This window comes from Streptomyces sp. NPDC001709 (assembly GCF_053596375.1).
The window spans coordinates 1-57671 of record NZ_JBSFGB010000027.1 but is presented as its reverse complement, the minus strand read 5'-3'; the positions used below and the strand labels follow the sequence as shown (position 1 = coordinate 57671).

The following is a 57671-nucleotide window of genomic DNA, read 5'->3' as shown; positions in this document are numbered from 1 at the left end:
GCTCGAAAAGGCGTGGAAGAGCTACCAGACCCAGTTCGGGCGCTATCAGTCGCACCGGAAGCCCAAGGACACCAAGTCCGGCCGGTTCACCGTGGTCAGCGTGCCCCTGCGCATGCAGCACGGGCCCGGCGAGTTCCGCCTGAGCTTCGACAAGACCGGGGCCGTCAGCGGCCTGTTCTTCCTCAAGCCGGGCGTACCGATCCCGAAGTCACCGTAGGCGGGAACGGGCCCGGCGCCGAGCGGCACCGGGCCCGTGCACCGACCTGGACTTACAGGTTGCTGAAGTCCGGCCCCTTGGTGCGGGTGCGCTTGATCTCGTAGAAGCCCGGCACCGAGGCGACCGCCACCGCGCCGTCCCACAGACGGGCCGCCTCCTCGCCCTTCGGGGCGGGGGTGACGACCGGGCCGAAGAAGGCGATCTGCTCGCCGTCGGGGCCGGGCAGGGCGATGACCGGGGTGCCGACGTCCTGGCCGACCTTCTCGATGCCCTCCTTGTGGGAGGCGCGCAGCTCGGCGTCGAACTCGAAGTCCTGCTGGTCGGCGTAGTCGATGAGGTCGGCGGGCAGGCCGACGTCCGCGAGGGCGCCCGCGATGGCCTCCACGGTGGGGCCCTCGCCGTTGTTGTGGATGCGGGTGCCGAGCGCGGTGTAGAGCGGGCCGAGGATGTCGTCGCCGTGCTTCTGCCAGGCGGCGGTGACCACGCGCACCGGCTGCCAGGCCTTGGTCGCGAGCATCTCCCGGTACTCCTCGGGCAGCTCGTCCAGCTTGTTCTCGTTGAGTACGGCCAGGCTCATGATGTGCCACCGGATCTCGATGTCACGGACCTTCTCGACCTCCAGCACCCAGCGGGAGGTCATCCAGGCCCAGGGGCACAGCGGGTCGAACCAGAAGTCGACGGGGGTCTTGCCGGACTCGGACATGGCTCTCCTCAGCGAAAGACTCTTTTCAACCCTCAACGACGTCCTCCCGACCCGCATTCCCTGCTGCCCGCCGTCAGGGGCGCATGGCAGGATCGGTCCTGTTCAGCCCTCATCCACGCGATCACAAGGGAGTGCCGTCCGTGCCCGGTGAGAATCTGTCCCGCGACGAGGCCCGGGAGCGGGCCGCCCTGCTGTCCGTCGACGGGTACGACGTGTCCCTGGACCTCAGGTCCGCCGTCGGCGGCGGGGAGGGCGAGCCGCGCACCTTCCGCTCGGTGACCACGATCCGCTTCCGCTGCAACGAGCCGGGCGCGTCGACCTTCGCCGATCTGATCGCGCCGCGGGTGACCGCCGTCTCGCTGAACGGCCGGGACCTGGACCCGGGCGAGGTCTTCGACGGCGCACGGATCGCGCTGGAGGACCTGGCCGCGGAGAACGAGCTGGTGGTGGACGCCCAGTGCGCCTACTCCCGCACCGGCGAGGGCCTGCACCGCTTCGTCGACCCCGAGGACGGCGAGGTCTACCTCTACACCCAGTACGAGCCGGCCGACTCCCGCCGCGTCTTCGCGAACTTCGAGCAGCCGGACCTCAAGGCGCCGTACCGCTTCGAGGTGCGGGCGCCGGAGGGCTGGACGGTGTGGAGCAACGGCGCGGGCGAACTGGCCGACGGCGTCTGGCAGTTCGCCGAGACCAAGCCGATCTCGACGTACATCACCTGTGTGGTGGCGGGGCCGTACCACTGCGTCACGGACTCCTACACCCGCACCTTCGAGGACGGCACCAAGCTGGAGATCCCGCTCGGCGCGATGTGCCGCAAGGGTCTCGCCCCGCACTTCGACGCCGACGACGTCTTCCTGGTCACCAAGCAGGGCCTGGACTTCTTCCACGACCACTTCGACTACCCGTACCCGTTCGGGAAGTACGACCAGGCGTTCGTGCCGGAGTACAACCTGGGCGCGATGGAGAACCCGGGTCTGGTGACCTTCCGCGAGGAGTTCATCTTCCGCGGCAAGGTGACGCAGGCGTCGTACGAGGGCCGGGCCAACGTCATCCTGCACGAGATGGCGCACATGTGGTTCGGCGACCTGGTCACCATGGAGTGGTGGGACGACCTGTGGCTGAAGGAGTCCTTCGCGGACTTCATGGGCACTTTCGCCAACGTCGGCGCGACCCGCTTCAAGGACGCCTGGATCACGTTCGCCAACCGCCGCAAGGCGTGGGCGTACCGGGCGGACCAGCTGCCGTCCACGCATCCGATCACGGCGGACATCCGTGACCTGGAGGACGCCAAGCTGAACTTCGACGGCATCACGTACGCCAAGGGCGCCTCGGTGCTCAAGCAGCTGGTGGCGTACGTCGGCCAGGACGCGTTCCTGGAGGGCGCCCGCCGCTACTTCAAGCGCCACGCGTACGGCAACACCCGCCTCGGCGACCTGCTGTCGGTGCTGGGCGAGACCAGTGGCCGGGACATGTCGGCGTGGGCGCGTTCGTGGCTGCAGACGGCCGGGGTGAACTCGCTGACGCCGCAGGTGCTGCTGGACGCCGAGGGCCGGGTGGCCGAACTGGCGGTGGTGCAGGAGGCACCGGAGTCGCACCCCGAGGAGCGCCCGCACCGGATCGCGGTGGGCCTGTACCGGCGCACGCCCGAGGGCGCGCTGGAGCGGTACGCGCGCGTGGAGACGGACGTGCACGAGCCGCGTACGGTCGTCGCGGAGCTGGCGGGCGCCGAGGCGCCGGAGCTGGTCCTGGTCAACGACGACGATCTGACGTACTGCAAGATCCGCTTCGACGAGACCTCGCTGGACACGCTCCGGGCGCACCTGGGCCTGCTGACCGACCCGCTGGCCCGTGCCCTGTGCTGGTCGGCGCTGTGGAACATGACGCGGGACGCGCTGCTGCCGGCGCGGGACTTCGTCGATCTGGTGCTGCGGTTCGCGGGCCGCGAGTCCGACATCGGTGTGCTGCAGATGCTGCACGCGTGGGCGGACTCGGCGCTGGTGCACTACGCGGCGCCGGAGTGGCGCGCAAGTGGCGGCGGGCTGCTGGCCGAGGGTGCGCTGCGGGAGCTGCGGGCGGCCGAGCCGGGCAGCGAGCACCAGCTGGCCTGGGCGCGGTTCTTCGCGACCGTGGCCAGTGCCGAGCCGGACCTGAGGCTGCTGCAGGACCTGCTGGACGGCACGACCTCGATCGACGGTCTGGAGGTGGACCAAGAGCTGCGCTGGGCGTTCCTGGAGCCGCTGGCCGCGCACGGGGCGGCGGACGAGTCGGCGCTCGCGGCCGAACTGGCCCGCGACGACACGGCGTCGGGCAAGCGCCACCAGGTGCGGTGCCTCGCGGCGCGCCCGTCGGCGGCGGTCAAGGCACAGGCGTGGGCGCAGGTCGTGGAGTCCGATGCGCTGTCGAACGCGCTGGTGGAGGCGACGATCGCGGGCTTCGGCCGGCCTTCGCAGCGGGAGCTGACCGCGCCGTACGCGCAGAAGTACTTCGCGGCGATCGAGCGGGTGTGGCGGGAGCGGTCGATCCAGATCGGCATGGATGTCGTGCGGGGCCTGTTCCCGGCGCTCCAGGACCGTCCGGAGACCCTGGAGGCGACGGACGCGTGGCTGGCGGCGCACCAGGACGCGGCGCCCGCGCTGCGCCGGCTGGTGCTGGAGGCGCGGGACGACCTGGCGCGGGCGCTGCGCGCACAGGAGTGCGACGCGACGGCGACCGCCGGCTGACAGTGGCCGGCACCGGCTGACATCCGGCCGACCTTTGGCCTGAGCTTGGGCCGCCGGTGACCGTTACGGAATTCGGTCAATCGGAACCGTAACCCCTGGTCCGCACCCGATCGGACCAGGGGTTTCCCGTCCCTACTCGGCATCCGAACACCTGACCTTTAGTCCCCTCTTGTCCGCATTTTTCGACGGGCGTGTAACAGCGGTTAAGGGTGGGACCTGGTGTGGGAATCCCGTCGCCATGACCCACAACACCCCGCTCTCCCCCCGCCCCCTCCGCCACCTCTCCGAGGTCCACCGCCGGGTCCTGACGGCGGCTCAGCTCCGCTCGCACGGTGTGACGACGGCCGAGCTGACCGAGCAGTGCCGCCCCGGCGGCCCCTGGCAGCTGCTGCTGCCGAACGTGGTGCTGCTGCACCCCGGTCCGCCGACGAGCGAGGAGCGCCTGCACGGGGCCCTGCTGTACGCGGCCCGCGAGTCCGCGCCGGGCGTCCCGGCCCAGCCGACGGCGGAGGACCCGCACCGCCCGGTCTACGCGGAGGCGATGATCACGGGCCTCGCCGCCCTCACCCTCTACGGCTTCTCCGCCACCCCGCCGCTGGTCTCCCTGGACCGCGTCGACGTCCTGGTCCCGCGGCTGCGCCGGCTGCGCACCTCGGGCTATGTCCGCGTGCTGCGCACACCCGCCCTGCCCACGCCGAACGCGGTGTCGGGCCTGCCGCTGGCGCCGGTGCCGCGGGCGCTGGCGGACGCGGTGGCGGAGCTGGAGGACGCGGCGACGGTACGGCGGCTGCTGACCGAGGCGGTGCGCGGCGGCCACTGCGAACCGGCCTCGATCGTCCGGGAGTTGACCCACGCCAAGCTGCTGAACCGCCCGCACGTGGTGGACGCGGTGGACGCACTCGTGGCGGAGGGCCGCTCGATCGCCGAGGACCGCCTGTACCGGATGGTCAGCGAGTACGGGCTGCCCGACCCGGTCTGGAACGTCGACCTGCGCCTGCCCGGCGGCCCGCACCTGGGCGGCCTGGACGCGTACTGGCCCGACCAGGCGGTGGCGGTGGAGCTGGACACCAGGGCCCCGCGCCAGGACGAGGACGCGCTGTGGTCGGAGTACGCCCGCAAGCGCGAGCACCTGGAACGCCTCGGGATCACGGTCGTGTACATCACCCCGAAGAAGCTCCGGGTCGGCATGGAACAGCAGGCGGCGGTGGTGCGTACGGCCCTGATGGCGTCCGCCGACCGCGACCCGGCCGCGTACGTCGTGGTGCTTCCCCGGTAGTGACGGACCGGGAGGCATCAGGAGGGCCGCACCGAGCCCTCAGGAGGGGAGAGGAGGGGCCACCGGGGCCGATCCCGGTGGCCCCTCCTCGTGTGCCGGGCCGTTCACCCGAACGGACGAGTCTCGCGGGCGGTGCCGTCCGGGCCGCGAAAGATGAGAGGTATGCGACATACCCGGACAGCCGCGCGTTCGGCGGCCCTCGTGGCCACGGCCTGCCTCGTCGCCGCCCCCGGCACGGCACAGGCGGCGCCCCGGACGGCACCCGTGGGCTATGTGGCCCTCGGTGACTCCTACTCCGCCGGGCTCGGTGCCGGCGACTACCTCCCCACGGGCACGAACTGCAAGCGCAGCGGCCGGGCGTACCCGATCCTGTGGGCCTCGGCGCACAAGGTGGCGGCCTTCGCCTTCGCCGCGTGCAACCACGCCCGGACGAGCGACGTCCTGTCCGGCCAGCTCGGTGCGCTCGGCGCGGGCACCAGGCTGGTCACCCTCACCGTCGGCGGCGGCGACGCGGGCTTCGTCGGCGTCATGACGACCTGCGCGCTGGGCGGCACCAGCCGCTGCCTGTCAGCCGTCGCCGCCGCCCGCGCCACGGTGGACAGGTCCCTCGGGGACAGCCTCGACCGGCTCTACTCGGCCATCAGGGACCGGGCACCCGCCGCCCGTGTCGTGGTGCTCGGCTATCCGCACCTGTACCACCTCAAGGGCACCTGCGAGGTCGGCCTCCAGGACCGGGCACGCGCCGCCATCAACGACGGCGTGGACCACCTCGACACGGTGATCGCCCGGCGCGCCGCCGCCCACGGCTTCGTCTTCGCCGATGTCAGGGCCGCCTTCGCCGGCCACGAGATCTGCTCCCGGGCCCCCTGGATGCGCGGCGTCGACGTGCCGGCCCCCACCGAGTCGTACCACCCGACGGCGCCGGGACAGTCGCTCGGCTACCTTCCGGCCCTGGACCGGGCCACCTGAGCGGGGCCGGCCCGGCTACCGCGGCTCGGGCAGCGTCGGCAGGCGCGAGGCCTCCAGGTGGACGCCGTCCAGCAGCGCGGCGTACGCCGCGATCATGCGTGTACGGCTGAAGCGTTCACGGCTGGCCGCCAGTGCCGGGGCGATGTCGGCGCGGGCGGCGACCGCCGCTGTCCAGGCCAGGGCGATGGTCTCCGGGTCCTGCGGGGTCACGAAACCGTGGCCCCGTACGATCTCCGCGCTGTCGCCCACGTCCGTCGTCACGGGGACGGCGCCGCACATCATGCCCTCGATCAGGCACAGCGGCGCCGCCTCGCCCGAGGCGGAGGTCAGGGCGACGACGTCGGCGCCGGCGTAGACGCTCTCCATGTCGCGGCGCACCCCGAGGAGGTGAATCCTTTCCGCGAGGTGCCGGTCCGCGCCGAACGCGATCTCGGTGTCGGCCCACAGGGCCGGGTTGGCGTCGTTCATGCCCGCGCCGCACATCAGGACGTGCCCCTCGGGCTCGCGGGCGAGCCAGGCTCGGGCCGCGCGGAGCAGTAGGGGGACGTTCTTCATCGCGGCGTACCGGGCCGCGAAGACGACCACGGGCGCACGGTCGGGGATGCCGAGCGAGGCGCGGAAGGCGAGCCGCGCGGCCGCGTCCGGGCGGAAGCGGAGCAGGTCGACACCGTTGGGGATGACGTGCAGCAGCCGGGACGGGATGCCGGCGGCCTCGTAGGCGGCCCGGGTGGACTCGGCGCAGCACACGCACGCGGCCACCGTGCCGTCGGCGATGGCGGCCTTCAGCTCCTCCAGCGCGGGGCCCTGGTTCTCCGGGTCGGAGCGGTGCAGGCCGACCACGACCGGGCGGCGGGGCAGGCCGGCCTGGTTCAGCAGGGCCAGCGGCTGCTCCTTCAGGGAGAGGATCACATCCGCCCCGGCCATCGCCCTGGCGGTTTCGGCCAGCTCGGGCCCGCTGAAAACGTTCGCCGCGAGCGACCCGTCCACCAGGCCCGCGCTGCGGCCGAGCGAGGTGACGCCGACGCCGCCGGCGGTCAGCGACCGGTAGCAGTGGTCGTCCTCCATGCGCTGCCGGGTGGCCTCGCGATGGACCTCGCCATGGATGCTGAGTACCTGGTGGGACTGGCCGCCCTCGGCCAGTCCCAGTACGACGTCGCTGTGCACGATCCGGGCCCCTCCGGAGAAGAAGCCCTCGTAGACCGACAGCACACGCAGTCCGTGCATCGCGCGCACACGACCACCCGCCTTGCATAAATGATCGAGAAGATCGAGCCATCCCCGTCCAGAGCGGGTTAGCCGATATGAGGCGGTACGGACATTGCGTACGGGTTAACACGGAACGACGCGAATGAAACGGTGTCTAACAGAATTCCCCTTCTACGATCTTGCGTCCGCCGTCGACCCAGTCCCCGTTCGAATTGAAGGCCAGGGAGTGCCGCCCGTCCTCCGTCGTCACCGCCGTCGACACGGAACCGTGGATGCCGCCGTCATGGCCCCACACTCGAACACCGCAGCTCAGCGAGGTCTCCATGAGGCCGAGGCCGTAGCCGCCCGGGGAGGGGGAGTCCTTGACCTCGACCGTGGTCTTCATCTCCTTCAGCTGCCGCGGCGGAAGGAGCCGGCCGCCGAGCAGAGCGCCGTAGAAGCGGTCCAGGTCGGCGGAGTCCGAGATCATCTCGCCCGCGGAGGAGGCGATGGAGGGGTTGAGGGTCGTGACGTCGTAGGTGGGGCCTTTCGGGTCGGTGAATTTCGAGTAGGCCCTGCTGCTCGGGTGCGGGACGGTGATCGTCGTACCGGGCAGGGACGTGGCCCTCAAATGCAGGGGGGCGATGACGCGCCGGGTGATCTCGCCGGCGTACGGGTGTCCCGTCACCTTCTCGATCACCATGCCGGCGACCACGAAGTTGGTGTTGGAGTAGCGCCAGGACGTGCCCGGCGCGAAGTCCGGCGCGTGCTTCATGGCGATCGCCACCAGCTCGCGCGGCGTGAGCGTGTCGTAGCGGTGCCGGTAGAAGCCGTCCGCGGTGAAGTAGGCGCGGCCGAAGTCCTCGTCATCGGTGTAGTTGTAGATGCCGCTGGTGTGGTTCAGCAGCTGGCGGACGGTGATGTGCCGGCCGTCGTGGCCATGACCCTGAACGACACCGGGCAGCCACTTGTCCACGGTGTCGTCCAGGGACAGCCGGCCCTCCGCCTCCAGCTGGAGCAGGACGGTGGCGACGAAGGTCTTGGTGATGCTGCCGACGCGGTAACGGTCGGCGGTGGAGCGCGGCTCACGCGTGCGGATGTCACCCACGCCGGCGGTCATGGACCAGGTGCCGTGGGCGTCCTTGACGGTGGCGGTCACTCCGGGCGCACCGGCCGCGACCACCGCCTCGACGGCCTTGCGGGTGGCGGCGTGCCCCTCGTGCCCGGAGGCGGCCACGGCCGGGGCCGCCAGGGTGCCCGCGAGGAGCAGGGCCGCGGTGCCCACCAGAGTCGTGCGTACGCGCATGTCTTCCCCCAACCTGTGTGTTCGGTGCGGTCGGGAGAAGAAACCTGTGCCGGATGCGCGAAGGTTGCCTCACCATAGGCCAGTTGGGTGAATATCAGCCCTTTTTCAGTACGAGCTCGGTGTTCCGGTCGGCCGCGCCGCCCGCGAGGGCCTTGGAGGCGCCGGGGGCGTTGTAGGCCAGCTCGCGGTAGAGGGCGGCGAGGCCGGTCTGGGAGAGGTCGGCGAAGTCGGTGCGGTGCGGGGCGGCGGACTCGATCAGCGTGGTGAACAGGGAGATCGTGCCGTCCTTGTTGTCCACCAGCTCGATGATGCGGGCCAGGTGGGGGAAGTCGATGTGCGAGGCGGTGGAGATCTCCCAGAAGGAACGGCCGCCGGAGGCCTTGTGCGGGGTGATGACGTTCTTGTGGACGTGGCCGTTCACCCAGGCCAGCACATTGGCGTGCGCGCCCAGCACGGAGAGCACCTCGGCACCGCCGTGCCGCTTCTCGCCCGGGCGGGCCGGGTCGGGGCGGGTGTTGTCCATGCTCTGGCTGGTGTGGTGACTGAAGACGACGGCGTAGGAGTCCCTGTTGTCCTTCAGCGTCCTGTCCAGCCAGTTCAGCTGGGCGGTGCCGATGGAGCCCTCGTAGTGCCCGCCGGCGTCGGTGGTGTCGAGGCTGATGCCGATGACGTCGCCGGAGATGCGGAAGGCGTAGTACTGGGTGCCCGCGTCGAGGTTCGCCGAGGAGTAGCCGTGGCCGGCCGGGCCGCGGCCCTGGTAGGCCGGGTCGAGGTGGGCCTTGAGGTAGTCGGCCGGGGTGTAGGGGGCGCGCCTCTCGTCCGGTGTGACCGAACGCATCGAGCGGGCGTGGGCCTTGAGGAAGTCCCGGTAGCCGGCGCCCTTGGGGTCGGTGCCGTTGTTGATGGAGGTCAGGAGTTTCCTCGCGTCGGCGGCCGGGACCTGCATCAGCTTCTTGCCGCCGATGGCCGCCTCGGCGAGATAGGGGTCGCCGTGGGAGCCGTAGGCGCCAAGCGCAAGGGCGTCGTGGTTGCCGACCGTGGAGTACCAGGGCAGGTTGAGGCCGGGGCTGCGCACCTCGCGGATCGCGGCGGCCAGGAAGCCCTTCAGCTGCGGGAAGCCGAGCGCCTTGTCGTTGTCGCGGAGGCTGGCGTCGGGCTGCCAGAACAGCTTCAGACCGCTGTTCTGCACACCCTCGTAGTGCCCCGGGTCACCGGAGTTGGGGCTGATCCGGCCGCCGCTCATCACCTTCATGAACCACTCCAGCTCGGAGTGGGCGTTGTTGTCGGTGTTGTCGCCGGTGGTCATGACGAAGTGCAGCGGGGCTCCGGTGACGGGGGCACCCTTGAGGGCGTTGACCCGCTCGACGAGCGCGATCGCACCGGGCACGGTGAGCGCCTCCTGCGGCCGCCAGGTGTGCGGGTCGGCCGCGCGCAGGAACTCCCAGCGCAGCGGGTGCTGGACGTCCATCAGGTGCAGGTCGGTGAACTGCACGAACGCGGCGAGGGCTCGACGGCGGCTCGCGCGGCCGGACTTGGGCGTGGCCAGCTCGCCGCGCACCACGCGCGACCAGCCGGGCCCGTCGCCGAGCCGGCGGTAGCCGGAGCTGGTCCGGGGTGCGGCGACGGAGGCGAGCGTGGTGCCCTTGGTGTAGGGGGCGAGCGGGGTCGCCGCGGCGGCCTGCCCGGAGTGGGCGACCGGCGCCGCGCCCGTGGTGGTCGCGGCCTCGCTGTCGGTGGGGCGCAGGGCATAGCCGACGCCCGCGGAGAGCGAGACCGCTCCGGCGGCGGCGAGGACGGTACGGCGGTGGACCCCCAGAGCGGAGGTGGCGACAGAGCGTGTGCGCGACATGGCGCGATCTCCCCGAGTGCGAACGCGTCGGCAGTGGTCGCGGGTCGTCGCTCGCGCGAACGCCCCGCTCGCTCTGGATGGTTGGCACCGGGGATGACCTGCGCGTGAACACGGCGGCAACGCGCAGCGCCGATCACCGTACGTGGATCACGGGGTAGGGGACGCGGTCATGGAGTGGTTCTCGGGCGGCCGAGGGGTGGTTACTCCTCGTTCATCTCCCGGGGTAGGGGAGGGGCCTCGGCGGTGAGACGGCCGTTCGCGGGGCGTTCCCGCCAAAGGCGCAGCGCGATGTCGACCAGGGGTATCCGGTTCAGGTCCGGTACGGCCGAAAGCTGCTGCCATGCGGCGAAATCGGTGGAGCCGCCGACCTCGTAGCGGAGTTCTCCGTCGACGACCTCGCCTTCGTAGACGATCCGCAGGGCGTGGTGGTCGGTACGGCGGTGACGGCCCAGCCGAAACCGGCGCGAGTCCACGCCGAGGAGACCGGTCACCGCGATGCGGTAGCCGGTCTCCTCGGCGACCTCGCGGCGGACGGTGTCGTACGGGTCCTCGCCGTGCTCCATGCCGCCGCCCGGCAGCACCCATTCGGGAGTTCCGCCGGGGCCGGGTGAACGAGCGAGCAGGATCCGTCCGTCGCGGACGCACACGGCGTAGGCCGCCACCCTCAAGTTCCGTCGCATCCCCGGACGTTAGCCCGGCACGTCCGGGTTGGCCGGTGAATATTCGGGGGCGGACCAGCGCAGCGGCAGGGCGGCCGGGGTCCACCGGGCCTCGGCGAGGGTGAAGCGGACGCTGCGTGTGCCCGCGGCGGTGAACGCGGTGTGCGCCTCGCCGGTGAGCTGCAGGGTGGTGCCGGTGGTCCAGTCGAGGAACAGCACTCCCGCGCGGGGGTCGGTACGGAGATTGCCGAGGGTGAGGAACATGGCGTTGCCGGGGTAGTCCGGCCAGGTCAGTTCGTGTGGCGCCGTGACCTGGACGAAGCCGGGGTTGCCGCCGCGGTGGCTGACGTCGGTTCCACTGGGGTGGACCGTGGCCACGAAGAAGGTGTCGGCCGCCCGGATGAACTCCGTTGTCTGAGCGTCGAGTTCGGTCAGCGTACGGGGGTTGCCCGGGGTGCGGTTGCCGAGTGTCTCGTACGACTCCCTGCGCTGGATGTATTTGGGGCAGTTGGAGAAGACCTGGTCCGCTTCCACGGCGAAGCCCCTTGGTGTCGGCCGCAGCCGGCCGTTGAGGCGCATGCGGCGCCGGGTGCGGGGGTCCAGGGCGATGGTGCCTATGCGGGTGCCGGGGGTTTCGAGGGCCGTGGTGAGCGGGTCGGTCGGGTCGTCGTTCGGGTGCGGGTTGTCCGTGGTTGCTCGCGCGGTTCCCCGCGCCCCTTCAGGTCGGCCGCTCAGCCGCCCGCCAGACCCATGCCCGGCACCCGTGACGACCGACATCTGCCTCGGCCCCGTGGCCCGGACGAAGCCCGGTGTGCCCGTGAGCGCCGAGGCCCACACCCTCCCCGTCCCCGGGTCCGCCGCGCCCACCACCAGCTGCGGCTGGAGTTCCAGGAAGGCCGCCGCGATCGGCTTGATGTCCTGGCCCAGGGAGCGGCCCACGTGGGCGGCGCGATCGCGGACGCCCATGAGCTCCTGTACGGCCAGGGAGCCCTCGTGATAGGTGGCCATGATTAGAAGAAGCCGCAGGTCGGGGCGCCCGTGTGGGGGGCCGGGGCGCCGTCGGGGCCGAGGGGGGCGGCGATCTCCAGGCGGATGCCGTCGGGGTCGTGGAAGAAGATCCCGCCCGAGGTCCCGCCCTCGCGGTGGGCGACCACGCCGTCGTAGGCGAACTCCACTCCGGCGGCCCGCAGCGCGGTCTCGTAGTCGCGGACGCGGTCGATCGAGTCGACCGTGAAGGCGAGGTGGTGCAGTCCGGGCCGGGTGCTGTCGTACGCCCCCTGCGCCTGCTGCCAGAGGGTGACGAGCGGGGCGCCGCCGGTCTCCCCCAGCATCGCCCAGCGCTGGTCGTCCTCCTTGCCCTCGGCGAGCACGGCGAAGCCGAGGAGGTCGCGGTAGAGGACGAGGGAGCGGTCGAGGTCGGTGACGTTCAGGCCTGCGTGCGCGATGCGCGGAGCCATGGGGTTCCCCTTCGAACTGTCTGAGCTGTCTAACCTTCATCATGAGATTAAGAGGTTAGGGGGGAGTCGGTCAACCGGTTACATACAATTGAGCGGTTAGAAGAAGAGGAGTGCCCGATGTCCACCGCCCGCGATCCCCGCCCGCTCACCGGCGAGCCCCTCGCGCTCGACCTGCTCAACACCCGGTGGAACCGGGAAGGCGTCACCCAGGACCTGCTCCGGGACACCGAAGGACTGGCGGTGTGGCTCGCGAGCAACGGGCTGGCCGGCGCCCATCCGGCCGACGCGGCGGTGCTGCGCCATGTGCGCGAGGCCCGCGAGGCGATCGCGGCCGCGGTGCACGGGGCGCCGCGGGAGGCGGCACCGCTCGTGGACGCCGTCCTGGCGCACGGCCGGATCCGGGCCCGGCTGACCGCGGACGGCCCCGCCGAGGAGCCGGAGTTCGCCGATCCGTCCTGGGGGCCGGCCTGGCTCGCCGCCCGCGACTACCTGGACCTGCTCGCCCGGGGCCCGGAGCGGATCCGCACCTGCGCCGGCGGCAGCTGCATCCTGCACTTCTTCGACACGTCCCGGAACGGCACCCGCCGCTGGTGCTCGATGGCCGCCTGCGGCAACCGCGCGAAGGCGTCCCGGCATTACGCGCGCTCGAAGGAGAGCTAACCCCATAGCGGGTTTTCCCCATACCTCCATATCGATTCGGTCAACGGTCCCAAAAATCCGACCCCTTGGGTAAAGCTGAGCGCTCTCGCTCGCTCCTTTACCTGAGGGATGCCGATGACCCATATATCCGAGCGCACTCCCCTGCCCGGTCCAAGACGCCTGGCCCGCATAGCCGTGGCCGTGGGCGTGGTGGCCGCGCTCTCCGCGGCCGGGCCGATACCCCTGGCCCTCGCCGCGGACACCCCGCCGACCGGCACCGGCGTCAAGTCCGCCCACGACAAGCTCGGTTCGGACGACGCCGACCTGCTCGCCGAGGCCCAGGCCGACGGCGACAAGAACGTCACCATGATGATCGCGACGGCCCCGGGACAGACCGAGCAGGTCGCCGAGGAACTGGACGCGGTCAAGGGCGGCTCGGTGGGCCGTACCTACGACAAGCTCGGCTATGTCCGCGCCACCGTGCCGACGGCCAGGGCCGACGCCGCCATCAAGGCCGCGGCCGAGCTCCCCTCGGTGCACGCGATCGACCTCAAGCAGGAGATCCCGCTCGACGACCCGGCTCCGGGCGGCGGCGCCACGTCCGCCGGCAATTCCGCGGCGGGCACGGCCGCTTACTCCGGGCCGGGCAGGAACACCTCGGCGGAAAACCCGTACAACCCGTCCTTCGAGACCGGCGCGGTCGATTTCGTCAAGGACCACCCGAAGTGGGACGGGCGCGGCATCACCATCGGCATCCTCGACTCCGGCGTCGACCTCGGCCACCCGGCGCTGCAGAAGACCACCACCGGCGAGCGGAAGATCGTCGACTGGGTGACCTCGACCGACCCGATCGTGGACGGCGACGCGACCTGGCGCCCGATGGTCACCGCGGTCTCGGGGCCCAGCTTCTCCTACGGCGGCGCGACCTGGACGGCACCTTCCGGCTCGTTCGAGATCAGCACCTTCAAGGAGTCCGCCACCACGGGCGGCGACGAGAAGGGCGACCTCGACCGCGACGGCGACACCACCGACAGCTGGGGCGTGCTCTACGACCCGGCGGCCGGGACGGTCACGCTCGACCTGAACAACGACCACGACTTCACCGACGACACCCCGATGAAGCCGTACAAGGACGGCTACCAGGTCGGCTACTTCGGCACCGACGACCCGAAGACCGACGTCGTCGAGCGGGTGCCGTTCGTCGTGCAGATCCGCAAGGACGTGCCGATGGACCCCTACGGCGGGACCTGGGTCGGCAAGAAGGCGGACTTCGTCAACATCGGTGTCATCGAGTCCGAGCACGGGACGCATGTCGCGGGCATCACGGCCGCGAACGGCCTGTTCGGCGGGAAGATGAGCGGCGCGGCCCCGGGCGCGAAGATCGTGTCGTCCCGCGCCTGCACCTGGAGCGGCGGCTGCACCAATGTCGCCCTCACCGAGGGCATGATCGACCTGGTCACCAACCGGGGCGTCGACATCGTCAACATGTCGATCGGCGGCCTGCCCGCGCTGAACGACGGCAACAACGCGCGCGCCGAGCTGTACACCCGGCTCATCGACACCTACGGCGTCCAGCTGGTGATCTCCGCGGGCAACTCCGGCCCCGGCGCCAACACCATCGGCGACCCCGGTCTCGCGGACAAGGTGATCTCGGTCGGCGCGGCCATCTCCAAGGAGACCTGGGCCTCGAACTACGGCTCGGCCGTGGAGAAGCCGTACGCGATGATGCCGTTCTCCTCGCGCGGCCCGCGTGAGGACGGCGGCTTCACACCGACCCTGGTGGCGCCCGGCGCCGCGATCAACACCACCCAGACCTGGCTGCCCGGCTCCCCGGTCCCCGAGGCGGGCTACTCGCTGCCGGCCGGCTACTCCATGCTCCAGGGCACCTCGATGGCCTCCCCGCAGGCGGCGGGAGCGTCGGCGCTGCTGCTGAGCGCCGCCCGGCAGAAGGGCATCGAGCTGACGCCCGCGAAGCTGCGCACCGCGCTCACGTCGACGGCCGACCACATCAAGGGGGTTCAGGCGTACGAGGAGGGCGCGGGCCTGATCGACATCGTGGACGCGTGGGACGCGATCCGCGACGACGCCGACGCCCACGACTACACCGTCAAGGCCCCGGTCGACACCGCGCTCGACCAGTCCCTGAAGACCCCCGGCTTCGGGACCGGCCTGTACGACCGCGAGGGCGGCCTGAAGGCGGGCGAGAAGAAGACGTACGACATCACCGTCACCCGCACCTCCGGCCCGGACAGGGCGGTGTGGCACGAGCTGCACTTCGAGAACAACGCCGGGCGCACCTTCCGGATCGTCGGCGAAGACGTGGTGAGGCTGCCGCTGAACCAGCCGGTGACGGTGAAGGTCCAGGCGGCCCCGGCCTCGGCGGGCGTCAAGAGCGCGATCCTGGAGGTCGACGACCCGAGGACGGAGGGGATCGACAAGCAGATCCTGACCACGGTCGTGGTCTCGGCCCCCGTGCACCACACCTTCTCGGCGACGGGTTCGGTGCAGCGCAACAGCACGCGGTCGTACTTCCTGACCGTGCCCGAGGGCGCGAAGTCGCTCGAGGTCGCGATGAGCGGGCTCGCGGACAAGAGCCAGACCCGGTTCATCGCGATCCACCCGTACGGCACTCCGGTCGACAACACCGGCACCCCGTACTGCTACCCCAACTACCTCGACGGCAACGGCTGCAAGCCCGACGTGCGCTCCTACGCCGACCCGCAGCCCGGTGTCTGGGAGGTGGAGGTCGAGTCCCGGCGTACCTCCCCGCTGCTGGACAACCCGTACACGCTGGACGTCTCCGTCCTCGGCGCGGCCTTCGACCCGGAGACCGTGACCGTGCCCGAGGCCAAGGCCGGCACCCCGGCCGGCGTCTCCTGGAAGGTGACCAACACGTACGCGGCCCTGGACGGCAAGCTGGTCGGCGGCCCGCTCGGCTCGGCGAAGACCGCCCGCCCGTCCATCAAGGAGGGCGAGACGCAGACCACCACGGTGGACGTCCCGGCCGGCGCCAAGTCGCTGGACGTCGCCATCGGGGGCGTCTCGGACACGGCGGCCGACCTCGACCTGACCGTGTACGACGCGAGCGGCAAGCAGGTCGCGCAGTCCGCGGACGGCGACTCGGAGGAGGCCGTCTCCATCCCGTCCCCGGCCGCCGGGACGTACACCATCAAGGTCGTGGGGTACTCGGTCCCGTCCGGCTCGACCGACTACGACTACCGGGACGTGTTCTTCTCCCCCACGCTCGGCACCGTCACGGTCGACGACCAGGCGCCGGTCGCGCTCGGCACGGGCGACTCGGCCACCGTCACCGGGCAGGTCACGGCCGCGGCGGTGGCTCCGGCGGGCCGTGAGTTCTTCGGGCAGGTCCAGTTGGTGAACGCGCACGGTACGGTCGCGGGCATCGGCAGCGTGAAGATCGAGAAGGTCACGCCGTAACGGGGTGACGCCTCGGGAGGGGCGGGTGTCCGTACCGGGCGCCCGCCCCTTGGCGCTTCCGCTCTCAGGGCGCGTCGGCGGAAGGGCACGTGATGTGCCGGGACTTGGGCAGCGCCTCGGTGATCCAGGCCCGGTTGACGGCCACGCGGGTGTCGCCGACGGCCCACAGGCTCGCGTTCCGCTGCCCCACGCCGACCTGCACGAGCACATGCTGTCCCGTGCGCGGGGCCGGCTTCGCGCCGCCGTCGAGGAGGAAGCTGACCTGGGCCGGTCCGTGCGCGGGCTTGTAGGAGCGGATCACGGTCAGCGTGACCCGGGTCCAGGGGGTCGGCTTCCCCCGCTCCACCGTGGCCACGGTGCCCTCCACGACCGTCCTGGAGCAGGCCAGGTCGAGTTCCGGGTCGGCCGGTGGCCCGCCGTCGCCGGAGACCTTGGCCGGAGCCTGGCCCACGCTCTTGTCCGCGGCGCTGCCGGCGGCGTCCTCCTGGCCACCGGAGTGCACGACCAGCCAGCCGAACCCGACGACCAGCGCGCAGGCGGCGGCCCCGGCGAGCGCCCCGAACGCGACCCGCGACACCCGCCGCGGCCCCGAGGGCCGACCGGGCCGCAGGGGCCGCGGGGGCTGCAGGGGCCTCGGGGGCCGCTGGGGTCGCGAGTCCTCCTCTGTGGACGCCGCCTTCTCGCCCCGTCTCCCCGGAGCCGCCTCCTCCCCCGTCAGCGCCTCCGCGAGCCAGGTCAGCTGCTCCTTCAGCACCGCCACATCGGCCTCGGCCGCCCGGTGCTCGGCGAGGAAGGCCGCATCCCGCCGGGCCTCGTCCGGCAGCGGTTCCCCGGTGATGGCGGCCATCAGCGCATCCATACCGCCGCTCTCCCCGGCGTCCCCCGTACCGTCCGCCCCCCGCGCACCCCCGATTCCGGCGGTCACGTCACACCACCTCGTCCTCGTGCAGGCGGTCGCGCAGGGCGCGGACCGCCGTGTGCAGCCTGCTCTTGACCGTGCCCTCGGGAATGCCCAGCTCCTCGGCGATGGCCCGCACGGGCAGGTCGGCGAAGAAGCGCAGGACGAGTACCTGCCGCTGGGCGGCGGGCAGTTCGTCCAGGCCCTGGGCGACGGCGAGGGAGAGCAGGCTGGTCTCCTCCCCGGAAGGGTGCGCGGGCTCGCGCAGCGCGGCCAGCCGCTCCCCCAGCCTCTCCTGGCGCCGCTTGGCCCGGTGCCAGTCCATGGCGAGGTTGGAGGCGACCACCGCCGCCCACGCCGAGACGTCCCGCGGCGCCTCCCGCCCGCTCGCGGTCCGCTCCAGCAGCCGCAGCCGTACCTGCTGCACCCCGTCCGGCAGGTCCGACTGCGGCACCCCGCCGAGCGCGAGCACCGCCCGCACCCGGCGTTCCTGGGCCGCGTCCAGCGGGTCGTCGCCGGTACGGTCCCCGCGGTCCGTACCGGCGGCGTACGCCCCCTGGTCGCGGCGCGCCCCTCCGCGCAGCACGAGCCACCCCCTCACGCGTTTGCCTCTACGACGCGGCAGCGGGCCGGAACGTTCGGACCGGTTTCCGGCGGTCCGCAGAGGCGTACGTCACACCGCCGTGTGGCCGGGAACCGGCACGGGCAGGCACGGGACAGCACAGCTTGCGGCACGGGCGCCCGGCGGAGGGAATTTCTCCAGCTCACAGCGGTGTCCGGCGGACGTACGGAACCGTCCGCAGGGTGATCGTGTCCCACTCCTCGGGCACGCCCCGCAAAGAATTGGACAGGTGGACCGGGGTCGGCCGCATGATGGAAAAGCCCCGGTCATGGACGAGACACATAGAGGGAGTCGCTGTGAGGGTCGGAATCGTCGGAGCCACCGGTCAGGTCGGCACGGTCATGCGCAGGATCCTCACGGAGCGGAACTTCCCGGTGACCCAGCTGCGGCTGTTCGCCTCGGCGCGCTCGGCCGGCACCGTGCTGGACGGGGTGACGGTGGAGGACGCGGCGACCGCCGACTACACCGGCATGGACATCGTGATCTTCTCCGCGGGCGGCGCGACCTCCAAGGCGCTGGCGCCGAAGGTCGCCGCCCAGGGCGCCGTAGTGATCGACAACTCCTCCGCCTGGCGCAGGGACCCGGACGTACCCCTGGTGGTCTCCGAGGTGAACCCGCACGCGGTCGCCGACCGCCCCAAGGGCATCATCGCCAACCCGAACTGCACCACGATGGCCGCGATGCCGGTCCTGAAGCCGCTGCACGAGGAGGCGGGCCTCGAGGCGCTGGTCGTCGCCACCTACCAGGCGGTGTCCGGCTCGGGCCTCGCGGGCGTGGCCGAGCTGCACGGCCAGGCGCAGAAGGTGGTCACGGACGCCGACAAGCTGACCCACGACGGCGCGGCGGTCGACTTCCCCGAGCCGCAGGTCTACAAGCGGCCGATCGCCTTCAACGTGCTCCCGCTGGCCGGCTCGATCGTCGACGACGGTCTGAACGAGACCGACGAGGAGCAGAAGCTGCGCAACGAGTCCCGCAAGATCCTGGAGATCCCGGGCCTGAAGGTCTCCGGCACCTGTGTGCGCGTCCCGGTCTTCTCCGGCCACTCCCTCCAGGTCAACGCCCGCTTCGCCCGCCCGATCTCCCCGGAGCGCGCGACCGAGCTGCTCGCCAAGGCCCCGGGTGTGGCCCTCTCCGACATCCCGACCCCGCTGCAGGCGGCCGGCCAGGACCCGTCGTACGTCGGCCGCATCCGCCGCGACGAGACGGCCGACCACGGCCTCGCCCTGTTCATCTCCAACGACAACCTCCGCAAGGGCGCCGCGCTGAACGCGGTCCAGATCGCGGAGCTGGTGGCGGCGGAGCTGTCCGCGAAGTAACCCCACCCGCACGGCACAGGGGCGGTCACGATCACGTGACCGCCCCTGTCGTGTCGTACCAGCCGGGCGGATGTCCGAGGGGGAGGTTCCCGGCTAGTCCCGCCGTACCTCGTACAGGAAGCAGCCGTACTCCACCGCCCGCACGTGCACCAGCGCCACCTCCGGGTCGGCGAAGGCCCCGGCGAGGGCGGACGGGAAGTCGTCGTCCGTCAGGTGGCCGCCCAGGATCCGGCCGTCGGCGGAGTAGCGGCGCAGTACGCGGTGGGCGTCCGTGAAGGGCAGGGCGGGGTCGGGCGACGGGCCCGGGCAGTCCCCGGCGTGGATGAAGACCGGGCCCTGCTCGTCGTAGGCCCCAGGTGCGGCGCCCGTCTCGGCCGCCCAGCGGCGCAGGGGCGCGTACGACACCAGGGCGATCCGCTCGCCCGGCTCGCTGCGGCGCAGGCAGCAGCGCAGCGGGGCGCCGCCCTCCGCGTCGGTGAAGGGGGCCGCCGGGGGGCGGCCCGCGTCGTCGGCGGTGCGCAGTTCCTCGAGAACCTCGGGCGGGATGGGGCGGGCGGTGTACGTCGTCGTGCGGGGTGTCGTCGTCATGGGTCCAGCGTGCTGCCGCGGCGCCCCGCTCACCGGCGGGAACCGGACATCGCGTTCCCCCTGGCTCCCATGGAAGGATGGCGCAACCCACACATAACGAGGAGATGACCGCGTGCCTGGCACAAACCTGACTCGCGAAGAGGCACAGCAGCGGGCCGAGCTGCTCACCGTTGACTCGTACGAGATCGATCTCGACCTCTCCGGCGCGCAGGAGGGCGGTACCTACCGGTCCGTGACCACGGTGCGCTTCGACGTCGCCCGTAGCGGGGCGGAGTCGTTCATCGACCTGGTGGCGCCGACCGTCCACGAGGTGGTCCTCAACGGCGACCAGCTGGACCCCGCCGAGGTCTTCACGGACTCGCGGATCGCCCTGCCGGGGCTGCTGGAGGGGCGCAACGTCCTCCGTGTCGTCGCGGACTGCGCCTACACCAACACCGGCGAGGGACTGCATCGCTTCGTCGACCCGGTCGACGAGCAGGCCTACCTCTACACCCAGTTCGAGGTCCCGGACGCCCGGCGGGTGTTCGCCTCCTTCGAGCAGCCGGACCTGAAGGCCACCTTCCAGTTCACCGTGCGCGCTCCCGAGGGCTGGACGGTGGTCTCGAACTCGCCGTCCCCGGAGCCGCTGGACAACGTCTGGTCCTTCGAGCCGACCCCGCGCATCTCGTCGTACATCACCGCGCTGATCGTCGGCCCGTACCACTCCGTGCACAGCGTGTACGAGAAGGACGGGCAGAGTGTGCCGCTGGGCATCTACTGCCGTCCGTCGCTCGCCGAGTTCCTGGACTCGGACGCGATCTTCGAGGTGACCCGGCAGGGCTTCGACTGGTTCCAGGAGAAGTTCGACTACGCCTACCCCTTCGCGAAGTACGACCAGCTGTTCGTGCCCGAGTTCAACGCGGGCGCGATGGAGAACGCGGGTGCCGTCACCATCCGCGACCAGTACGTCTTCCGGTCCAAGGTGACCGATGCGGCGTACGAGGTGCGGGCCGAGACGATCCTGCACGAGCTGGCCCACATGTGGTTCGGCGACCTGGTCACCATGGAGTGGTGGAACGACCTGTGGCTGAACGAGTCGTTCGCCACGTACACCTCCATCGCCTGCCAGGCCGCGGCCCCCGGCTCGCGCTGGCCGCACTCGTGGACCACGTTCGCCAACTCGATGAAGACCTGGGCGTACCGGCAGGACCAGCTGCCGTCCACCCACCCGATCATGGCGGACATCCGTGACCTGGACGACGTGCTCGTCAACTTCGACGGCATCACGTACGCCAAGGGTGCCTCCGTCCTGAAGCAGCTGGTCGCGTACGTCGGCCAGGACGAGTTCTTCAAGGGCGTGCAGGCCTACTTCAAGCGGCACGCGTTCGGCAACACCCGCCTGTCCGACCTGCTGGGCGCGCTGGAGGAGACCTCCGGCCGCGACCTGAAGACCTGGTCGCGGAAATGGCTGGAGACGGCGGGCATCAACATCCTGCGGCCCGAGGTGGCCACGGACGCCTCCGGCGTCATCACCTCCTTCGCCGTCCGCCAGGAGGCCCCGGCGCTGCCCGCCGGCGCCAAGGGCGAGCCGGTGCTGCGCCCGCACCGCATCGCGATCGGCCTGTACGACCTCGACGACGCGACCGGCAAGCTGGTCCGCGCCGACCGGATCGAGCTGGACGTCGACGGCGAGCTGACGGCCGTACCGCAGTTGACGGGCGAGCGCCGCCCGGCGGTGATCCTGCTGAACGACGACGACCTGTCGTACGCCAAGGTCCGCCTGGACGAGCAGTCGCTCGCGGTGGTCACCGAGCACCTCGGCGACTTCACCGCGTCCCTTCCCCGGGCCCTGTGCTGGGCGTCGGCCTGGGACATGACGCGGGACGCCGAACTGCCCACCCGGGACTACCTCTCGCTGGTCCTGTCGGGCATCGGCAAGGAGTCGGACATCGGCGTCGTGCAGTCGCTGCACCGCCAGGTCAAGCTGGCGATCGACCTGTACGCCGACCCGGCCGCCCGCGAGTCCCTGCTGGCCCGCTGGACCGACGCCACGCTGGCCCACCTGCGCGCGGCCGAGCCGGCGAGCGACCACCAGCTGGCCTGGGCCCGCGCCTTCGCGGCGACGGCCCGCACCCCGGAGCAGCTGGACCTGCTGGAGGCGCTGCTGGAGGGCACCCAGACCGTCGAGGGTCTGGCCGTGGACACCGAGCTGCGCTGGGCGTTCGTGGAGCGTCTCGCGGCGGTGGGCCGCTTCGACGAGGCGGAGATCGCGGCCGAGTACGAGCGGGACAAGACCGCGGCCGGTGAGCGCCATGCGGCCACCGCCCGCGCGGCCCGCCCGACGCCGGAGGCCAAGGCGGAGGCCTGGGCCTCGGTGGTCGAGTCCGACAAGCTGCCGAACGCCGTGCAGGAGGCCGTGATCGGCGGCTTCGTCCAGACCGACCAGCGCGAGCTGATCGCGCCGTACGCGGACAAGTACTTCGAGGTCCTCAAGGACATCTGGGACTCCCGCTCGTACGAGATCGCCCAGCAGATCGCCACCGGCCTGTACCCCGCGGTCCAGATCTCCGAGGAGACCCTGACCAAGACGGACACCTGGCTGACCTCCTCCGACCCGAACGCGGCCCTGCGCCGCCTCGTCTCGGAGTCCCGCTCGGGCATCGAGCGGGCGCTGAGGGCTCAGGCGGCGGACGCGACGGCCGGTCAGTAGTACGGCGGTGAGGGGCGCCCGATACGACATCGGGCGCCCCTCACTTGTGCGCGGTCGTGCCGGCCGCCGCGTTCCCACCCGAGTGGCCGCGGGCAGCCGCCTCCCGCAGTGCCCCCAGCACATGTGTCACCGCCCGGCCCGTCTCCCCGCCCCGGCGTACCGCCGCCGTCACGTGCCGGACCGGCCCGTCCGCTCCGAGGTCGCGCATCACCACCCCGTCGCGGCGGCCCGCGGCCATGCGTGGGACCAGGGCCACGCCCATGCCCGCCTCCACCATGGCGAGGATCGCGGTCCAGCCGGAGGCCGAGTGGCCCTGGTGGGGGCTGAAGCCGGCTGCCTCGCAGGCGCGGCGGGTGATGTCGGACCAGGGGCCGCTGCCGCCGAAGATCCAGGGTTCGGCGGCCAGGTCGGTGAGGGTCAGGGCAGGGGCCGTGGCCAGGGGGTGGCCGGGGGGCAGGGCCACGTCCAACGGGTCGGCCAGCAGGGGGACTTGGGTGTAGCGGGGGTCGGCCGCGCTGGGGGCGGACGCCGCGAGGGACAGGGCGACGTCGACCTCGCCGGCGGTCAGGAGGTCGTAGGCCTCGGCGGCCTCGGCCTCCCGGATCCGGACCGTCACTCGGGGGTGCGTGTCCCGCAGGGCCCGTACGGCCGGTACGACCAGGGCGGGTACGGACGTCGAGAAGGCACCGACCCGGACCTCCCCCGCCTCCCCCTGGGTGTAGGCCGCCAACGCGGCCTCCGTGCGCTCCAGTTGCTCGAAGACCGGCTCGGTGTGGGTCAGCACCAGGCGGGCCGCGTCGGTGAGGCGGACCCGGCGGCCCCGCGCCTCCAGCAGGGGTACGCCGAGTTGCCGGGAGAGGTTGGTGAGCTGCTGGGAGACCGCGGACGGGGTCAGGTGCAGGGCCTCGGCCGTCGCGGTCACGGTCCCCCGCTCGCGCAGGGTGCGCAGGATCTGCAGCTTCCGGATGTCCCACTCGGCCATGCCGGAAAGCTACACGTCAACGGCGTGGACCCGCGCCCAGCACCACCCCGCCCAGGATCAGCGCCATCGACAGCAGTTGCGGCAGGCCCGTCGTCTCGCCGAGTACGGCCCAGGACAGCAGGGACACGCAGACCGGCTGGAGGTAGTAGACGATGCCCGCGCGGGTCGCGCCGATCAGGGTGATGGCCTTGTTCCAGGCGAAGAAGGCCACCGCAGAGGAGGCCACGCCGACGTAGAGGAGGGGCAGGACCGTGCCGGGGGTGGGGTGGAAGGAGCCCTGCACGGTCACGCTCACCGCCTGCACGGGCAGCAGCAGGACCGTGCCGGTCAGGAACGTGGTGAACAGGAAGCCGGTGCCGTGGAGTTCGGCCGGCCTGCGGCGCAGCAGCGCGCTGTAGCCGGCGAAGCAGCAGGCGGCCGCGATCATCCACAGGTCGCCGGGCGAGAAGTCGGCGCCGCCGCCGACCAGCAGTGCCACGCCCGCGCAGGCGATGAGCAGCCCGGTGGTGCGCCGCGCGCCGAGCCGTACGCCGCCGAGCCGTTCGAACACCGCCATGAGCACCGGTGAGGCCGCCATGATCATGCCCATGGTGGCGGCCGGGGTGGTCAGTCCGGCCTGGTTGACGAGGGTGTTGTAGACGGCCACGCCGAGGAGGGACGCGAGGAGGACGTAGCGCGCGTGGTGGCGGATCAGCGCCCGCTGCCGCCAGGCCTGGCGGGCGCCGAACGGGGCCACGGCGACGAGGGCCACGACCCAGCGCCAGAAGGCGTGCTGGACGGGCGGGACGCTGTCGTGCAGGCCGCGGGAGGCGACGAAGCTGCCGGACCAGATGAGGGTGGCGAGGGCGGCGAGGGCGAGGCCGGCCGCGGGGGCGGCTTTGCGGGCGGGTGGGGCGGAGGTGGTGGTCCTGGGCAGGACGGCGGCCACGGGGCTCCTTTCGGTGGTGGTGTGTCCCTACCGTCGCAGCACCGGATCCATCAGGTCCATCGAATCTTTTCGAGCATTCTTTTCAGCTGACCTGAAAGGTTGGCGGTTGCCGCTGCCGAGCTGACCCGCCAGCGTCGCGCCGAACGCCAGCACCATGCCCGCCACCTGCACCGGCGTGAGCGCCTGACCGAGGGCCGCCCAGCCGACGACGGCCGCGGTCAGCGGGGAGAGCGGGCCGAGGAAGGCGACCTGGCCGGCGGTGAGCCGGCCGATACCGCGGAACCAGAGCCAGTACGCCACCGCCGTGTTGGCCAGGGCGAGATAGAGGTAGCCGCCTACGGCACCGGCGTCCAGGGCGGGCGGGGCGCCCTCGGCCAGGACGGCGACCGGCGCGATGAGCAGGCCGCCCGCGGTGAGCTGCCAGCCGGTGAGCGTGAGCGGGCCGACGCCGTCCGGGCGGCCCCACCGCTTGGTCAGCACCGTACCGGCGGCCATCGAGGCGGTGGAGGCGACGGCCGCGAGCGCGCCGACGGCGTCGAGCGTTCCGGTCCCCTGGAGGACGACGAGGCTGACGCCGAGCGCGGCGGCGACACCGGTGACGAGCGTGCGCGGGGCGGGGCGCTGCCCGAGCAGCAGCGCCGAGAGGCCCACGACGAACAGCGGCTGGACCGAGCCGACGACGGCCGCCATTCCGCCGGGCAGCCGGTACGCCGCCACGAACAGCAGCGGGAAGAAGGCGCCGATGTTCAGCGCGCCGAGCACCGCCGACCGCCACCACCAGCTTCCGCGCGGCAGCACCCGGGTCAGCGCCAGCAGGACGAGTCCGGCGGGCAGGGCTCGCACGAGCGCCGTGAACAGGGGGCGCTCCGGCGGCAGGAACTCGGTGGTGACCGCGTAGGTGGTGCCCCAGGAGACGGGCGCGAGCGCGGTGAGGGGGATGGCCAGGGATCGCTTCACGACCAGGTCCCTTCGGAGTCGGCGAGGCGTCGGGTCCGCCCGGAGTCGGGGAGGGACGGGATCCGGGTCCCTCCGGGAACGGCGAGGGACCGGGGCCATCTGGAGTCGGCGAGGGGCACGATCCGGGGCCCTCCGGGAACGGCGAGCGGTCGGGGCCCTCCGGGATCCGCGAGGGATCGGGGCCGTCCGGAGTCGGCGAGGGGCTGGGTCCGGGGCCCTCCGGGAACGGCCAGGGACCGGGGCCCTCCGGAGTCGGCGAGGGGCTGGATCCGGGTCCCTCCGGGAACGGCGAGCGGTCGGGGTCCTCTGGAGTCGGGGAGGACGGGGGACGGCTGGGCGGGGGCGGGGGCCGGTGGGATGGGGCTCGGGGTGGGGGCGCCGCCGCGGGTCACCGTTGCCGGGAGTGGTCGTACCGCCTCCTCCGGGAGCCGGCGTTCCGCCCGGATCAGGAGGGCGGCGGCCGCCGCCGAGGTCACGATGAGGGCGGCCCACGGTGCACGGCCGTCCAGGGCGAGCAGGGCGGTGAACAGGGAGGGCGCCACGGCCTTCGCCAGCGACCAGGACATCTGGTAGGCCGCCAGGTACCGGCCGCGCACCGCTTCCGGCGCCGCCGCCACCGCGAGCACCTGGGCGGCGGGGCTGTGGATCAGCTCGCCGACGGTGTAGACGACGACCACGGCGATCAGGGCCACGCCCAGGACGGTGGTCGAGCCCGGCCGTACGGTGCCGAGCACGATCTGCGCGGCGAAGGCGGTCGCGAACAGGCCGCCGCCCAGCGCCGCCGCCCTGGTGCGCCGGGCCCCGGCCCTGCGGACCCGGGCGCCGACGCCGACCCCCGCGACCGCGCACATCACGGTGTTGAGGGTGAAGGCGGCGCCGGTGAGCACCGAGGGCCCGTGCAGCCACTCCACCATGAACAGCGGGAAGAGCACCGACAGGGCCGAATAGCTCAGCGCGTTCAGGAAGTTGGCGCCGGTGACGACCAGGAAGGGCCCGTCGGCGAGGACGAGCCGGTAGCCGGCGCCGGTCCGGCGGGCGACCGGGGCCCTGTCGGCCCCGTCGGCCGCGGGCACCGGCCGCACCGGCCGCACCGGCCTCAGTGGCCGCAGCAACAGCGCCGCGACCGCGAAGGAGAGGGCGTTGCCCCAGGCCGCGTAGGTGTAACCGGCGCTGCCCGCCAGGGAGATGACCAGCGTGGCCAGCAGCGCGCCCGCGCCGTTGCCGGCGTTCTGCAGCGCGCGCGTCGACGCCTGCAGCCGGTCCAGTCCCGCCCCGCTCGCCACCTCCCCGATGAGGGACTGCTGGGCGGCGGGGAAGGCCCGGTCGGCGGCGGCCGTGACCAAGGCGACGGCCGCGAAGGCGGCGAGGGAGTGGGCGAAGGGGTAGAGAGCGAAGCCGGCGACCCGGACGCCGTAGAGCACGTACTGGATGCGCTTCGCGCCGTAGCGGTCCACCGCCGCGCCGGCGAGCGGGAGTGCGGCGATGCCCACGAGGCCGGTGGCGGTGAGCACGGCACCCACGACCGTGAAGGACAGCCCGGTGACGGCGTGGAAGAAGACCAGCGTGAACGGGACGTACATGCCGGTGCCGATGCCGTTGACGGCGGCGGTGACCGGCAGGGTCCATTCGCCCGGGATGCGTTCGCTCTTACTTTTCACCGTGTCCCCCGAACTTTTCACTGCGTCCCCCGAAGTAGCTTGATGGAAAGTAGCTTAGCAGCAAGCTACTTTCCATCAAGCTACTTTCTTGCTGGCGACCTCCCGGGAAGGCGATACTCGGCACATGAGCGCAGGCAAGGATCCCGTCGACGCGATCATCGAGCAGTGGGCGGCCGTGCGGCCCGACCTCGACTCCCGGGCGATGGAGGTCTTCGGGCGGATCTACCGCCTCTCCCGCACCATGGGCGACCGCATGGAGAAGGCGTACCAGCCCTACGGCATCTCACGCGGCGAGTTCGACGTGCTCGCGACCCTGCGCCGCTCCGGCGAGCCGTACACCCTCTCGCCGCGCCAGCTGTCGGCCACCCTCATGCTCACCACCGGCGGGATGACCGGCCGCCTCGACAAGCTGGAGAAGGCCGGCCTGCTGCGCCGCTCCCCCGACCCGCACGACCGCCGGGGCCTGAAGGTCACCCTGACCGGGAAGGGGCTGGAGATCATCGACGCGGCGGTCGGCGCGGGCCTCGCGGTCCAGACGGCGGCCCTGTCCCTCCTGGACGACGAACAGGTCGGCCAACTGACCGACCTGCTGAGGGAGTTGCTCGCCGGAACCCTGGAGGCGGAGCACTAGCCGCCGACGTGCGCGGCGATCGCCGCCTCGATGTCCGCCGCGGTCGCCGTGTCGGCGGCCCAGGCCGCGTATCCGTCGGGGCGGACCAACACGGTCGTACGGCGGTCACTCGCCCAGCGCGCCACGGCCAGCCGGTCCGCGCGGCCCGCTCCCGGCTCGTACGGCTCCGGGGTGATCAGTACGAAGCCGCCGCCGCGCAGCGCCTCGTACAGCCGGCCGCCGCCGGCCAGGGCGACGTCAGGGACGCGGGCGCCGGTGAGGCGGTGGGCGCCGCGGGGTGCGGGGTAGCGGTAGCCGATGCCGGTGACCTGGGCGGCGACCTTGCGCCGGGCGGGGCCGACGGTATTCAGGAACGTGGTGAGCGCGGCGCGGGCCGCGAGGGTCCAGGGGCGCTTGGCCATGGCGAGGCGGACGATCCCGCCGCTGCTGCGCAGCACCGCCCTGCCCACGGGGTGCCGCTCGGCCTGGTAGGTGTCGAGCAGCGCGGGGTCCGCGTGCCCGTTGACGACCGCGGCCAGCTTCCAGCTCAGATTGGCCGCGTCCTGGAGCCCGGTGTTCATGCCCTGGCCGCCGGCCGGGGTGTGCACATGCGCGGCGTCGCCGGCCAGGAAGACCCGCCCGACCCGGTAGGCCGGCGCCTGCCGTTCGTCGCTGTGGAAGCGGGACATCCAGCGGGCATCGCGCATCCCGAAGTCGCGGCCGAGGGCGAGGCGGGTGATCTCCTTGACTTCGGCCAGGTCCAGCGGCGTGTGGTCGGGGACGTCGCGGCCGCGGTACCAGCCGATCACCCGGTAGTACCCGTCGCCGAACGGTGCGAGGAAGGCGAAGGCGTCGCCGACGGCGTTGACGGTGAGCAGGGTCGGCGGCTGCTCGGCGAGCCGGACGTCGGCGAGGACCACGGAGCGGATCACCGATTTACCCGGGAAGGGCAGCCCGATCGCGTCCCGTACGGCACTGCGCATGCCGTCGGCGCCCACGACGTACGCCGCCCGGAGGGTCTCCGTACGCCCCTCGGGCCCGCGCGCCGCTGCGGTCACCCCGTCCGCGTCCTGGGTGAGCCCGGTCAGCTCGGTCTCGTACCGGAAGTCGACGCCCGCCTCGACCGCGCGCCGCTCCAGGACCTTCTCGACCTCGTACTGCGGGAGGACGAGGAGGTGGTCGAAGCGGGAGGGGAGAGCGGCGAGGTCGACGGAGAGGCGGCCGAAGAGGCGGAGGCGGTCGAGGGGCTGGCCGGCCTTTTCGAGGTCGTCGGCGAGAGCGCGGGCGTCGAGCTGTTCGAGGGTGCGGGCGTGCAGGACGAAGGCGCGGGAGAGGTTGCTGATCCTGTGGGGCCGCTTTTCGAGGACGGTGACCGGGACACCGGCGGCGGCGAGGTCACCGGCGAGGAGGAGGCCGGTGGGTCCGGAGCCTACGACGATGACGTTTCCCTTGGTGCCGTTCATGGGAGCCTCCTGGGTGCCAACACTTGTTGGTCAACGCTTGTTGGCAACGGTAGGACTGGACGCGGAGGTTAGTCAACACCTGTTGGCACATAAGTGTTGGCACACGGCTGTTGGCCCACACTGGTTGGCCCACGCATGTCGGCCTACGCTCGCTGGCATGACCGGCAGCACAAAGACGAGCCAGACACGCCGCTCCGACGCCACCCGCGCCGCCATCCTCGACGCCGCCCGCGAGCGTTTCGCCGCCGACGGCTACGAGCGGGCCACGATTCGGGCGATCGCCAAGGACGCGAGGATCGACCCGTCGATGGTGATGCGCTACTACGGCAGCAAGGAGGGCCTGTTCGCGGCGGCCGTCGCGCTGGATCTGCGGATGCCGGAGCTGACGGCGGTACCGCGGGACGAGGTCGGGCGGACGCTGGTCGGCCACTTCCTCGGCTTGTGGGAGGAGAACGAGGAGCTGACGGCCGTCCTCCGGGTCGGCGTCACCAACCAGGCCGGGGCCGAGCGGATGCAGGGCATCTTCCGGGACCAGCTGCTGCCGGTGGCTCGGCAGGTGTGCCCCGACCCCGAACAGGTCCCGGCACGGGCCGCGCTGTGCGCCTCACAGCTGCTCGGGCTGGCCCTGACCCGCTATGTACTGCGCATCCCGCCGGCGCGGGAACTGACCCGCGAGGAACTGCTGGCATGGCTCGCCCCGACCGTGCAGCGCTACCTGACCGCACCGAGCCCCTGAGCCGCACCGCTCGCGCGTGAGCGGGCCGTCCGCGAGGCCGGGGAGGTCGTGCGCGCGGACAAAACGCCGAGGGCGCCGGCCTCGCCCCGGTGCGGCGGTGTGCGCGTACCGGCGGGAGGGGGGCGCCCTCGGCGGAAGAAAACCGGAGTCCGGTCAGGCCTTGGCGCCCGCCCCGGCCTTCGCGTCGGCCTTGGCCGAGGCGGCGGTGCCCGGCTTGGTGACCTTGATCTTGGACTTGTCCAGCGCCATCACCAGACCGGCGATGACCACGAACAGGGCGATCGGGAGCAGCACGTAGAGGCCCAGCGTCTGGATGACGCTCAGGCCGGGGCCGGGGTCGTCGCCGTCATCGCGGGTCAGCGCGAGCGCGGGGGACGACATGAGCAGCATCATCAGCGTCGTACCGGCGGCCAGGGCACCGGCGCGCAGGGCGTTCTTCTTGTCCACGACCTCAAGTTAGCGAACCACCCGGAAGGACGCGCGCCCGGGGTCCCGTAGCGGACCTTCACACGTCTGTGACCTGCTTGAACACATCGAGTAGTGCCCGCATTCGGGGGGATGCGGTGAGTTCCTCCAGCGGCACCGGCCGGCCCTCCCGGTCGGCGATCGGCAGCCGCCAGTTCGGGTACTGGTCCCAGGTCCCGGGCAGGTTCTGCGGGCGGCGGTCGCCGATGCCGTCCGGGAGCCAGACGCCGATCAGGCGGGCCGGGGTGCGCAGCAGGAAGCGGTGGACGGCGCGGATCTCCTCCTCCTCGTCGGTGCCGGGCGGTCCGGCGGCCGTCAGGTCCAGCAGGCCGAGGCTGCCCAGCAGGGCGAGCCACTCGGCGGTGTCGGCGGTGGCCTCGGCGCGTTCCTCGGTCGCCGGGCGGGTGAGCAGGCCCAGGCGGTCGCGCAGGTCGACGTGGTCGCCGGTGAGCCGGGCGGCGGTGGGGGGCAGATCGTGGGTGGTGGCGGTGGCCAGGCAGGCCGCGCGCCAGCGGTCGGGCGGCAGCGGGCGCCCGTCGCCCTCCCAGTCGCGTTCGAACCACAGCACCGAGGTGCCGAGCACCCCGCGCCGCCGCAGCGTCTCGCGCACCCCGGGCTCGACGGTGCCCAGGTCCTCGCCGATGACGACCGCACCGGCGCGGGTGGCCTCCAGGGCGAGGATCGCGAGCATGGCGTCGGCGTCGTAACGGACGTACGTGCCCTCCGTGGGGGCGCTGCCCTGCGGGACCCACCACAGCCGGAACAGGCCCATGACGTGGTCGATGCGCAGCGCACCGGCGTAGCGGAAGAGGGCGCGCAGGAGATCGCGGTAGGGGGCGTACCCGGTGGCGGCGAGCCGGTCGGGGCGCCAGGGCGGCAGGCCCCAGTCCTGGCCGCGGGCGTTGAAGGCGTCGGGCGGGGCGCCGATGGAGGTGCCGGCGGCGAACACGTCCTGCTGGGCCCAGGCGTCGGCGCCGACGGGGTGCACGCCCACGGCGAGGTCGTGCACGATCCCGACGGGCATGCCGGCCTCGCGCGCGGCGCGCTGGGCGGCGCGGAGCTGGTCGTCGGTGAGCCAGGCGAGGCGGGCGTGGAACTCGACCCGGTCGGCGAGGGCGGCACGGGCGCGGGCGGTCTCGGCCGAACGGGGGTCCCGCAAGGCCGATGGCCACTGCTGCCAGTCGGAGCCGTGGGTCTCGGCGAGGGCGTACCAGGTGGCGTGGTCGTCCAGGGCCTGGCCGTGGGCGGCGCGGAAGTCGTCGTAAGCGGCCCGGCGGCCCGGGCCGAGGGGGACGGCCAGGACCAGTTCCAGTGCCTCTCGCTTGATCTCCCAGACCACGTCCCGGTCGATGAGGGCGCCCTTGTCGAGGACGGCGGCGCGCAGTCGTTCGGCCCGGTCCAGCAGGGCGCTCAGCCGTTCGCGATCCTGGACGTACGCGAACTCGGGGATCGCCTCGATCCGCAGGTGCACGGGGTCGGGGAAGCGGCGCGAGGACGGGCGGTACGGGGAGGGGTCGGTGGGCGCGCCGGGTACGGCCGCGTGCAGCGGGTTGACCTGGACGAATCCGGCGCCGGCGGTGCGTCCGGCCCAGCCGGCCAGCTCGGCGAGATCGCCGAGGTCGCCCATGCCCCAGGAGCGGCGGGAGAGCAGCGAGTACAGCTGGACGAGCAGGCCGTGGGAGCGGCCGGGCGGGGCGGGCAGCCGGTCGGGGGCGACGACGAGGTGGGCGTGGCCGGTGCGCCCGTCGGGTGCGAGGGCGGTGACCCGGTGCACGCCGAGCGGCAGGTCCTCGGCCGCCTCCCGCTCCTCGCCCGCCTCGGTCTCGATGCGCAGGCGGGTGCCGGGCGGCAGCGCGGCGAGGGCGGCGGGGCCCTGCGGGTCGCCGGCCCAGTGCACGAGGGTCGGCGGCAGCAGGCGCTCGCGCAGCTCGCGTTCCCGTGCGGCGAGCGCGGTGCGTACGGCGTCGGGGCCGGTCGCGTCGACGCCGAGGGCGGCCAGGGCGGCGATCACGGCGGAGGCGGGGACGGTGACCGTACGGTCCGGGGCGGGGCTGTAGGAGGTGGCGACCCCGTGCAGCTCGGCGAGCCGGGACAGGTCCGGGTCCTCGCGCGCCGCGGTCATCTACAACCCCGTACCGAGGGTGCCGGTTTCGTACGACCCCGTGCCGAAGGCGTCGGTCTCGCTGGTCAGCGGGGTGGTGTCGGTGAGCGGCGGCTCGCTGGTCAGGGGCTCGAGGTCGGGCAGTGGCGGTTCGCTGGTCAGCGGGGCCTGGGCGCAGGCGCCCTCCGCGCTGAAGACGCTCAGCGGTGCCTTGTCGGTCGCGGCGGACGGATCCGCCTCGGGTTTCCACTGGGCCGGGATCGAGAGTCGAGCCGGTGCGGGCACGCGGGCCTCCTTCAGTCGGCCGAACGAGTCGGTCGGACATCGAGTCGGTCGGATGGTGCGGCTTTGAACGGGTTACGGCAGACCTACCCAGACACAGCGTCCGCACTCGCTCCCATTCCCGGAGCACCTGAAAGGGGTGGCCGTGATCCGGTGCCGGACCGGTGATCGATAGAGGGGGTGTGAGACTGTTCCGCCCCATGGGGGGCCAGCCGGAGAACGACGGGGGAGCCGGTGCGGGTGCCGGGGACGCGGCGCTGTTGCGGGCCGTCGCCACGGGGGACGCGGCCGCGATGGCCGCGCTGTACGACCGGCACGCGGGCTGGCTGCACGCCCGGCTGACACGCCGGTGCGCCGACCCCGAGGTGGTGCGCGAGGTGCTGCAGGACACGTTCGACGATCACGACGCCCGGGGCACCGCGGCCCAGAAGGCGCAGCTGAGGGAGCGCCGGGCGGCCCGGGCCCGGCTGACGGGCATGGGGGGACGCGGAACGCCGGGCCTGGCTGTCGGCGTTCTTCGCGGCGCGGGGCGACTGTGCCGGAAAGGGGCTGCCGTCCCTATGACCGGCCTTCTCCTCTACGCCCGCTCCCGTGCCCTCCCGCTCGCCCTCGCCGCGCTCGCCGCTACGGCCGCGTTCGCGGTGTGGGCCGCCGGCCGCCTGGACGCCTACCTGGACCCCGAGCGGCGCGTCCCGGTCGTCGCCCTGGCCCCGCTGCTGGCGAGCGCGGTGATCGGCACGAGCCTCCACACGCCCTCGGACGAACTGGACCGTACGGCCGTACGCCCCTGGTGGCCACGCCGTCTGGCGCACCTCGTGGCCCTGACCGGCCTGGCCGCGGCGCTGCTGCCACCGGCGGTCCTCGGGCACGCACCGGCCTTCGGCTCACCGGCCATGATCCGCAACACCCTGGGCTGCACGGGCCTCGCCGCGGCCTCCGCCGCCCTCCTGGGCGCCCGCCTGAGCTGGCTACCGGCCTTCGCCTACGTCTCCGCCGTCTGCCTGGGCTCCAACGGCGTACGCGGCCGTGCGGCAACGGTGTGGGCGTGGCCGATGCAGCCGGGGGCGGAGGGGGGCGCGTGGGCGGCGGCGCTGATCGCGTTCACGCTGGGCGCCGCCCTCTACGCAGCACGGGGTGCGCGTCCTGCCTAGAGGGGCGCGGGGCTGTGCCACCACGCCCCCTCAGGCGTAAAACAACACAAGCCCGGATCTAGGCAGAAATGCCGTCGATCCGGGCCAAGGCATCATCCGCGCCGTATGGCTGCAAGTAAGGCAACCACTGCGGATCCCGGTGCCCGGTTCCGATGATGCGCCAGGCCAGGCCGGATGGCGGAGCCGGTTTGTGCCGCAGTCGCCACCCCAGCTCGACGAGGTGGCGGTCGGCCTTCACGTGGTTGCAGCGGCGGCAGGAGGCCACCACGTTGTCCCAGACGTGCTTGCCCCCGCGACTGCGCGGGATGACGTGGTCGACGCTGGTTGCGACGCCACCGCAGTACATGCACCGGCCCCCGTCGCGCGCGAAGAGTGCGCGTCGGGTGAGAGGAACGGGCCCCCGATAGGGAACCCGGACGAATCGCTTGAGCCGGACCACGCTGGGTGCGGGGACTGTGACGGTTGCGCTGTGCATATAGGCGCCCGATTCCTCCAAGGCGACTGCCTTGTTCTCCAGGACGAGGACGAGCGCGCGGCGGAGCGGTACGACGCCGAGCGGCTCGTACGACGCGTTGAGGACCAGGACATGCGGCACGGGTGCCTCCTTGGGCGTCGGCGGCGCGTGGCTCGCGCCGGGACGATCTGCAGTCAGTCTCCCCTCATGCCTGGTGGAAGCGCCACCATGTCCCGGTAACGGGCTGGGAGTGTTTTCGACCACACCCGATACATCCCCCGGATCATGGCCTGTTCAAGCCAGGGTGAGCCCTGTCTCTCCCGCGCCCCTCCTTGGCGGATCCGCGCGGGACACACACAATGCCCCGTTAGTGTGGTGGTCCTGTCCGTCCGGTGACCTTTTCGTGACCTTGACCGCCCCGCCGGCCGGACCGCGCAGCACCTTGGAGGTACCTGTCGTGTCGTCCTTGCCCGCCGCCCTCCTGGCCGCCGGTGCGTCGCCGACCCCCTCTCCCTCGGGCTCTCCCTCGGGATCGACACAGCCGGCCGTCCCATCGCTCCAGGACGCCCAGCAGAGCGCGACGAACGCGGCGAGCTGGGTCGAGCAGAACTGGTCGACGTGGCTCGCCATGGGTCTGCAGATCCTGCTGATCCTGGTGATCGCGGTGGCCCTGCGCGCGATGGTGCGCCGGGCGATAACCAAGCTGATAGACCGGATGTCCCGCACCGCGCAGGCCGTGGACGGCACGGCGCTGGGCGGGCTGCTGGTCAACGCCGAACGGCGGCGGCAGCGGTCGCAGGCAATCGGCTCGGTGCTGCGCTCGGTGGCGAGCTTCCTGATCCTCGGTACGGCCGCGCTGATGATCCTGTCGACCTTCAAGATCAACCTGGCGCCGCTGCTGGCCTCCGCCGGTGTGGCGGGTGTGGCGATCGGTTTCGGCGCCCGGAACCTGGTCACGGACTTCCTGTCCGGTGTGTTCATGATCCTGGAGGACCAGTACGGCGTCGGCGACGTGATCGACGCGGGGGTGGCCACCGGCGAGGTGATCGAGGTCGGTCTGCGCGTGACCAAGCTGCGCGGCGCCGACGGCGAGATCTGGTACGTCCGCAACGGCGAGGTCAAGCGGATCGGCAACCTCTCGCAGGGCTGGGCGACGGCCGGGGTCGACGTGACGGTGAAGTCGAGCGAGGACCTGGACCGCGTGAAGTCCACGCTGGACCACGTGGCCGAGCACATGAGCAAGGAAGAGCCCTGGAACGAGCTGCTGTGGGGCCCGATCGAGGTCCTCGGCCTGGACTCGGTGCTGATCGACTCCATGGTGGTCCGCGTCTCCGCCAAGACCATGCCGGGCAAGTCCCTGACGGTCGAACGCGAACTCCGCTGGCGCATCAAGCGGGCGTTCGACGCGGCGCACATCCGCATCGTGGGCGGTGCGACGGCGACGGAGGACGCGGCGGACACCCCCGATCCGACGGCAGCGGTGGCGTCCCCGTCGACGTACTCCAACCCGGACTCCCCGCAGGCGAAGGCGACGGCACCGATCGCTCCGGAGTCGCCCACGCCTCCGGGCAAGTAGCGAGCGGAACGGTTCAGCACACTCGTTCGAGTGAACAGGTGGGGCATTCCGGCGTGCGGTGCGCATGGGGTGCCCCATCGTTCTGCCGGGGCACCCAGCGCGGGCTTAGCCTGGCATCAGTGCGACGAGGAGAAGCGATGAGCGCCGAACCGATCATGGAGCCGATCGTGGAGCCGAAGCAGGACCCCATCGATTTGTTGATCGCGATCGAGGAAGCGTCGCTGGCGCCGACTCGACCCGAGTACGTCGAGGGGATGGCCATCGTGCCGCCGCAGCCGAACGACAACCATAACGATGGAGCCGGCGAGCTGTACTTCCAGTTCCGAGCCGCCGGGATCCGCCTCGCTGGTTTCAACAACGGTTACCGTGCCGCGAACAAGGACGGGGGCACTATGGCACTGGTGGTCCCCGACTTCTATGTCCGCCGCCGCAGGCCGTCCGAGCTGGACGAGGCGTACTGCAAGGCCCATAAAGGCTGGTACCCCATCGACATGCTCGCCCTCGTCGGTGAGGTCACCTCCACCAACCACGAGACCGACACCGGCCCCAAACTCCGTACCTACGCCGCCGCTGGCATTCCGGTCTACGTCCTCATCGACCGCCACTCCAAAACGGCCCACTGCTACACCGACCCCGTCCTCCCCGGCGACGACCCCACCGAGGCCTACTACGACACCGACACCAAGGTGAGCCTCGGCGAACCGCTCCCCCTCCCGGCGCCGTATCCCACCCTCGACACCGCCCCCTTCATCACCGGCTGACCAGCCCGGCGCCCCCGAGATAACGACTCCGTCTCCTCGGCGGCGCTGTCTATTGACGCCCCCTTCGTCCTGGGCTTACGTTCCTCCCACCCCAATAGGAAAGTTTCCTAACAGTGATCTACGGCGACCCGGTGATCAAGACTGGACGTCCGCCCAGGTCACTGAGAAGCTGGGCGGCTGGAAAGGCAGGTGTCGACCCATGGCAGGAACCGCCGGTACGCCGGGCACCCCGCGTGTGCTGCGCGCCATGAACGACCGCGCCGCCCTGGACCTCCTGCTGGAGCACGGGCCCCTGTCGCGCACCCGGATCGGGAAGCTCACCGGCCTGTCCAAGCCCACCGCCTCCCAGCTGCTGGCCCGCCTGGAGGCGGCCGGCCTGGTCCGGGTGACCGGCACCAGCGAGGGCCGGCCGGGCCCCAACGCCCAGCTGTACGCCGTCAACCCCACGGCCGCACACGCCGCCGGCCTCGATGTCACCCCGGAACGCATCCGCGCCGCCGTCGCCGACATCACCGGCCGGACGGTGGGCGAGTACGAGCTGCCGACCCCGGGGCGGCGGCCCGCCCAGCCCGTCGTACAGCAGGTGACCGACGCGCTCGACGGTGCCGTGAAGGCCGCCGGGCTCGCGGGGGCCGATGTGCACCGGCTGGTCATCGGCACCCCCGGCGCCTTCGACCCCAACACCGGGCGGCTGCGCTACGCCTCCCATCTGCCCGGCTGGCACTCCCCCACCCTGCTCGACGAACTCGCCGCCGCCCTGCCGATGCCGGTGGAGTACGAGAACGACGTCAACCTCGTCGCCCTCGCCGAACAGCGGCTCGGCGCCGCCCGGGGCCACGGCGACTTCGTGCTCCTGTGGAACGAGGAGGGCCTCGGCGCCGCCCTGGTCCTCGGCGGCCGGCTGCACCGCGGCTGGACCGGCGGCGCCGGCGAGGTCGGCTTCCTGCCGGTGCCGGGCACACCCCTGGTGCGCCAGGTGACCAAGGCCAACAGCGGTGGCTACCAGGAGCTGGCCGGCTCCCAGGCCGTACCGAAGCTGGCCCGGGAACTCGGTATCCAGGATGTGCCGTCGGGGCCGTACACCGAGGTCGCCGCCGAGCTCGTGGCCCGGGGCGCCGATCACACCAGCGGCCCCTACCGCGAGCTGCTCCAGACCTACGCGACCCGGCTCGCCACCGGTCTCGCCTCGCTCGTCTCCGTCCTCGACCCCGAACTCGTCGTCCTCAGCGGCTCCGCGCTGACGGCCGGTGGCGAGGTGCTGCGCGCCCTCGTCCAGGCCGAGCTGGAGGAGCTGGCCGCGGCCCGGCCCCGGCTCCTCGTCGGCGACGTCCACGAACACCCCGTGCTGCGCGGCGCGTTGGAGTCCGCGCTGGTCACCACCCGCGACGAGGTCTTCGACACCTCGCGCTGAAGCGCCCCCTCTCTCACCCACCCCATCCCCCTGGGAGACCTCGCCATGCCCGAAGTCATACCCTCAGCTGCCCGAAAAGTGGCGTTTGCCGTGACCGCTTCGCTGGCCCTCCTCACCACCGCCTGCACCGGCCAGTCCGACTCCGGCGCCACGGACGACGCCTCCAAGGACACCACGATCAACTTCTGGCACGCCTGGAGCGCGCAGAACGAGGTGAAGGCCGTCAAGTCGCTGGTCGCCGGCTTTGAGAAGGCGCACCCCAACATCCACGTGAACATCGTCGGCGACATGACCGACGACAAGATCAACCAGGCGCTGCGGTCCGGTGGCGACAAGGCGCCGGATGTGATCTCCTCCTTCACCACCAACAACGTGGGAAAGTTCTGTTCCTCCGGCGCGCTGGTCGACCTCAACCCCTTCTTCAAGAAGTCGGGCATCGATCCGGAGAAGACCTTCCCGAAACCGATGAACGAGTACACCCGGTTCGACGGAAACCGCTGCACGGCGCCGCTGCTCGGTGACGCGTACGGGCTCTACTACAACAAGACGGCCTTCAAGCAGGCCGGTATCGCCGGCCCGCCGAAAACCTGGTCCGAGTTCGAGGCCGACGCCAAGAAGCTGACCATCACCGACGGGGACTCCTACAAGCAGCTCGGATTCATGCCGGACTACCACGGCTGGGAGTCCACCACCGAGCACTACTTCGCCCAGTTCTCGCCGACGTACTTCGGCAAGGACGGCAAGTCGAACCTCGCCGAGGACCCGGCGTTCCAGAAGGGTTTCGAACTCCAGAAGCGGCTCGTGGACGAACTCGGCGGATTCCAGAAGCTGGAGAAGTTCCGCGCCACCCTCGGTGACGAGTGGGGTCCCAAGCACCCCTTCCACACCGGCCAGGTCGCCATGCAGCTCGACGGCGAGTGGCGGCTCGGGATGGCCGAGCAGGCCAAGCCGAAGTTCGATATCGGCGTCGCCCCGCTGCCCGTACCCGACGACCAGGTCGCGCAGTACGGAAAGGGCTACATCACCGGCACCATCGCGGGCATCGCCGCCACCAGCCACAAGCAGAACGCCGCCTGGGAATTCGTCAAGTACATCACCACGGACACCGACGCCCTGGTCGGCTTCGCCAACGACATCCACAACGTGCCGTCCACCCTGGCCGCGCTGAAGTCCCCGAAGCTGACGTACGACCCGCGTTTCAAGACGTTCCTGGACATCGCCACCAACCCGAACTCCACCACCACTCCCGCCTCGATCAACGGCGGTGTGTACCTGGTGACGATCCAGCAGTTCGGCTACGACTACGAAGGCGGCAAGGTCACCGATCTGAAGGCCGGTCTGCGAAAGACTGCCGCGCAGATCGACACGGACATCGCACAGGCGAAGTAGCCGATGAGTACCGTCACTCTGGCGTCCAAGCGCCGCCGGTCGGCGCTCAGGACCCTCGCCTTCATGTCGCCCTGGCTGATCGGTTTCGCGGTCTTCTTCGCGTACCCGCTGATCTCCACGGTCTATTTCTCCTTCATGCACTACGACGGCTTCAAGCCGCCGACGTGGAGCGGGGGCAAGAACTGGGCCTACGTCTTCCAGCACTACCCGCTCTTCTGGCCGGCCCTGCGCAACACGCTCTGGCTCGTCGTGGTGATGGTCTCGCTCCGGGTCGTCTTCGGGCTCGGCATCGGGCTGCTGATCACCAAGATCAAGACCGGCACCGGGGTCTTCCGTACCCTCTTCTACCTGCCGTACCTCGCCCCGCCGGTCGCCGCGACCATGGCCTTCGCCTTCCTGCTCAACCCCGGCACGGGCCCGGTCGACTCGATACTCGAAAAGGCCGGCATCCCGGCGCCGGGCTGGTTCAACGACCCCACCTGGTCCAAGCCCGCCCTGACCCTGCTGGCGCTGTGGGGCATCGGCGACCTGATGGTCATCTTCATGGCCGCACTGCTGGACGTGCCGGCCGAGCAGTACGAGGCGGCCGAACTGGACGGGGCCTCGGCCTGGCAGCGCTTCCGGTACGTCACCCTGCCGAACATCTCCCCGATCGTGATGTTCGCGGTCGTCACCGGCGTGATCCAGACCATGCAGTACTACACCCAGCCGCTGATCGCCGGGAAGGTCGCCTCCGGGGTGATCCAGGGCGCGGGCACCCAGTTCGAGCCCGGCTACCCGGACAAGTCCACGCTCACCCTCCCCCAGCTCGTCTACAACCTCGGCTTCCAGCGCTTCGACTACGGCTCCGCGTGTGTCGTCGCCCTCGTCCTCTTCGCCCTGTCGATGGTGTTCACCGGGTTCCTGATGCGGCGCCGGGGCGGTCTCATCCAGGCAGGTGACTGACCATGACCCAAGTACTGGACAAACCCGTGGAGTTGAGGACACCCGCCACGGCCGCCGAGCGCACCGCCCGCCGCAGGGCGCTGCTGGAGTGGGTCGCGGTGCACTCCCTCGGCGTCGCCGCCGCGCTCTTCTTCACCCTCCCGTTCGTGTTCGTGTTCCTGACCTCGCTGATGAGCGACAGCCAGGCGCTCAGCCGGGATCTGATCCCGCACACCTGGGAGTGGGGCAACTACCGCAAGGTCTTCGCCACGCCCGGCTTCCTGACCTGGTGGAAGAACACGCTGATCTACGCCGGCCTCGGCACCGTGCTCACCGTCGTCTCGTCGATCCCGGTGGCGTACGCGCTCGCCAAGTTCCGCTTCCGGGGCCGCAACCTGTCGCTGATGCTGGTGATCTCGATGATGATGCTGCCGCCGCAGGTGGTCATCATCCCGATGTACCTGTTCTGGGCGAAGCAGCTGGACCTGTCCGGCACGCTGTGGCCGCTGATCATCCCCATGGCGTTCGGCGACGCGTTCTCCATCTTCCTGCTGCGCCAGTTCCTGATGACGATCCCGAACGAGTACCTGGACGCGGCGAGGGTCGACGGCTGCGGGGACCTCAGGACCCTCCTGAGGGTGGTCCTGCCGATGGCCAGGCCCGGGATCGCCGCCGTGGCCCTCTTCCAGTTCTTCTACGCCTGGAACGACTACTTCGGCCCGCAGATCTACGCGTCCGAGAACCCGGGCGCCTGGACCCTGTCCTACGGCCTGGAGTCCTTCAAGGGCGCCCACCACACGGACTGGAACCTCACCATGGCCGCGACCGTGCTGGTCATGGCCCCCGTGATCCTCGTGTTCTTCTTCGCCCAGAAGGCGTTCGTCGAAGGCGTCACCCTCACCGGAGTAAAGGGTTGATCCGCATATGAAACTCACCGTGGTCGGCGGAGGCTCGACCTACACCCCCGAACTCATCGACGGCTTCGCACGCCTCAGGGACACCCTGCCCATCGAGGAACTCGTCCTCGTGGACCCGGCCACGGACCGCCTCGAGCTGGTGGGCGGCCTGGCCCGCCGGATCTTCGCCCGGCAGGGTCACCCCGGCCGGATCGTCACCACCGCCGACCTGGACGCGGGAGTCGACGGCGCCGACGCCGTCCTGCTCCAGCTGCGCGTCGGCGGCCAGGCGGCCCGCGAGCAGGACGAGACCTGGCCGCTGGAGTGCGGTTGCGTCGGCCAGGAGACCACCGGCGCGGGCGGTCTGGCCAAGGCGCTGCGCACGGTCCCGGTCGTCCTCGACATCGCCGAACGGGTCCGCCGTACCAACCCGCGCGCCTGGATCATCGACTTCACCAACCCGGTCGGCATCGTCACCCGCGCCCTGCTCCAGGCCGGGCACCGCGCGGTCGGGCTGTGCAACGTGGCGATCGGCTTCCAGCGGAAGTTCGCGGACATGCTCGGCGTGGCCCCGGCGGACGTCCACCTCGCGCACGTCGGCCTCAACCACCTCACCTGGGAGACCGGGGTGCGCCTCGGCGGACCGGAGGGCGAGAACGTCCTGCCCAAGCTGCTCGCCGAGCACGGCGACGCGATCGCCGACGACCTCCACCTCCCGCGCCCCCTGCTGGACCGCCTGGGCGTGGTCCCCTCCTACTACCTGCGCTACTACTACGCCCACGACGAGGTCGTACGCGAACTGCGCACCAAGCCCTCCCGCGCCAGCGAAGTGGCCGCCATGGAAAGGGAGTTGCTGACGATGTACGGCGACCCGTCCCTGGCCGAGAAACCGGCGCTGCTCGGCAAGCGCGGCGGCGCCTACTACTCGGAGGCGGCGGTGGACCTGGCGGCGGCGCTGCTCGGCGCAGGAGGAAGCCCGTACCAGGTGGTGAACGCCGTCAACCGGGGCACGCTGCCCTTCCTGCCCGACGACGCGGTGATCGAGGTCCAGGCGGCCGTCGGCCCGAACGGCCCCGCCCCGCTGCCGGTGCCGGAGCCGGACCCCCTGTTCTCCGGGCTGATCGCGAACGTGACGGCGTACGAGGACCTGGCCCTGGAGGCGGCGCTGCGCGGAGGCCGCGACCGTGTCTTCCGCGCTCTCCTCTCCCACCCCCTGATCGGCCAGTACGAGTACGCCGACGCCCTGGCCGACCAGCTGATCGCACACAACCGGGAGCACCTCGCGTGGGCCTGATCTCGACCGTGCTCGCCATCGACGCGGGCAACAGCAAGACCGACGTGGCCGTGGTCGGCGCCGCCGGGGAGGTCCTGGCCACGGCCCGCGGCGGTGGCTTCCGCCCGCCCGCGGTCGGGGTGCCGGCGGCGCTGGACGCGCTGGCCGAACCGGTGGGGCGCGCCTTCGCGGACGCGGGCGTCACGTCCGTCTCGCATGTCTCGGCGTGCCTGGCCAACGCCGATCTCCCGGTCGAGGAGGAGCAGTTGGCGACGGCGCTTCGGGCGCGCGGCTGGGGCGCGTCGGTGGAGGTGCGCAACGACACCTTCGCGATCCTGCGGGCGGGCGTCGCCGAGCCGCGCGGGGTGGCCGTGGTGTGCGGTGCGGGCATCAACTGCGTCGGCATGCGCCCCGACGGCCGTACCGCGCGTTTCCCGGCCATCGGCCGTATCTCCGGTGACTGGGGCGGGGGCTGGGGCCTGGCGGAGGAGGCGCTGTGGTGCGCGGCCCGCGCGGAGGACGGCCGGGGCGGGCCGACGGCCCTCGCCCGCACCCTGCCCGCGCACTTCGGGCTGCCGACCATGTACGCGCTGATCGAGGCGCTGCACCTGGAGCACATCGACCACGACCGCCGGCACGAGCTGACTCCGGTGCTCTTCGCGACGGCCGCCGAGGGCGACCCGGTGGCCCGCGCGCTCGTCGCCCGGCTCGCCGAGGAGGTGACGGTGCTGGCCACGGTGGCGCTGACCCGGCTGGACCTGCTCGACGAGGAGACGCCGGTCCTGCTGGGCGGCAGCGTCCTGACGGCCGGCCACGCCCTGCTCGACGACGGCATCCGCGACCTGCTGACCGCCCGCGCCCCCAAGGCCGACGTCCGGGTGGTCACGGCGAGCCCGGTCCTGGGCGCGGCCCTGCTGGGCCTGGACCACCTGGGGGCGGACACGCAGGCGCAGGTGCGGGCGCGGGGGTACTGGGAGGGATAGCCGCCACTCCACCACACCGGCACCTCCCCCGGGGGAACCGAACACCTGCGCCCGGCGTATTCATGAGCAGCGCACGCTGCGATCCGATCAAGATCCAGTGAAGGCCGGTGCGGATGTCAGTCCCTGCGGCGATACTTGGCGGCGAACGGATGACCCTGGGGGAGGTCGAGTGACACACCCGCCGAAGAGCGCAGCGCCACCAGTGGCGGGCCCCGGCATGCCCGCCGCCCCCGGCATCCCCGCACAGCCCGGCCGGCCGGCTCCCACCGGCTCCCCCGCCCCGGCCGCCCGGCGGACCGCGTTCGCCGAGGGTGTCGAGCGGCTGAAGGGCGCGGCGACCACCGAGCCGGGGCGGTTGCGGATCATCGGGGCCGTGCTGGCGCTGCTGGTCGTGGCGTTCGGCGCGGTCACCGCCTGGCAGGCCAGTGAGCGGGCGGCCGCCGCCGACGACGTGCTGCACAGGAGCCAGCCGCTCAGTTCCGGTGCGGCCGACATCTATCGGTCGCTGGCCGACGCCAACACGGCCGCGTCCAGCGGGTTTCTGGCCGGAGGGCAGGAGACGGCCGCCTCCCGGGACCGGTACGAGAAGGACATCCAGACCGCCGCGTCCGGTCTCGTCACGGCCGCCGCCAATGCCGAGCCGGGCTCGGCCTCCGAGGCGACGATCGCCAAGCTGAACAAACTGCTGCCCGAGTACAAGGGGCTCATCGAGCGGGCGCGGACGTACAACCGGCAGGGGTATCCGGTCGGCGGCGCCTATCTGCGGTACGCCAACGAGAAGATGCAGAAGGAGATGCTCCCGGCGGCGGAGGATCTCTACACCAAGGAGAACCAGCGGCTCGACGCCGACTACGGCAGCGCCACGCCGTACCCGTGGATCGCCATCGGGCTCGGCGTGCTCGCCCTGGCCGCGCTCGGCTGGGCCCAGCACCGCACCTACCGGCGCACCAACCGCGTCCTCAACCACGGCCTGGTCGCCGCCTCCGGCGCCACGGCCATAGCCCTGCTGTGGCTGGTCGTCGGGCACGCGGTGGCCCGCGCGGAGCTGAACGGCTCCTACGACCACGGCATCCGCTCGCTGACCGTCCTGCACGACGCCCGGATCGCCTCCCTGAAGGCGCGCGGGAACGAGAACCTGAGCCTGGTGGCACGCGGCGCCGAGACCATCACGGTGGGCGGGCGGACGTACGACGCGTACTACTACGACTTCGACAAGGACCTGACCACCCTCGGCAAGGGCCTGACCCAGGCCGAGCAGCTCGCCGACGACCAGGGCGGCCGTACGCCGGTCAAGACGGCCGAGAGCAACATGGCGGTGTGGAAACAGCGCCACACCGCGGCCCGCACCGAGGACGAGAACGGCAACTACCAGCAGGCGCTGGACGAGGTCATCGGCGCCCAGGGCGCCACCGGCCAGTGCTTCGACGGCGTCGACCGCAGTCTCGCCCGGGCGATCGAGCACGAGCAGGACGAGTTCGCGCAGGCCGCCGGCGACGGGCGGGACGCCATGACCGGGCTGCCGGTGGGCGCGGCCGTCCTCGCGGTGCTCGGCGCGGCCGGTGCCGTGTTCGGCATCGGACGCAGACTTTCGGAGTACCGGTGACAGGGGGCATGACGATGTACGCGGCGCGTGTACGGGCCTCCCTGCGGGGCTGGGGCGGGGTCGGCGCGATGGCGGTGCTGTGCGCGCTGGCCCTGGCGTTCGTCCTGCTGCTGCCCTGCGCCCAGCGGGCAGGGCAGGGGGGCAGGCCCGCCGGGCAGCGCGTGGCGGCCGGCACCCAGGCCCGCGCCGAGGACTGCAAGCCCTCCGAGGCGCAGAACCAGACGCTGTCGCCGTCCGGCGCGGACGGGCCGACGATCGACGCGATCAAGGCTCGTACGGGCGCCAAGCGCAAGCTGATCGTCGGCGTCGACCAGAACAGCTACCACTGGGGCTACCGCAACCCGAACACCCAGGGCGCGGAGCTGGAGGGCTTCGACATCGACCTGGTGCACCGGATCGCGCAGGACATCCTCGGCGACCCGGACGCGGTGCAGTTCAAGGCCATTCCGACCAGCCAGCGCATCTCCGCCATAGAGGACGGCCGGGTGGACATGGTCGTACGGACCATGACGATCACCTGTGACCGGCTGTCCCAGGTGGCGTTCTCCGCGCCCTACTTCAAGACCGGGCAGCAGGTCCTCGCACCCAAGTCGTCCTCCGTCACGGGCTACAACGCCACGCTGGCGCACAAGAGGGTCTGCACGGCGGCCGGTTCGACGGCGTACACCAAGCTGGACGCCGACAAGAAGGGCGGCACCCTGCCCGCCTCGACCGACATCTCCACCACCGTCCCGAACCAGCTCGACTGTCTGGTCAGGCTGCAACTCGGCGAGGTGGACGCGGTGGTGACCGACGGCGCGCTCGCCGCCAGCCAGGCCGCACAGGACCCGACCGTCGAACTGAAGGGCGGGGCGTTCACGACCGAGTACTACGGCGTGGCGATGAAGAAGGACGCCGCCGATCTGGTACGCCGGGTCAACCGCATCCTGGTGGGCTACCGCGCCAGCGGCTGGCAGGCGTCGTACGACACATGGCTGTCGGCGACACTGGGAAAGGACTCGAGCGCGTCCAAGCCGCCCGCGCCGCAGTATCTGCGGACGAGCTGAGCACATCCGACCGGAACACTTGACAGCAGCGAGAGGTGATCGATGGGCGTCACGGACCCCGCCGGGCCGGTAATGGACCGGGACGAGGTGGACCGTGCGCTGGCGCGGCTCGGCCAGGAGCACGAGGCGATCGAGACCTCGCTGCTGGCGCTTCAGGACCACGCGGGCCGCAGACTCCTCGAAGGCGCCGAACTGACCGGTGTCACCCAAGAGCGCTGGCAGGCCACGGAGGCGCAGATCACCCTGCTGTGGGGGTACTTCGACGCCTACGCGGACGCGCTGCGCTCGGCCCGTGAGATCCGCGGCCGGCGCCGCTGGTCCAGCCGCGAGGACCTGGTGGAGCTGACCGAGCTGCTGCGCGGCGCGTCCGTCACCGTGGCCGGGAACGGCACGCTCAGCGAGTCCTTCTCGCTGGCGAGCCTGGTCGACCGGATGAACGAGCTGTACGCGACCAGCCTGGACCTGGTCGTCGCCGCCGACGCGGTGTGGTCGGCGCTGCCCGCCCGGATCGATTTACTCGCCGCGGAACTGCAGCGCACCCGGCAGCTCGCGCACTCCGTCGGCGTGCGTCCCGGCGAGCACCCCTCCGGTGACGATCTGGAGCGGATCACGCGCACGCTGACCAAGCTGCGCGAGGACGTCGTCTCCGACCCGCTCGCCTTCTGGGTGCCGGCCGAGGGCAGTTCGGCGCCCGGCGGCGGCCGTCCGGACACGACCGTGTACGACCGTGAGGCGCGCGCCCTGGAGGACGTGCGCCGGGAGATCGACGCCGTGCTGACGGTCCGGCAGGACGCGGAGGCGCGGCTGATCCGGCTGCGGGACGTGCTCTCGCGCGCCGACCGCACCCTGGCCGAGGCCCGCACCGCGCGCGGCGAGGTGCTGGCGAAGATCGCGGCGACCGAGGTGCCGGTGGTCAGCGGCCCGCCGACCGTGCTCCAGGAGCAGCTGGCGACGGCGGCCGAGTACCGCAGGCAGGCGCAGTGGCACCGCCTGTCCCCGCTCCTGGAGTCCCTGGAGCAGAAGGCGGAGGACGAACTGCTGCGCGCCCGCGAGTCGTTGACCGCGGTCACCGCGCCGCTCGCGGTCCGCGCCGAGCTGCGCGGCCGGCTGGACGCGTACAAGGCGAAGGTCGCCCGGCACGGACTCGCGGAGGACCCGTTCCTGGTCGAGCGGTACGACGCGGCCCGGCGGATGCTGTGGAGCGCGCCCTGTGATCTGCGGGTGGCCGAGCAGGCCGTGCTGCGCTACCAGCAGTTGGCGGCCGAGCTGCTCGGCGGCGCGGGCGCGCCTGTCGACCGTAAGGGGGACCAGTCATGAGTCAGCCGGGGCAGACCTGCCAGCGGCCGGGCTGCGAGGGGTCGTACGAGGACGTCGGCGGCGGCGAGCTGTACTGCGACACCTGCGGCCTCGCGCCGGTGGTGTCGGCGAGGGGCATGGTCGGCTCGCCCGCGACCGGGATCACCAGGGGCGCGGCGGACAGCGGCAGTTCGCGCAGCAGCTCGCGCACGTCCTCGCAGTCGTCGAAGTCGCGCCGCTCGGTCTCCGGGCGGCTCTCCCGGTCCCTGTCGGGCCGCTCCTCCGGGCGTTCGGTGTCGGTGCGCAGCTCGGGTTCGTCGTCGGGGACGTCCACCCGTGGGCGGCTCGGCGCCGGTCTGGTGCATGTGCCGCAGGTGCCGCGGCCGGACCCGCGCGCGATGGTCCTCGAGAACCCGGAGGTGCCGGAGCGCAAGCGGTTCTGCTCCCGCTCGGACTGCGGGGCGCCGGTGGGCCGGGCCCGCGGGGAGCGGCCGGGGCGCACGGAGGGTTTCTGCACCAAGTGCGGGCACCCGTACTCCTTCGTGCCCAAGCTGAAGGCCGGTGACGTGGTGCACGGCCAGTACGAGGTCGTGGGCTGTCTCGCGCACGGCGGGCTCGGCTGGATCTACCTCGCCGTGGACCGGGCCGTCTCCGACCGCTGGGTGGTACTCAAGGGCCTGCTGGACACCGGCGACCAGGACGCGATGGCGGCCGCGATCTCCGAGCGGCGCTTCCTCGCGGAGATCGAGCACGCCAACATCGTGCGGATCTACAACTTCGTGGAGCACCTGGACCAGCGCACCGGCTCCCTCGACGGCTACATCGTCATGGAGTACGTCGGCGGCAAGTCCCTGAAGGAGATCGCCAACGCCCGCCGTACGACGGAGGGCCGCCGCGACCCGCTGCCGGTGGAGCAGGCCTGCGCCTACGGCATCGAGGCCCTGGAGGCCCTCGGCCACCTGCACAGCCGGAACCTGCTGTACTGCGACTTCAAGGTCGACAACGCCATCCAGACCGAGGACCAGCTCAAGCTGATCGACATGGGCGCGGTGCGCCGCATGGACGACGACGAGTCGGCGATCTACGGCACGGTCGGCTACCAGGCGCCGGAGGTGGCGGAGGCCGGCCCGTCGGTGGCGAGCGACCTGTACACGGTGGGCCGTACGCTCGCGGTGCTCACCTTCGACTTCCAGGGGTACACCAACGTCTACGTGGACTCCCTGCCCGACCCGGAGACCGTCGACGTCCTGCGCCGCTACGAGTCCTTCTACCGGCTGCTGGTCCGCGCCACCGACCCCGACCCGGCCCGCCGGTTCGCCTCCGCGCAGGAGATGGCCGAGCAGCTGACGGGGGTCCTGCGCGAGGTGGTCTCCCTGCAGACCGGCCAGGCCCGGCCCGCCCTGTCGACGCTGTTCGGGCCCGAAGTGAGGGTCGTGGACCGGGAGTTGTTCCCACGGCTGGACGGGGATGTGTCCCGCCTCGGGACCCGGCCGCTGTCCAAGGCCACGCCCGCTGCCCCGGCGCTGCCGCCGCCCGCCCTGGTCAAGCCCGTCGACGCCCCTGCCACCGCGCTCGCCCTGCCGGTCCCGCTGGTCGATCCGAACGACCCCAACGCCGGTTTCCTCGCCGGTCTCATGACCTCCGCACCGGCCGAGCTGATCAGCGCCCTGGACGCGGCGCCCGCGCAGACCGTGGAGACCCGGCTCCGGCAGATCCGGGCCCGGCTGGAGAGCGGCGACCACGAGGCCGCGCTGATGAGCCTGGCCAAGCTGGACGAGCAACGGCCCGACGACTGGCGGGTGGTGTGGTACCGGGGCGTCGCCGCCCTGGTCACCGGCGACTTCGAGGGCGCCGCGCTCGCCTTCGACGCGATCTACGACGCCTTCCCCGGCGAGGCCGCGCCGAAGCTGGCCCTCGGTCTGTGCGCGGAGGTGCTGGGCCAGTTGGACAACGCGGCCGAGTACTACCACCTGGTGTGGGCGGCCGACCCCAGCTATGTGAGCGCCGCCTTCGGGCTCGCCCGGGTGCAGCTCGCGGCCGGGAACCGGCACGGCGCGGTGCGGACCCTGGAGTCGGTGCCGGAGTCCTCCATCCACTACACGGCCGCCCGGGTCGCCGCGGTCCGGGCGCGGCTCAGACAGCGCACGGCGACGGCCGGTGACGTACCGTTCCTGGACGACCTGACGGCCGCCGCCGGGCAGGTCGAGGCGCTGGACGCGTACGGTCTGGACCCGGCGCGGCGTGAGCAGTTGTCGGCGGAAGTCCTCGGCTCGGCGCTGGACTGGATACTCTCCGGGAGCCAGGGCACCGCGCCCGCCGCCGGCGGACGGGTGCTGCTGGGCAGCGGTCTGGACGAGCGGGGCCTCCGCTTCGGCCTGGAGCGCGCCTACCGCACGCTGGCCCGGCTGGCGCCCGGCGGCGAGGAGAGGATCGAACTGGTGGAACGGGCCAACCGTTACCGCCCCCGGACGTGGGTGTAGTTGATGTCGCAGATGCCCCAGCAGGCCGCACTGGCGAAGTGCCCGAGCTGCGCGGAGCCCGTCGAGTCGGGCGACCTCTTCTGCGGAGCGTGCGGGTACGACCTCTCCGTCGTACCCGAGCCGCCGCAGGACCATCCGACGCTCACCATGACCGGCACCGCCGGGGAGGGCCTGGAGGGGGTTGCCTGGCCCGCGCCCGAGCCGGCCGGCTCCGGCACCCCGCCGCCGGCGCATCTGCCGGCCGACCTGCCCGGCACCGACTCAGGCGGCGCGCCGCTGCACGGCCACGAGCCCGGCAGCGAGGCCACCGCGGGTGCCCGGCGAGAGGCCGGTTCCGGGGTGCGCTTCGACCGGCCCGCGGAGCCCGAGGAGTACCCGCTGCAGGCGCCCGACCCGCGCGTGGCCGAGAACCTCGAGAAGACAGCCGTACCGCAGGAGCCCGCGCAGCTGTGCGTGGCCTGCCGGGCGGGCCGGGTGGACAGCGACGGCTACTGCGAGAACTGCGGGCACGCCCAGCCCCGGGAACGCGACCACTTGGAGCGGGAGTCGGGCCCGGTGGCCGCCGTCAGCGACCGCGGCCTGCGCCACCACCGTAACGAGGACGCCTTCGCCGTCGGCCACATCGCGCTGCCCGACGGCACGCCGGCCACCCTCGCGGTCGTCTGCGACGGTGTGTCCTCCGCGACCCGCCCCGACGACGCGTCAGCGGCCGCGTCCCAGGCGGCCGGTGACACGCTGCTGTCGGCCCTGCCGCGCGGCACGCATCCGCAGACGGCCATGCACGAGGCGATCGTCGCCGCCGCGCAGGCCGTGAACGCGCTCGCCGAGGAGCCCGCCACGGCCCGCGAGCACGCCCCGCACCAGAACGCCCCGGCCTGCACGATCGTCGGCGCGGTGGTCGCCGCCGGGCTGCTGGTCGTCGGCTGGGTCGGCGACAGCCGTGTCTACTGGGTGCCGGACGACCGCAGCGCGCCCCCGGCCCGGCTGACCGAGGACGACTCCTGGGCCGCGCAGATGGTCGCCGCAGGCCTGATGAGCGAGGCCGAGGCGTACGCCGACGAGCGCGCCCACGCGATCACCGGCTGGCTCGGCGCGGACGCCTACGAACTGGAGCCGCACACGGCGTCCTTCAAGCCGGACCGGTCCGGTGTCGTGGTGGTGTGCACCGACGGCCTGTGGAACTACGCCGAGACGGCCGAGGAGATGTCCGAGGTCGTGCCCGCGGACGCGGCCGAGCGCCCGCTGCACAGCGCCCGGGTCCTGGTCGGCCACGCCCTGGACGGCGGGGGCCACGACAACGTAACAGTGGCCGTCGTGCCGTTCCCGGTGCCGCCGCAGGGGGCAGGATCGGCCTGAGGCCACGGGCCGGAGGGGACCGGCCCGTTCACAGCCATCGCCCTGCTTCGGCAGGGCGGTCAAGGGGGATTTGAGTACGCATGGCCAATTTCGCGAAGTCGCATGTGCCGCAGTTCTCGATGGACGTCTATCAGAACGAGTACCTGCCGGAGGGCGGGCGCGAGGTCAACTCGATCGTCACGGTGACGGCGACCGGCGGCGGTACGGTCGGCAGCGCCGTGACCCCGGTGTACCCGCAGGGCCGGGGCCCGTCCGCCGCCGTGGCGGTCATGGTCGACTGCTCGGGGTCCATGGACTACCCGCCGACCAAGATGCGGGGCGCCCGGGACGCCACGGCCGCCGCGATCGACGCCCTGCGCGACGGCACGCACTTCGCGGTGATCGGCGGCACGCACGTGGCCAAGGAGGTCTATCCGGGCGGCGGCGGGCTCGCGATCGCCGACGCCACCACCCGCGAACAGGCCAAGCAGGCGCTACGACGGCTCAGCGCGGGCGGCGGTACGGCCATCGGCACCTGGCTGCGGCTCGCCGACCGGCTGCTGAACTCGGCGGACGTCGGCATCCGGCACGGCATCCTGCTCACCGACGGCCGCAACGAACACGAGTCTCCCGAGGATTTGAGGGCGACGCTGGAGGCGTGTGCGGGACGGTTCACCTGTGACGCACGGGGCGTGGGCACCGACTGGGAAGTGAAAGAAGTCACAGGGATCGCCTCCGCGCTGCTCGGCACCGCCGACATCGTGGCCGACCCGGCGGGCCTCGCCGCCGACTTCACGCGGATGATGGAGACGGCGATGGGCAAGGAGGTCGCCGACGTCTCGCTCAGGGTGTGGACGCCGGTCGGCACGACCATCCGGTTCGTCAAGCAAGTGGCGCCCACCGTCGAGGACTTGACCGGCCGCCGCACCGAGGCCGGGCCGCGTGCCGGGGACTATCCGACCGGGTCCTGGGGCGACGAGTCCCGCGACTACCACCTGTGCGTGCAGGTCCCGGCGGCCGGCCTCGGCCAGGAGATGCTCGCGGCCCGGGTCTCGCTGGTCGTGCCGCAACCGGACGGATCGGTACAGAACCTCGGCGCACAGGGCCTCGTACGGGCCGTCTGGACCGACGACATGGCGGCCTCCACCTCCATCAACCCCCAAGTCGCCCACTACACCGGGCAGGCCGAACTGGCACAAGCCATCCAGCAAGGGATCGATCTTCGCAAAGCGGGCGATTTCGATGGGGCAACGGCCAAACTGGGGCGCGCAGTTCAGCTCGCCAACGCCTCCGGGAACGCCGATACTGCGAAACTGCTTGCGAAGGTGGTGGACGTGGTCGACGCCGCGACAGGTACTGTGCGGTTGAAGACGAGGGTCGCCGAGGCCGATGAGATGACTCTGGAGACCCGGTCCACAAAGACTGTTCGTGTAAAGAAGTGACCCTTAAGAACTGACCCTGGAAGCGTAGGAGAAGGGGAAGCGCCGACATGCCGACCTGCCCGAACGGACACCAGTCGGGTTCCGACGACTGGTGCGAGGTCTGCGGTCACCGCATGGCCGGTGCCGTACCTCCGCCCCCGCCGCCGCCCCCGCCCGCGGGCGGTTACGGCTTCCCGCCGCCCGCCGGACCGGGCGGTCCCGGCGGCCAGGCCGGCGTCCGCCCGCCGGCCGCGTCGGCCGCGGAGCCGGAGCTGTGCCCGCAGTGCCGCACGCCCCGCGAGGGCGGCGCGCCCTTCTGCGAGGAGTGCCGGTGGAACTTCCTGACCAACACGGCCACCTCGTACACGCCGGCCGCGCCGCGCACGCCGCAGCCGCGGTTCCAGCCGCCGAGCTCGACCTACGGCGGCAATGACGGGTACGAGTACCAGGGCTCGCGGCCCTCGCAGATGAACCGGCCCGCCGAGCCGATCCCGTCCTTCGGCAGCGAGCCGTCGGGCCCGACGCCGTTCGGCAGCGACCGGGGCCCGTCGGCTCCGCCGACCTCGCCGGGTCCGTCGGGTCCGGGCGGTCCGGGCGGCTTTGGTGGCGGCACCGGTCAGGGCCAGGGTCAGGGTCAGGGTTTCGGGGGCGGCCAGGGCCAGGGTCCCGGCGGTGCCGGTGGTCCGGGCGGCTTCGGTGGCCCCTCGGGCTTCGGCGACGGTCCCGGTCAGGGGCAGGGTCAGGGTCAGGGACCTGGCGGTCCCGGTGGTCCCGGTGGTCCGTCCGGTTTCGGCGGCGGTCCCGGTCAGGGTCAGGGTCAGGGACCTGGCGGTCCCGGTGGTCCGTCCGGTTTCGGTGGCGGCCCCGGTCAGGGGCAGGGCCCCGGTGGTCCCGCCGGTCCGCCGCCCTTCGGACGTGAGCCCTCCGGTCCCGGTGCCCCCACTCCCCCCGGTCCGCCCCATGGCGGTCCCGGCGCGCCCAGTCCCTCCGGCTTCGGCGGCGACCCCTCGCGTCCGGTGCCCCCGCCGCCCGGGCCGACCCCGCAGGCCGGCCCGGGTGCCGGTCCCGGCGGTGCCCCGCAGGCGTACCAGCAGCCGGGTCCGCCCGCGCCACCCGCTTTCCCCCGCGAGAGCGGCCGGCCCGCCGGCGGTCCGCCCCCCGGTGGTCCCTCCTTCGGTGGCGGGGACGACGACTGGGTGATCTCCCCGCCGTCGTCCGCCGGCCCCTCCGGGGGCCCCGGCGGCGGGTACGGCTATCCGCAGCCCGCCGCCACGCAGGCCCCGCCCGGCGGTCCCGGCTTCCCGCAGCAGCGGGGCACCTGGACGGCGACCATCGGTCCGGACCGCGACTACTTCATGGCGATGATGCAGCGCTCCGGCCCCGAGGCCGCGGGCCTGAACCTGCCCGCGTACTCGCCCGAGCAACAGCGCACGCTCGGCGGCAACCAGATCACCATCGGCCGCCGCCGGCACTCCACCGGCGACACCCCCGACATCGACCTGTCGGTGCCGCCGGAGGACCCGGGCGTCTCGCACCAGCACGCGGTGCTGGTGCAGCAGCCGGACGGCAGCTGGGCGGTCGTCGACCAGAACTCGACCAACGGCACCACGGTCAACATGTCCGAGGAACCGATCCAGCCGTTCGTGCCGATTCCGCTCCAGGACGGCGACCGGGTGCACGTGGGCGCCTGGACGACGATCACCATCCGCCGCGGCTAGCAGGAGTCGCGGCGGCCGGCAGGAGTCAGGGCAGGGGCCAGGCGTACGGCCCCTGCGGCTCGTCCAGCCATGCCCAGGCCTGCTCGCCGCCGACCGTGACGCCGTACCGCTCGCGCTCCGGCATGCCCTCGCGCTCCCACAGCGCGTAGGCCTCCCGCGGATCGAGGGTGCCCCGGGTCAGCGCGAGCAGGAAGCGGAACGTCTCCTGGTCGCGGGCCCGGCCCGGCAGCCCGGCGAGCGACACGCCCTCCGGCTCGGGCCTGCCGTCGCCGCGCAGCGGTACGAAGTAGGCGGCCGTGGGCAGGAAACGGCCCTCGCCGTGTGCCGGGTCCCGCACGGTGAGCGCGAGCAGGCCGGTGGCCAGCGGGGTCAGGATCCGGGCGCCGGGGCGGCACTGGGCGAGCCAGGCGCGCGGGACCGTGGACAGCTCGCAGGTGGCGATGATCCGGTCGAACGGGGCGCGTTCGGGCACCCCGCGCGCGCCGTCGCCGGTGACGACGGCGGGGTGGAACCCGGCCGCGTCCAGGTGCCGGCGGGCCGATTCGGTGATCTCCGGCTCCAGATCGATGGTGGTGACCAGGTCGTCGTCGCCGAGCCGGAAGGCGAGCAGGGCCGCGTTGTAGCCGGTGCCGGCGCCCACCTCCAGGACCCGGTCGCCGTCCTCGACGTCCAGCGCGACCAGCATCCGCGCCATCAGGGAGGGCTGGCTGCTGGAGGAGACCAGCTCGCCGTCGCGCAGCCGGGTGGCCAGCGGCGCGTCCGTGTAGGCGCCGCGCACCCAGCGCTCGCGTGCCTCGGGTTCAGGGCTCTCGCCCCAGCGGCGCTCATAACCGCGCGGCCCGGCGACGTAGTAGTACGGCACGAACAGGTGCCGGGGCACCGTCGCGAACGCCGCACACCACACCGGGTCCCGCGCCCAGGCCCCGGCGGCGTCGATCTCCCGCACCAACGCGGCCCGCGCGGCCACGGCCAGGGCACCGGTCCCGGTGTCGTGAGCACCCATGGGTCCACAGTAGGGGCGGCGATCCACCGCGGGGGCGGGCCGGGCCGCGGGTCCTAAGCCTTGAGACCTCGGTCACCCGGTCTGAGACCATAGGAGGCGTGAATGAGATTCGGCGCGGCACGCTTCAGGAGCAGACCTTCTACGAGCAGGTCGGCGGGGAGGAGACCTTCCGCCGGCTCGTCCACCGTTTCTACGAGGGAGTCGCCGAGGACCCGATCCTCCGGCCGATGTACCCGGAGGAGGACCTGGGCCCGGCCGAGGAGCGGCTGGCCCTGTTCCTGATGCAGTACTGGGGCGGCCCCACCACCTACAGCGAGCACCGCGGCCACCCCCGGCTGCGCATGCGGCACGCCCCGTTCACCGTGGACCGGGCGGCGCACGACGCCTGGCTGCGGCACATGCGGGTGGCCGTCGACGAACTCGGGCTGTCCGAGGAGCACGAGACGACGCTGTGGAACTACCTGGCGTACGCCGCCGCGTCGATGGTGAACACCCCGGACTGAGCCCGAACCCGCGCAGCTGAACGTCGGATTCCGGTCGGACATCGCCGTATTCCGGTCACGATCCGGTATAGACCGGTCGACAACCGCTTACCCCCGGCCGGTCCGGTCTGCCAGCATCGCCCGGAAGTCTGGAGTGCCGGACACACGGGGGCCGGGTGACGGGGTTCGTCTTCTTACGCGCGCGTGCGCACCGGGTGCTGCTGGGTGCGGCGTTGCTCACCGTGGTGCTGACCACCGCGGTGCTGGCGACCCTCACCGCGTACTCGGCGGCGATCGGCGACGCCGCGCTGCGCCATGCGCTGGCCGACCCCCGCTCCGCGGCCGGCACCGCGCTGATCGTCAAGGCGGATGTGCCGCCGGACGGACGCGCCGCCGCCGACACCGCCGTACGCGAGGGCGCCCGCGAGACCTTCGACGGCCTGCCGGTGACGGTACGGACGCTGCGCCGCTCGGGCCCGTACGCGCTCCCCCGCTCGCCGAAGCCGCCCGCAGCCGGTTCCGGCGACCCCGACCTCACCTACCTCGCGGCACTGGACCGCACCCAACTGCGGCTGACCACAGGCCGCCTCCCGCGCCGTACCGACGCCACCGGCGGCACCGACGGCTCAGTCGAGGTCGCGCTGCCGCAGACCGCCGCCCGCGCGCTGCGGCTGGGGCCGGGCGACCGGCTCACCCTGACCGACCGGCTGGACGGCCCGCCGGTACGGGTGCGGATCACCGGCCTGTACCGCCCCGTCTCGGTGACGGCGCCGTACTGGCAGCTGGACGACCTGCTCGGCCGCGGGGCGAAACAGGCCGGCTTCATGACTTACGGCCCACTGCTCGCCGACCCCTCCGTCCTCACCGGCGGCCGGGTCAGCGCCGGGACCACGGCGTGGCTCGCGTCGGCGGACTTCACGCGCATGACGACCGGGCGGATCGGCCGGCTGCGTACGGCGGCCCGGGCCGGGAGCACGGGCCTGCGCGGCCGCGCGGCACTGCACGGTACGACGATGGCGCAGACCTCGCTGCCGGACGTGCTGGACCGGGTGGACCGTTCGCTGCTCGTCGCCCGCTCCACGCTGCTCATCGTCACCCTGCAGCTGGTGCTGCTCGCCGGGTACGCGCTGCTGCTGGTGGCGAGGCTGCTCAGCACCGAACGGGCCGACGAGACACGGCTGTTGCGGGCGCGCGGCGCCTCCCGTGCCCGGCTCGCCGCCCTCGCCGCGGCCGAGGCGGTCCTCCTCGCGCTGCCCGCGGCCGTGTGCGCGCCCCTGCTCGCCGGCCCGCTCACCGCGCTGCTCGCCGGGCACGGCCCACTGGCCCGGCTCGGCCTGCACCTGGACCTGCCCCCGGCCGGTCGCCCGCTCGTCCGGCTGGTCGCGGCAGCGGCGGCCCTGGGCTGCGCGCTGGCGGTGACGGTACCGGCGATGGCGGGTGCCGGGGCAGGGGACCGAGGGGGCCGGTCGCGGTCGGCGCGGTCCCGGCGGGGCGGGCGGCGCACGGCACCGTCCCGTCGGCCGAAGCGTGGGGACGGCCGTACCGGTGCCCTCCCCGCTCCGCTGCGCGCCGGTGCCGATCTCGGTCTGCTCGCGGTCGCCGCCGTCGCCTACTGGCAGTTGGGGCGGCAGGGGTCCGCGGGCGTGGCCGCCGACCGGTCCGGGGCGCTCGGGATCGATCCGCTGCTGGTGGCCGCGCCCGCGCTGGCGCTGCTCGCCGGGACCGTGCTCACGCTGCGGCTGCTGCCGCCCGTGGC

At 72.3% G+C, this 57671-nt stretch carries 48 protein-coding genes and 1 pseudogene (1 of these 49 running past the window's edge); 29 read left to right on the top strand and 20 right to left on the bottom strand.

Translation table 11 applies throughout. The annotated features are described in order from the left end of the window. A protein-coding gene (locus ACWC0C_RS32590) for a DUF3887 domain-containing protein (protein ID WP_450867687.1) crosses the window boundary here: on the top strand, positions 1-217 show its end. It extends 227 nt beyond the left edge of the window; the window shows 217 of its 444 coding nt (coding positions 228-444); its start codon lies off the left edge, out of view; its stop codon occupies positions 215-217. A gap of 52 nt (positions 218-269) precedes the next feature. Here the strand turns inward: ACWC0C_RS32590 and ACWC0C_RS32585 are convergent, their stop codons facing one another. Next, the gene (locus ACWC0C_RS32585) at positions 270-920 is read right to left on the bottom strand and encodes a mycothiol-dependent nitroreductase Rv2466c family protein (protein WP_449195154.1); all 651 of its coding nucleotides are present in this window, start codon (positions 918-920) and stop codon (positions 270-272) included. Positions 921-1060: 140 nt separating this feature from the next. Between ACWC0C_RS32585 and pepN (ACWC0C_RS32580) the strand changes: the two genes are divergently transcribed. The 3 genes from pepN (ACWC0C_RS32580) (at position 1061) to ACWC0C_RS32570 (ending at position 5885) form a co-directional block, all read left to right on the top strand. Next, complete coding sequence (gene pepN / locus ACWC0C_RS32580) at positions 1061-3640, top strand: aminopeptidase N (protein ID WP_450867685.1); 2580 nt, start codon at positions 1061-1063, stop codon at positions 3638-3640. Positions 3641-3878: 238 nt separating this feature from the next. After that, positions 3879-4916 (top strand): hypothetical protein, encoded by a 1038-nt coding sequence (locus tag ACWC0C_RS32575; RefSeq protein WP_450867683.1) that lies wholly within the window; start codon positions 3879-3881, stop codon positions 4914-4916. Positions 4917-5078: 162 nt separating this feature from the next. Continuing rightward, positions 5079-5885 carry an SGNH/GDSL hydrolase family protein gene (locus ACWC0C_RS32570; protein WP_450867682.1) on the top strand — a complete coding sequence of 269 codons (807 nt, stop codon included), beginning with the start codon at positions 5079-5081 and terminating at the stop codon, positions 5883-5885. Between the two features lie 15 nt (positions 5886-5900). On the opposite strand, the gene ACWC0C_RS32565 is transcribed toward ACWC0C_RS32570, so the two are convergent. From ACWC0C_RS32565 to ACWC0C_RS32540, 6 genes are all read right to left on the bottom strand, one after another. Beyond that, positions 5901-7094 (bottom strand): glycosyltransferase, encoded by a 1194-nt coding sequence (locus ACWC0C_RS32565; RefSeq protein ID WP_450867762.1) that lies wholly within the window; start codon positions 7092-7094, stop codon positions 5901-5903. Between the two features lie 151 nt (positions 7095-7245). After that, on the bottom strand, positions 7246-8376 hold the full coding sequence (locus ACWC0C_RS32560) for a serine hydrolase domain-containing protein (protein ID WP_450867680.1): 1131 nt from the start codon (positions 8374-8376) through the stop codon (positions 7246-7248). Positions 8377-8470: 94 nt separating this feature from the next. After that, on the bottom strand, positions 8471-10225 hold the full coding sequence (locus ACWC0C_RS32555; RefSeq protein ID WP_450867678.1) for a TIGR03767 family metallophosphoesterase: 1755 nt from the start codon (positions 10223-10225) through the stop codon (positions 8471-8473). Positions 10226-10425: 200 nt separating this feature from the next. Then, a complete protein-coding gene (locus ACWC0C_RS32550) occupies positions 10426-10905 on the bottom strand; it encodes an NUDIX hydrolase (protein WP_449195160.1) in 480 nt (159 codons plus the stop codon). 9 nt (positions 10906-10914) lie between these two features. Continuing rightward, entirely contained in the window at positions 10915-11892 is a 978-nt protein-coding gene (locus ACWC0C_RS32545; RefSeq protein WP_450867676.1) for a pyridoxamine 5'-phosphate oxidase family protein, read from the bottom strand. 2 nt (positions 11893-11894) lie between these two features. Continuing rightward, positions 11895-12341 (bottom strand): VOC family protein, encoded by a 447-nt coding sequence (locus tag ACWC0C_RS32540; RefSeq protein WP_450867674.1) that lies wholly within the window; start codon positions 12339-12341, stop codon positions 11895-11897. Positions 12342-12458: 117 nt separating this feature from the next. Here ACWC0C_RS32540 and ACWC0C_RS32535 point away from each other — a divergent pair, with 117 nt between their 5' ends. Both ACWC0C_RS32535 and ACWC0C_RS32530 read left to right on the top strand, forming a co-directional pair. Further along, complete coding sequence (locus ACWC0C_RS32535) at positions 12459-13001, top strand: CGNR zinc finger domain-containing protein (RefSeq protein WP_449195163.1); 543 nt, start codon at positions 12459-12461, stop codon at positions 12999-13001. Between the two features lie 114 nt (positions 13002-13115). Then, entirely contained in the window at positions 13116-16418 is a 3303-nt protein-coding gene (locus ACWC0C_RS32530) for a S8 family serine peptidase (protein ID WP_450867672.1), read from the top strand. Positions 16419-16482: 64 nt separating this feature from the next. On the opposite strand, the gene ACWC0C_RS32525 is transcribed toward ACWC0C_RS32530, so the two are convergent. Then, positions 16483-17343 (bottom strand): hypothetical protein, encoded by an 861-nt coding sequence (locus ACWC0C_RS32525; RefSeq protein ID WP_450867671.1) that lies wholly within the window; start codon positions 17341-17343, stop codon positions 16483-16485. Between the two features lies 1 nt (position 17344). Next, positions 17345-17902, bottom strand: a complete 558-nt coding sequence (locus tag ACWC0C_RS32520) for a sigma-70 family RNA polymerase sigma factor (RefSeq protein ID WP_450867761.1) — start codon at positions 17900-17902, stop codon at positions 17345-17347. A gap of 332 nt (positions 17903-18234) precedes the next feature. Between ACWC0C_RS32520 and ACWC0C_RS32515 the strand changes: the two genes are divergently transcribed. After that, positions 18235-19254, top strand: a complete 1020-nt coding sequence (locus ACWC0C_RS32515; RefSeq protein WP_450867669.1) for an aspartate-semialdehyde dehydrogenase — start codon at positions 18235-18237, stop codon at positions 19252-19254. 93 nt (positions 19255-19347) lie between these two features. Here ACWC0C_RS32515 and ACWC0C_RS32510 read toward each other — a convergent pair whose 3' ends face one another. Next, the gene (locus ACWC0C_RS32510) at positions 19348-19842 is read right to left on the bottom strand and encodes a DUF1203 domain-containing protein (RefSeq protein WP_450867668.1); all 495 of its coding nucleotides are present in this window, start codon (positions 19840-19842) and stop codon (positions 19348-19350) included. A 112-nt stretch (positions 19843-19954) separates the two neighbouring features. Here ACWC0C_RS32510 and pepN (ACWC0C_RS32505) point away from each other — a divergent pair, with 112 nt between their 5' ends. Beyond that, positions 19955-22531, top strand: a complete 2577-nt coding sequence (pepN, locus tag ACWC0C_RS32505) for an aminopeptidase N (protein WP_450867666.1) — start codon at positions 19955-19957, stop codon at positions 22529-22531. Positions 22532-22571: 40 nt separating this feature from the next. Here pepN (ACWC0C_RS32505) and ACWC0C_RS32500 read toward each other — a convergent pair whose 3' ends face one another. From ACWC0C_RS32500 to ACWC0C_RS32485, 4 genes are read right to left on the bottom strand one after another with little or no spacing between them, the layout of a single operon-like run. Continuing rightward, on the bottom strand, positions 22572-23513 hold the full coding sequence (locus ACWC0C_RS32500) for a LysR family transcriptional regulator (RefSeq protein ID WP_450867664.1): 942 nt from the start codon (positions 23511-23513) through the stop codon (positions 22572-22574). A 16-nt stretch (positions 23514-23529) separates the two neighbouring features. Further along, positions 23530-24441 (bottom strand): DMT family transporter, encoded by a 912-nt coding sequence (locus tag ACWC0C_RS32495; RefSeq protein WP_450867662.1) that lies wholly within the window; start codon positions 24439-24441, stop codon positions 23530-23532. A 27-nt stretch (positions 24442-24468) separates the two neighbouring features. Further along, complete coding sequence (locus ACWC0C_RS32490) at positions 24469-25398, bottom strand: EamA family transporter (RefSeq protein WP_450867661.1); 930 nt, start codon at positions 25396-25398, stop codon at positions 24469-24471. Beyond that, positions 25395-27056, bottom strand: a complete 1662-nt coding sequence (locus tag ACWC0C_RS32485; protein ID WP_450867659.1) for an MFS transporter — start codon at positions 27054-27056, stop codon at positions 25395-25397. Before ACWC0C_RS32485 ends, ACWC0C_RS32490 begins: the two co-directional genes overlap by 4 nt. Positions 27057-27180: 124 nt before the next feature. Here ACWC0C_RS32485 and ACWC0C_RS32480 point away from each other — a divergent pair, with 124 nt between their 5' ends. Then, a complete protein-coding gene (locus tag ACWC0C_RS32480; RefSeq protein ID WP_449195173.1) occupies positions 27181-27687 on the top strand; it encodes a MarR family winged helix-turn-helix transcriptional regulator in 507 nt (168 codons plus the stop codon). Here the strand turns inward: ACWC0C_RS32480 and ACWC0C_RS32475 are convergent. Beyond that, positions 27684-29129 (bottom strand): FAD-dependent monooxygenase, encoded by a 1446-nt coding sequence (locus ACWC0C_RS32475; RefSeq protein WP_450867657.1) that lies wholly within the window; start codon positions 29127-29129, stop codon positions 27684-27686. The two genes, ACWC0C_RS32480 and ACWC0C_RS32475, sit on opposite strands and share 4 nt — an antisense overlap. A 157-nt stretch (positions 29130-29286) precedes the next feature. On the opposite strand from ACWC0C_RS32475, the gene ACWC0C_RS32470 reads away from it, so the two are divergent. Continuing rightward, entirely contained in the window at positions 29287-29865 is a 579-nt protein-coding gene (locus tag ACWC0C_RS32470; RefSeq protein WP_450867655.1) for a TetR/AcrR family transcriptional regulator, read from the top strand. A 153-nt stretch (positions 29866-30018) separates the two neighbouring features. On the opposite strand, the gene ACWC0C_RS32465 is transcribed toward ACWC0C_RS32470, so the two are convergent. The 3 genes from ACWC0C_RS32465 to ACWC0C_RS32455 are packed head-to-tail and all read right to left on the bottom strand — an operon-like array spanning position 30019 to position 32716. After that, positions 30019-30312 (bottom strand): hypothetical protein, encoded by a 294-nt coding sequence (locus tag ACWC0C_RS32465; protein WP_449195178.1) that lies wholly within the window; start codon positions 30310-30312, stop codon positions 30019-30021. Positions 30313-30370: 58 nt separating this feature from the next. Further along, the gene (gene malQ / locus ACWC0C_RS32460) at positions 30371-32452 is read right to left on the bottom strand and encodes a 4-alpha-glucanotransferase (protein WP_450867653.1); all 2082 of its coding nucleotides are present in this window, start codon (positions 32450-32452) and stop codon (positions 30371-30373) included. Beyond that, the gene (locus ACWC0C_RS32455; RefSeq protein ID WP_449195180.1) at positions 32453-32716 is read right to left on the bottom strand and encodes a hypothetical protein; all 264 of its coding nucleotides are present in this window, start codon (positions 32714-32716) and stop codon (positions 32453-32455) included. Between the two features lie 197 nt (positions 32717-32913). On the opposite strand from ACWC0C_RS32455, the pseudogene ACWC0C_RS32450 reads away from it, so the two are divergent. Both ACWC0C_RS32450 and ACWC0C_RS32445 read left to right on the top strand, forming a co-directional pair. Continuing rightward, positions 32914-33108 (top strand): annotated as a pseudogene (locus tag ACWC0C_RS32450) (RNA polymerase sigma factor); the annotation flags it as partial. Positions 33109-33273: 165 nt separating this feature from the next. Continuing rightward, complete coding sequence (locus ACWC0C_RS32445) at positions 33274-33864, top strand: hypothetical protein (RefSeq protein WP_450867759.1); 591 nt, start codon at positions 33274-33276, stop codon at positions 33862-33864. A 58-nt stretch (positions 33865-33922) separates the two neighbouring features. Here ACWC0C_RS32445 and ACWC0C_RS32440 read toward each other — a convergent pair whose 3' ends face one another. After that, positions 33923-34459, bottom strand: a complete 537-nt coding sequence (locus ACWC0C_RS32440) for an HNH endonuclease (RefSeq protein WP_449195186.1) — start codon at positions 34457-34459, stop codon at positions 33923-33925. Positions 34460-34775: 316 nt separating this feature from the next. Between ACWC0C_RS32440 and ACWC0C_RS32435 the strand changes: the two genes are divergently transcribed. The 15 genes from ACWC0C_RS32435 to ACWC0C_RS32365 all read left to right on the top strand — a co-directional run bounded on the left by ACWC0C_RS32435 (position 34776) and on the right by ACWC0C_RS32365 (position 54430). Next, complete coding sequence (locus tag ACWC0C_RS32435) at positions 34776-35894, top strand: mechanosensitive ion channel family protein (protein ID WP_449195187.1); 1119 nt, start codon at positions 34776-34778, stop codon at positions 35892-35894. Between the two features lie 137 nt (positions 35895-36031). Further along, positions 36032-36655, top strand: a complete 624-nt coding sequence (locus ACWC0C_RS32430) for a Uma2 family endonuclease (protein WP_450867651.1) — start codon at positions 36032-36034, stop codon at positions 36653-36655. Between the two features lie 199 nt (positions 36656-36854). Further along, positions 36855-38066 carry an ROK family transcriptional regulator gene (locus ACWC0C_RS32425; protein WP_449195189.1) on the top strand — a complete coding sequence of 404 codons (1212 nt, stop codon included), beginning with the start codon at positions 36855-36857 and terminating at the stop codon, positions 38064-38066. A 45-nt stretch (positions 38067-38111) separates the two neighbouring features. Beyond that, positions 38112-39455 (top strand): ABC transporter substrate-binding protein, encoded by a 1344-nt coding sequence (locus ACWC0C_RS32420; protein ID WP_450867648.1) that lies wholly within the window; start codon positions 38112-38114, stop codon positions 39453-39455. Positions 39456-39458: 3 nt separating this feature from the next. After that, positions 39459-40400 carry a carbohydrate ABC transporter permease gene (locus tag ACWC0C_RS32415; protein ID WP_449195191.1) on the top strand — a complete coding sequence of 314 codons (942 nt, stop codon included), beginning with the start codon at positions 39459-39461 and terminating at the stop codon, positions 40398-40400. 2 nt (positions 40401-40402) lie between these two features. Beyond that, entirely contained in the window at positions 40403-41296 is an 894-nt protein-coding gene (locus ACWC0C_RS32410; RefSeq protein ID WP_450867646.1) for a carbohydrate ABC transporter permease, read from the top strand. Positions 41297-41303: 7 nt separating this feature from the next. Further along, on the top strand, positions 41304-42569 hold the full coding sequence (locus tag ACWC0C_RS32405; protein ID WP_450867644.1) for a 6-phospho-beta-glucosidase: 1266 nt from the start codon (positions 41304-41306) through the stop codon (positions 42567-42569). Then, a complete protein-coding gene (locus tag ACWC0C_RS32400; RefSeq protein WP_449195194.1) occupies positions 42560-43531 on the top strand; it encodes an N-acetylglucosamine kinase in 972 nt (323 codons plus the stop codon). The genes ACWC0C_RS32405 and ACWC0C_RS32400 overlap by 10 nt, the downstream gene beginning before the upstream one ends. Positions 43532-43700: 169 nt before the next feature. Further along, positions 43701-45134, top strand: a complete 1434-nt coding sequence (locus ACWC0C_RS32395; protein ID WP_450867642.1) for a hypothetical protein — start codon at positions 43701-43703, stop codon at positions 45132-45134. A gap of 14 nt (positions 45135-45148) precedes the next feature. Next, a complete protein-coding gene (locus ACWC0C_RS32390; protein WP_449195336.1) occupies positions 45149-46180 on the top strand; it encodes a glutamate ABC transporter substrate-binding protein in 1032 nt (343 codons plus the stop codon). Between the two features lie 42 nt (positions 46181-46222). After that, positions 46223-47497 (top strand): hypothetical protein, encoded by a 1275-nt coding sequence (locus ACWC0C_RS32385; protein ID WP_450867640.1) that lies wholly within the window; start codon positions 46223-46225, stop codon positions 47495-47497. After that, complete coding sequence (locus ACWC0C_RS32380) at positions 47494-49956, top strand: tetratricopeptide repeat protein (RefSeq protein WP_450867638.1); 2463 nt, start codon at positions 47494-47496, stop codon at positions 49954-49956. The genes ACWC0C_RS32385 and ACWC0C_RS32380 overlap by 4 nt, the downstream gene beginning before the upstream one ends. Before the next feature lie 3 nt (positions 49957-49959). Next, entirely contained in the window at positions 49960-51312 is a 1353-nt protein-coding gene (locus ACWC0C_RS32375; protein ID WP_450867636.1) for a PP2C family serine/threonine-protein phosphatase, read from the top strand. 80 nt (positions 51313-51392) lie between these two features. After that, entirely contained in the window at positions 51393-52733 is a 1341-nt protein-coding gene (locus tag ACWC0C_RS32370) for a vWA domain-containing protein (protein ID WP_449195199.1), read from the top strand. Between the two features lie 47 nt (positions 52734-52780). Continuing rightward, entirely contained in the window at positions 52781-54430 is a 1650-nt protein-coding gene (locus ACWC0C_RS32365; protein WP_450867634.1) for an FHA domain-containing protein, read from the top strand. Between the two features lie 25 nt (positions 54431-54455). On the opposite strand, the gene ACWC0C_RS32360 is transcribed toward ACWC0C_RS32365, so the two are convergent. Beyond that, positions 54456-55433 (bottom strand): methyltransferase domain-containing protein, encoded by a 978-nt coding sequence (locus ACWC0C_RS32360; protein ID WP_450867632.1) that lies wholly within the window; start codon positions 55431-55433, stop codon positions 54456-54458. An 89-nt stretch (positions 55434-55522) separates the two neighbouring features. On the opposite strand from ACWC0C_RS32360, the gene ACWC0C_RS32355 reads away from it, so the two are divergent. Further along, positions 55523-55936 (top strand): globin, encoded by a 414-nt coding sequence (locus tag ACWC0C_RS32355; protein WP_450867757.1) that lies wholly within the window; start codon positions 55523-55525, stop codon positions 55934-55936. A 155-nt stretch (positions 55937-56091) separates the two neighbouring features. Then, the coding region (locus ACWC0C_RS32350) for an FtsX-like permease family protein (protein WP_450867630.1) at positions 56092-57671 on the top strand (1580 nt) is incomplete at its 3' end.

Coding starts and splice junctions, on each gene's coding strand:
- ACWC0C_RS32415 (WP_449195191.1), top strand. CDS start 39,459: ATGAGTACCGTCACTCTGGCGTCCAAGCGCCGCCGGTCGGCGCTCAGG.
- ACWC0C_RS32370 (WP_449195199.1), top strand. CDS start 51,393: ATGGCCAATTTCGCGAAGTCGCATGTGCCGCAGTTCTCGATGGACGTC.
- ACWC0C_RS32500 (WP_450867664.1), bottom strand. CDS start 23,513: ATGGCCGAGTGGGACATCCGGAAGCTGCAGATCCTGCGCACCCTGCGC.
- ACWC0C_RS32425 (WP_449195189.1), top strand. CDS start 36,855: ATGGCAGGAACCGCCGGTACGCCGGGCACCCCGCGTGTGCTGCGCGCC.
- ACWC0C_RS32545 (WP_450867676.1), bottom strand. CDS start 11,892: ATGGCCACCTATCACGAGGGCTCCCTGGCCGTACAGGAGCTCATGGGC.
- ACWC0C_RS32555 (WP_450867678.1), bottom strand. CDS start 10,225: ATGTCGCGCACACGCTCTGTCGCCACCTCCGCTCTGGGGGTCCACCGC.
- ACWC0C_RS32480 (WP_449195173.1), top strand. CDS start 27,181: ATGAGCGCAGGCAAGGATCCCGTCGACGCGATCATCGAGCAGTGGGCG.
- ACWC0C_RS32360 (WP_450867632.1), bottom strand. CDS start 55,433: ATGGGTGCTCACGACACCGGGACCGGTGCCCTGGCCGTGGCCGCGCGG.
- malQ (WP_450867653.1), bottom strand. CDS start 32,452: ATGACCGCGGCGCGCGAGGACCCGGACCTGTCCCGGCTCGCCGAGCTG.
- ACWC0C_RS32390 (WP_449195336.1), top strand. CDS start 45,149: ATGTACGCGGCGCGTGTACGGGCCTCCCTGCGGGGCTGGGGCGGGGTC.
- ACWC0C_RS32420 (WP_450867648.1), top strand. CDS start 38,112: ATGCCCGAAGTCATACCCTCAGCTGCCCGAAAAGTGGCGTTTGCCGTG.
- ACWC0C_RS32385 (WP_450867640.1), top strand. CDS start 46,223: ATGGGCGTCACGGACCCCGCCGGGCCGGTAATGGACCGGGACGAGGTG.
- ACWC0C_RS32375 (WP_450867636.1), top strand. CDS start 49,960: ATGTCGCAGATGCCCCAGCAGGCCGCACTGGCGAAGTGCCCGAGCTGC.
- ACWC0C_RS32540 (WP_450867674.1), bottom strand. CDS start 12,341: ATGGCTCCGCGCATCGCGCACGCAGGCCTGAACGTCACCGACCTCGAC.
- ACWC0C_RS32535 (WP_449195163.1), top strand. CDS start 12,459: ATGTCCACCGCCCGCGATCCCCGCCCGCTCACCGGCGAGCCCCTCGCG.
- ACWC0C_RS32575 (WP_450867683.1), top strand. CDS start 3,879: ATGACCCACAACACCCCGCTCTCCCCCCGCCCCCTCCGCCACCTCTCC.
- ACWC0C_RS32365 (WP_450867634.1), top strand. CDS start 52,781: ATGCCGACCTGCCCGAACGGACACCAGTCGGGTTCCGACGACTGGTGC.
- ACWC0C_RS32570 (WP_450867682.1), top strand. CDS start 5,079: ATGCGACATACCCGGACAGCCGCGCGTTCGGCGGCCCTCGTGGCCACG.
- ACWC0C_RS32470 (WP_450867655.1), top strand. CDS start 29,287: ATGACCGGCAGCACAAAGACGAGCCAGACACGCCGCTCCGACGCCACC.
- ACWC0C_RS32510 (WP_450867668.1), bottom strand. CDS start 19,842: ATGACGACGACACCCCGCACGACGACGTACACCGCCCGCCCCATCCCG.
- ACWC0C_RS32410 (WP_450867646.1), top strand. CDS start 40,403: ATGACCCAAGTACTGGACAAACCCGTGGAGTTGAGGACACCCGCCACG.
- ACWC0C_RS32530 (WP_450867672.1), top strand. CDS start 13,116: ATGACCCATATATCCGAGCGCACTCCCCTGCCCGGTCCAAGACGCCTG.
- ACWC0C_RS32430 (WP_450867651.1), top strand. CDS start 36,032: ATGAGCGCCGAACCGATCATGGAGCCGATCGTGGAGCCGAAGCAGGAC.
- ACWC0C_RS32560 (WP_450867680.1), bottom strand. CDS start 8,376: ATGCGCGTACGCACGACTCTGGTGGGCACCGCGGCCCTGCTCCTCGCG.
- ACWC0C_RS32380 (WP_450867638.1), top strand. CDS start 47,494: ATGAGTCAGCCGGGGCAGACCTGCCAGCGGCCGGGCTGCGAGGGGTCG.
- ACWC0C_RS32475 (WP_450867657.1), bottom strand. CDS start 29,129: ATGAACGGCACCAAGGGAAACGTCATCGTCGTAGGCTCCGGACCCACC.
- ACWC0C_RS32405 (WP_450867644.1), top strand. CDS start 41,304: ATGAAACTCACCGTGGTCGGCGGAGGCTCGACCTACACCCCCGAACTC.
- ACWC0C_RS32550 (WP_449195160.1), bottom strand. CDS start 10,905: ATGCGACGGAACTTGAGGGTGGCGGCCTACGCCGTGTGCGTCCGCGAC.
- ACWC0C_RS32445 (WP_450867759.1), top strand. CDS start 33,274: ATGACCGGCCTTCTCCTCTACGCCCGCTCCCGTGCCCTCCCGCTCGCC.
- ACWC0C_RS32585 (WP_449195154.1), bottom strand. CDS start 920: ATGTCCGAGTCCGGCAAGACCCCCGTCGACTTCTGGTTCGACCCGCTG.